Origin of the sequence: Methylobacterium sp. R2-1 (genome assembly GCF_014191355.1) — a bacterium.
Lineage (GTDB): Bacteria > Pseudomonadota > Alphaproteobacteria > Rhizobiales > Beijerinckiaceae > Methylobacterium.
The window spans coordinates 112,456-167,637 of record NZ_JACHWM010000003.1 but is presented as its reverse complement, the minus strand read 5'-3'; the positions used below and the strand labels follow the sequence as shown (position 1 = coordinate 167,637).

General features: G+C 67.9%; 54 protein-coding genes and 1 pseudogene (1 of these 55 only partly in view). 34 read left to right on the top strand and 21 right to left on the bottom strand.

The annotated features are described in order from the left end of the window. Positions 1–34 precede the first annotated feature (34 nt). From FHU13_RS05630 to FHU13_RS05615, 4 genes are all read right to left on the bottom strand, one after another. Positions 35–790 (bottom strand): F0F1 ATP synthase subunit A, encoded by a 756-nt coding sequence (locus FHU13_RS05630; RefSeq protein ID WP_012455238.1) that lies wholly within the window; start codon positions 788–790, stop codon positions 35–37. 137 nt (positions 791–927) lie between these two features. Beyond that, positions 928–1,104, bottom strand: coding sequence for an AtpZ/AtpI family protein (locus tag FHU13_RS28520; RefSeq protein ID WP_210287463.1), 177 nt, complete (start codon positions 1,102–1,104; stop codon positions 928–930). A 339-nt stretch (positions 1,105–1,443) separates the two neighbouring features. Then, positions 1,444–2,097 (bottom strand): DsbA family protein, encoded by a 654-nt coding sequence (locus FHU13_RS05620; protein ID WP_183434901.1) that lies wholly within the window; start codon positions 2,095–2,097, stop codon positions 1,444–1,446. Positions 2,098–2,270: 173 nt separating this feature from the next. Continuing rightward, complete coding sequence (locus tag FHU13_RS05615; protein WP_183434900.1) at positions 2,271–2,747, bottom strand: DUF721 domain-containing protein; 477 nt, start codon at positions 2,745–2,747, stop codon at positions 2,271–2,273. Positions 2,748–2,927: 180 nt separating this feature from the next. Here FHU13_RS05615 and mutY point away from each other — a divergent pair, with 180 nt between their 5' ends. Beyond that, the gene (gene mutY / locus FHU13_RS05610) at positions 2,928–4,142 is read left to right on the top strand and encodes an A/G-specific adenine glycosylase (RefSeq protein WP_183434899.1); all 1,215 of its coding nucleotides are present in this window, start codon (positions 2,928–2,930) and stop codon (positions 4,140–4,142) included. Positions 4,143–4,210: 68 nt separating this feature from the next. Here the strand turns inward: mutY and FHU13_RS05605 are convergent, their stop codons facing one another. Continuing rightward, positions 4,211–5,407, bottom strand: a complete 1,197-nt coding sequence (locus FHU13_RS05605) for a site-specific DNA-methyltransferase (protein WP_183434898.1) — start codon at positions 5,405–5,407, stop codon at positions 4,211–4,213. A 429-nt stretch (positions 5,408–5,836) separates the two neighbouring features. Here FHU13_RS05605 and FHU13_RS05600 point away from each other — a divergent pair, with 429 nt between their 5' ends. From FHU13_RS05600 to FHU13_RS05575, 6 genes are all read left to right on the top strand, one after another. Next, entirely contained in the window at positions 5,837–6,184 is a 348-nt protein-coding gene (locus FHU13_RS05600; RefSeq protein WP_183434897.1) for a septal ring lytic transglycosylase RlpA family protein, read from the top strand. A 156-nt stretch (positions 6,185–6,340) separates the two neighbouring features. Further along, complete coding sequence (locus tag FHU13_RS05595) at positions 6,341–6,658, top strand: polyhydroxyalkanoic acid system family protein (RefSeq protein ID WP_017486427.1); 318 nt, start codon at positions 6,341–6,343, stop codon at positions 6,656–6,658. Positions 6,659–7,028: 370 nt separating this feature from the next. Further along, positions 7,029–8,852: an ABC-F family ATP-binding cassette domain-containing protein gene (locus FHU13_RS05590; RefSeq protein WP_183434896.1), complete on the top strand. Its 1,824-nt coding sequence runs from the start codon at positions 7,029–7,031 to the stop codon at positions 8,850–8,852. A gap of 359 nt (positions 8,853–9,211) precedes the next feature. Then, positions 9,212–10,867: a porin gene (locus tag FHU13_RS05585; protein WP_183434895.1), complete on the top strand. Its 1,656-nt coding sequence runs from the start codon at positions 9,212–9,214 to the stop codon at positions 10,865–10,867. A gap of 246 nt (positions 10,868–11,113) precedes the next feature. Further along, positions 11,114–13,096 carry a flagellar motor protein MotB gene (locus tag FHU13_RS05580; protein ID WP_183434894.1) on the top strand — a complete coding sequence of 661 codons (1,983 nt, stop codon included), beginning with the start codon at positions 11,114–11,116 and terminating at the stop codon, positions 13,094–13,096. Beyond that, positions 13,093–13,374, top strand: a complete 282-nt coding sequence (locus FHU13_RS05575) for a hypothetical protein (RefSeq protein ID WP_183434893.1) — start codon at positions 13,093–13,095, stop codon at positions 13,372–13,374. Before FHU13_RS05580 ends, FHU13_RS05575 begins: the two co-directional genes overlap by 4 nt. Here the strand turns inward: FHU13_RS05575 and FHU13_RS05570 are convergent. Continuing rightward, complete coding sequence (locus tag FHU13_RS05570; protein WP_183434892.1) at positions 13,306–14,592, bottom strand: adenylate/guanylate cyclase domain-containing protein; 1,287 nt, start codon at positions 14,590–14,592, stop codon at positions 13,306–13,308. The genes FHU13_RS05575 and FHU13_RS05570 overlap by 69 nt on opposite strands. A gap of 140 nt (positions 14,593–14,732) precedes the next feature. On the opposite strand from FHU13_RS05570, the gene FHU13_RS05565 reads away from it, so the two are divergent. After that, positions 14,733–15,338 (top strand): HD family hydrolase, encoded by a 606-nt coding sequence (locus tag FHU13_RS05565; RefSeq protein ID WP_183434891.1) that lies wholly within the window; start codon positions 14,733–14,735, stop codon positions 15,336–15,338. On the opposite strand, the gene FHU13_RS05560 is transcribed toward FHU13_RS05565, so the two are convergent. After that, complete coding sequence (locus FHU13_RS05560; RefSeq protein WP_183435102.1) at positions 15,328–17,652, bottom strand: transglycosylase SLT domain-containing protein; 2,325 nt, start codon at positions 17,650–17,652, stop codon at positions 15,328–15,330. The genes FHU13_RS05565 and FHU13_RS05560 overlap by 11 nt on opposite strands. Before the next feature lie 200 nt (positions 17,653–17,852). Between FHU13_RS05560 and dapA the strand changes: the two genes are divergently transcribed. Further along, positions 17,853–18,743: a 4-hydroxy-tetrahydrodipicolinate synthase gene (gene dapA / locus FHU13_RS05555; protein WP_183434890.1), complete on the top strand. Its 891-nt coding sequence runs from the start codon at positions 17,853–17,855 to the stop codon at positions 18,741–18,743. Between the two features lie 105 nt (positions 18,744–18,848). Further along, complete coding sequence (gene smpB / locus FHU13_RS05550; protein ID WP_183434889.1) at positions 18,849–19,322, top strand: SsrA-binding protein SmpB; 474 nt, start codon at positions 18,849–18,851, stop codon at positions 19,320–19,322. A gap of 222 nt (positions 19,323–19,544) precedes the next feature. On the opposite strand, the gene FHU13_RS05545 is transcribed toward smpB, so the two are convergent. The 4 genes from FHU13_RS05545 to rpoZ all read right to left on the bottom strand — a co-directional run bounded on the left by FHU13_RS05545 (position 19,545) and on the right by rpoZ (position 24,305). After that, the gene (locus tag FHU13_RS05545) at positions 19,545–20,201 is read right to left on the bottom strand and encodes an NYN domain-containing protein (protein ID WP_183434888.1); all 657 of its coding nucleotides are present in this window, start codon (positions 20,199–20,201) and stop codon (positions 19,545–19,547) included. Positions 20,202–20,721: 520 nt separating this feature from the next. Next, complete coding sequence (gene pyrE / locus FHU13_RS05540) at positions 20,722–21,312, bottom strand: orotate phosphoribosyltransferase (protein WP_183434887.1); 591 nt, start codon at positions 21,310–21,312, stop codon at positions 20,722–20,724. A 103-nt stretch (positions 21,313–21,415) separates the two neighbouring features. Continuing rightward, positions 21,416–23,647 (bottom strand): bifunctional (p)ppGpp synthetase/guanosine-3',5'-bis(diphosphate) 3'-pyrophosphohydrolase, encoded by a 2,232-nt coding sequence (locus FHU13_RS05535; RefSeq protein WP_183434886.1) that lies wholly within the window; start codon positions 23,645–23,647, stop codon positions 21,416–21,418. Between the two features lie 247 nt (positions 23,648–23,894). After that, positions 23,895–24,305: a DNA-directed RNA polymerase subunit omega gene (gene rpoZ, locus FHU13_RS05530; protein WP_003602879.1), complete on the bottom strand. Its 411-nt coding sequence runs from the start codon at positions 24,303–24,305 to the stop codon at positions 23,895–23,897. Positions 24,306–24,509: 204 nt separating this feature from the next. On the opposite strand from rpoZ, the gene FHU13_RS05525 reads away from it, so the two are divergent. The 4 genes from FHU13_RS05525 to FHU13_RS05510 all read left to right on the top strand — a co-directional run bounded on the left by FHU13_RS05525 (position 24,510) and on the right by FHU13_RS05510 (position 27,328). Further along, positions 24,510–25,076 (top strand): NifU family protein, encoded by a 567-nt coding sequence (locus tag FHU13_RS05525; protein ID WP_183434885.1) that lies wholly within the window; start codon positions 24,510–24,512, stop codon positions 25,074–25,076. Positions 25,077–25,225: 149 nt separating this feature from the next. Then, entirely contained in the window at positions 25,226–25,906 is a 681-nt protein-coding gene (tsaB, locus tag FHU13_RS05520) for a tRNA (adenosine(37)-N6)-threonylcarbamoyltransferase complex dimerization subunit type 1 TsaB (RefSeq protein WP_183434884.1), read from the top strand. After that, positions 25,903–26,424, top strand: a complete 522-nt coding sequence (locus FHU13_RS05515) for a GNAT family N-acetyltransferase (RefSeq protein ID WP_183434883.1) — start codon at positions 25,903–25,905, stop codon at positions 26,422–26,424. The genes tsaB and FHU13_RS05515 overlap by 4 nt, the downstream gene beginning before the upstream one ends. A 25-nt stretch (positions 26,425–26,449) precedes the next feature. Continuing rightward, the gene (locus FHU13_RS05510) at positions 26,450–27,328 is read left to right on the top strand and encodes a 1-acyl-sn-glycerol-3-phosphate acyltransferase (RefSeq protein ID WP_183434882.1); all 879 of its coding nucleotides are present in this window, start codon (positions 26,450–26,452) and stop codon (positions 27,326–27,328) included. Between the two features lie 4 nt (positions 27,329–27,332). On the opposite strand, the gene FHU13_RS05505 is transcribed toward FHU13_RS05510, so the two are convergent. Further along, complete coding sequence (locus tag FHU13_RS05505) at positions 27,333–27,773, bottom strand: MEKHLA domain-containing protein (RefSeq protein ID WP_183434881.1); 441 nt, start codon at positions 27,771–27,773, stop codon at positions 27,333–27,335. Between the two features lie 128 nt (positions 27,774–27,901). Between FHU13_RS05505 and miaB the strand changes: the two genes are divergently transcribed. The 6 genes from miaB to FHU13_RS05475 all read left to right on the top strand — a co-directional run bounded on the left by miaB (position 27,902) and on the right by FHU13_RS05475 (position 34,863). Continuing rightward, positions 27,902–29,242 (top strand): tRNA (N6-isopentenyl adenosine(37)-C2)-methylthiotransferase MiaB, encoded by a 1,341-nt coding sequence (miaB, locus tag FHU13_RS05500; protein WP_183434880.1) that lies wholly within the window; start codon positions 27,902–27,904, stop codon positions 29,240–29,242. Positions 29,243–29,278: 36 nt separating this feature from the next. Next, positions 29,279–30,385 carry a PhoH family protein gene (locus tag FHU13_RS05495; protein WP_183434879.1) on the top strand — a complete coding sequence of 369 codons (1,107 nt, stop codon included), beginning with the start codon at positions 29,279–29,281 and terminating at the stop codon, positions 30,383–30,385. 17 nt (positions 30,386–30,402) lie between these two features. Next, a complete protein-coding gene (ybeY, locus tag FHU13_RS05490; RefSeq protein ID WP_183434878.1) occupies positions 30,403–30,888 on the top strand; it encodes an rRNA maturation RNase YbeY in 486 nt (161 codons plus the stop codon). Positions 30,889–30,990: 102 nt separating this feature from the next. Further along, positions 30,991–32,130, top strand: a complete 1,140-nt coding sequence (locus FHU13_RS05485) for a hemolysin family protein (RefSeq protein WP_183434877.1) — start codon at positions 30,991–30,993, stop codon at positions 32,128–32,130. Positions 32,131–32,210: 80 nt separating this feature from the next. Continuing rightward, positions 32,211–33,932 (top strand): apolipoprotein N-acyltransferase, encoded by a 1,722-nt coding sequence (gene lnt, locus FHU13_RS05480; RefSeq protein WP_183434876.1) that lies wholly within the window; start codon positions 32,211–32,213, stop codon positions 33,930–33,932. Between the two features lie 172 nt (positions 33,933–34,104). After that, positions 34,105–34,863: a BA14K family protein gene (locus FHU13_RS05475; protein WP_183434875.1), complete on the top strand. Its 759-nt coding sequence runs from the start codon at positions 34,105–34,107 to the stop codon at positions 34,861–34,863. 116 nt (positions 34,864–34,979) lie between these two features. On the opposite strand, the gene FHU13_RS05470 is transcribed toward FHU13_RS05475, so the two are convergent. After that, on the bottom strand, positions 34,980–36,569 hold the full coding sequence (locus FHU13_RS05470; protein ID WP_183434874.1) for a catalase: 1,590 nt from the start codon (positions 36,567–36,569) through the stop codon (positions 34,980–34,982). Between the two features lie 147 nt (positions 36,570–36,716). On the opposite strand from FHU13_RS05470, the gene FHU13_RS05465 reads away from it, so the two are divergent. The 3 genes from FHU13_RS05465 (at position 36,717) to FHU13_RS05455 (ending at position 39,246) form a co-directional block, all read left to right on the top strand. Further along, entirely contained in the window at positions 36,717–37,655 is a 939-nt protein-coding gene (locus FHU13_RS05465) for a LysR substrate-binding domain-containing protein (protein WP_183434873.1), read from the top strand. A gap of 182 nt (positions 37,656–37,837) precedes the next feature. Further along, a complete protein-coding gene (locus tag FHU13_RS05460; protein ID WP_183434872.1) occupies positions 37,838–38,905 on the top strand; it encodes an AbrB family transcriptional regulator in 1,068 nt (355 codons plus the stop codon). Then, positions 38,902–39,246 carry a diacylglycerol kinase gene (locus FHU13_RS05455; RefSeq protein ID WP_183434871.1) on the top strand — a complete coding sequence of 115 codons (345 nt, stop codon included), beginning with the start codon at positions 38,902–38,904 and terminating at the stop codon, positions 39,244–39,246. The genes FHU13_RS05460 and FHU13_RS05455 overlap by 4 nt, the downstream gene beginning before the upstream one ends. A 129-nt stretch (positions 39,247–39,375) precedes the next feature. Here FHU13_RS05455 and FHU13_RS05450 read toward each other — a convergent pair whose 3' ends face one another. Together FHU13_RS05450 and FHU13_RS28180 are read right to left on the bottom strand one after the other, a co-directional pair. After that, positions 39,376–39,573, bottom strand: a complete 198-nt coding sequence (locus FHU13_RS05450) for a hypothetical protein (RefSeq protein WP_183434870.1) — start codon at positions 39,571–39,573, stop codon at positions 39,376–39,378. Next, positions 39,570–39,704 carry a hypothetical protein gene (locus FHU13_RS28180; protein WP_281411588.1) on the bottom strand — a complete coding sequence of 45 codons (135 nt, stop codon included), beginning with the start codon at positions 39,702–39,704 and terminating at the stop codon, positions 39,570–39,572. Before FHU13_RS28180 ends, FHU13_RS05450 begins: the two co-directional genes overlap by 4 nt. 348 nt (positions 39,705–40,052) lie before the next feature. Between FHU13_RS28180 and FHU13_RS05440 the strand changes: the two genes are divergently transcribed. Continuing rightward, entirely contained in the window at positions 40,053–40,610 is a 558-nt protein-coding gene (locus FHU13_RS05440; RefSeq protein ID WP_183434868.1) for a metallophosphoesterase family protein, read from the top strand. A 9-nt stretch (positions 40,611–40,619) separates the two neighbouring features. On the opposite strand, the gene murI is transcribed toward FHU13_RS05440, so the two are convergent. Further along, entirely contained in the window at positions 40,620–41,495 is an 876-nt protein-coding gene (gene murI / locus FHU13_RS05435; protein WP_183435101.1) for a glutamate racemase, read from the bottom strand. Positions 41,496–41,716: 221 nt separating this feature from the next. Between murI and egtB the strand changes: the two genes are divergently transcribed. From egtB to FHU13_RS05420, 3 genes are all read left to right on the top strand, one after another. Continuing rightward, on the top strand, positions 41,717–42,979 hold the full coding sequence (gene egtB, locus FHU13_RS05430; protein WP_183434867.1) for an ergothioneine biosynthesis protein EgtB: 1,263 nt from the start codon (positions 41,717–41,719) through the stop codon (positions 42,977–42,979). Between the two features lie 42 nt (positions 42,980–43,021). Continuing rightward, complete coding sequence (gene egtD, locus FHU13_RS05425; protein WP_183434866.1) at positions 43,022–43,999, top strand: L-histidine N(alpha)-methyltransferase; 978 nt, start codon at positions 43,022–43,024, stop codon at positions 43,997–43,999. 225 nt (positions 44,000–44,224) lie between these two features. After that, the gene (locus FHU13_RS05420; RefSeq protein WP_183434865.1) at positions 44,225–44,563 is read left to right on the top strand and encodes a hypothetical protein; all 339 of its coding nucleotides are present in this window, start codon (positions 44,225–44,227) and stop codon (positions 44,561–44,563) included. 10 nt (positions 44,564–44,573) lie between these two features. On the opposite strand, the gene FHU13_RS05415 is transcribed toward FHU13_RS05420, so the two are convergent. Continuing rightward, positions 44,574–45,014, bottom strand: coding sequence for a DUF779 domain-containing protein (locus FHU13_RS05415; protein WP_183434864.1), 441 nt, complete (start codon positions 45,012–45,014; stop codon positions 44,574–44,576). Positions 45,015–45,235: 221 nt separating this feature from the next. On the opposite strand from FHU13_RS05415, the gene FHU13_RS05410 reads away from it, so the two are divergent. From FHU13_RS05410 to FHU13_RS05400, 3 genes are all read left to right on the top strand, one after another. Beyond that, a complete protein-coding gene (locus FHU13_RS05410) occupies positions 45,236–47,923 on the top strand; it encodes a nitrate reductase (protein WP_183434863.1) in 2,688 nt (895 codons plus the stop codon). A 102-nt stretch (positions 47,924–48,025) separates the two neighbouring features. Then, on the top strand, positions 48,026–49,483 hold the full coding sequence (gene cysG, locus FHU13_RS05405) for a siroheme synthase CysG (RefSeq protein WP_183434862.1): 1,458 nt from the start codon (positions 48,026–48,028) through the stop codon (positions 49,481–49,483). A 201-nt stretch (positions 49,484–49,684) separates the two neighbouring features. Further along, positions 49,685–50,278, top strand: a complete 594-nt coding sequence (locus FHU13_RS05400) for an SCO family protein (RefSeq protein ID WP_183434861.1) — start codon at positions 49,685–49,687, stop codon at positions 50,276–50,278. Here the strand turns inward: FHU13_RS05400 and FHU13_RS05395 are convergent. After that, positions 50,223–51,347 (bottom strand): annotated as a pseudogene (locus FHU13_RS05395) (glycosyltransferase family 2 protein); the annotation flags it as partial. The gene FHU13_RS05400 and the pseudogene FHU13_RS05395 sit on opposite strands and share 56 nt — an antisense overlap. 162 nt (positions 51,348–51,509) lie before the next feature. On the opposite strand from FHU13_RS05395, the gene FHU13_RS05390 reads away from it, so the two are divergent. The 3 genes from FHU13_RS05390 to FHU13_RS05380 are packed head-to-tail and all read left to right on the top strand — an operon-like array spanning position 51,510 to position 53,263. Next, positions 51,510–52,142, top strand: coding sequence for a hypothetical protein (locus FHU13_RS05390; RefSeq protein ID WP_183434860.1), 633 nt, complete (start codon positions 51,510–51,512; stop codon positions 52,140–52,142). Beyond that, positions 52,135–52,386 carry a hypothetical protein gene (locus tag FHU13_RS05385; protein WP_183434859.1) on the top strand — a complete coding sequence of 84 codons (252 nt, stop codon included), beginning with the start codon at positions 52,135–52,137 and terminating at the stop codon, positions 52,384–52,386. Before FHU13_RS05390 ends, FHU13_RS05385 begins: the two co-directional genes overlap by 8 nt. A 13-nt stretch (positions 52,387–52,399) precedes the next feature. Then, positions 52,400–53,263 carry a hypothetical protein gene (locus tag FHU13_RS05380; RefSeq protein ID WP_183434858.1) on the top strand — a complete coding sequence of 288 codons (864 nt, stop codon included), beginning with the start codon at positions 52,400–52,402 and terminating at the stop codon, positions 53,261–53,263. 9 nt (positions 53,264–53,272) lie between these two features. Here the strand turns inward: FHU13_RS05380 and FHU13_RS05375 are convergent, their stop codons facing one another. Both FHU13_RS05375 and FHU13_RS05370 read right to left on the bottom strand, forming a co-directional pair. Then, positions 53,273–53,710 (bottom strand): hypothetical protein, encoded by a 438-nt coding sequence (locus tag FHU13_RS05375; protein ID WP_183434857.1) that lies wholly within the window; start codon positions 53,708–53,710, stop codon positions 53,273–53,275. After that, on the bottom strand, positions 53,710–54,687 hold the full coding sequence (locus FHU13_RS05370) for an IS1595 family transposase (protein WP_409518478.1): 978 nt from the start codon (positions 54,685–54,687) through the stop codon (positions 53,710–53,712). Before FHU13_RS05370 ends, FHU13_RS05375 begins: the two co-directional genes overlap by 1 nt. Before the next feature lie 113 nt (positions 54,688–54,800). Between FHU13_RS05370 and FHU13_RS05365 the strand changes: the two genes are divergently transcribed. Beyond that, a complete protein-coding gene (locus FHU13_RS05365) occupies positions 54,801–55,058 on the top strand; it encodes a helix-turn-helix transcriptional regulator (RefSeq protein ID WP_183434856.1) in 258 nt (85 codons plus the stop codon). On the opposite strand, the gene FHU13_RS05360 is transcribed toward FHU13_RS05365, so the two are convergent. Continuing rightward, on the bottom strand, positions 55,031–55,182 hold the 3' portion of the coding sequence (locus FHU13_RS05360; protein ID WP_183434855.1) for a hypothetical protein. It continues 22 nt past the right edge of the window; 152 of the gene's 174 nt are visible here — the last part of the coding sequence; its start codon lies beyond the right edge, outside the window; the stop codon is at positions 55,031–55,033. The two genes, FHU13_RS05365 and FHU13_RS05360, sit on opposite strands and share 28 nt — an antisense overlap.

The following is a 55,182-nucleotide window of genomic DNA, read 5'->3' as shown; positions in this document are numbered from 1 at the left end:
TTCGGTGAGGGCGGAAGGGTCCGGCCGGTTGGGATCAATGGCCGGGGTGGAGGGCGTCGGCGAGATAGACCGCCGTCAGCGTCGCGAAAACGTAGGCCTGAAGGGCCGCGACGAGGAACTCGAGGGCCGTCAGCGCGATGGTGAGCGCGAGCGGCAGGGGCGAGAGCACGCCCCAGGCGCCGGCAACCAGAAGCTGGACCACGAAGAAGGCGAAGATCTTCAGCGCGATATGGCCGGCCAGGATGTTGGCGAAGAGACGAACCGAGAGGCTGATCGGCCGCGACAGGAACGACACGATCTCGATCGGCACCATGATGAGCAGCAGCGGCTTCGGCACGCCCGACGGCACGAACACGCCGAGGAAGTGGGTGCCGTGCTTGGCGACGCCGTAGATCACCACAGTCAGGATCACGACCAGCGCGAGGCCGAAGGTGACAATGAGGTGGCTGGTGACCGCGAAGGCGTAGGGGATCATCCCGAGCAGGTTCAGGATGAGCACGAACATGAACAGGGAGAACACGAGCGGCAGGAAGCGCTTGCCATCCGCGCCGGTCGCCTGATGCACCGTGTCGGCGATGAATTCGTAGAGCGTCTCGGCGAGCGCCTGGAGCCGGCCCGGGACGACGGAGCGCCCGGAAGTCGCTACGATGGTCAGCAACGCGATGATGCCCACCGCGGCGAACATGTAGAGAGCCGATTGCGTGAACGCGAGCTGCTGGTTGCCGATGTGACCCAGCGAGACGAGCGGCTGCAGCTCGAACTGGTGGATCGGGTCGATACTGACCGCCATGTGCCCGCTTCCGCCCCTTTTGTGTGTCGCGCGAGGGAGCCTGAGCGGCTTCCGTCTGTCGCGCGTCGCCCTTACACGATGCCGGGCGAGTCTCAAGACCCTTGAGGCGCCTTGAAGACCTTTACCGGCGATCTTTCTCAGTTTTTCTTGCCGCTGAAGCCGCTGACCCGCATGACGTTGTAGATACCCGTCACGAAGCCCAGCATCAGCAGCACGATCATGCCCCACGGCTTTGTGCCGAAGAGATGATCGACGATGTATCCGAGGATACCCCCGGCGATCACGCCCGCGATGAACTCGGTCGAGAGCCGCATGGCCTGACCGAGCGGGGCAGCCCCGCCGGACGTGCCGGTGCGCGCAGGCCGATCGGAAGCGGCGCTGGGCCGCTTCCCCTCGAGCTGCGTCTCGAGACGCTTGAGTCTCGCGGAGAGATCGCCATCGGCCGGAGCCTTTTCCGGCCCGCTCCCCTTGCCTGAAGGATCACCGCTCACGGGCGACCCCACACTTCGTCGGGAGCGGAGGAAGCCGGCTCAGCCCCTCGGCGCGGCGCACCATAGTTTCGCCAACCTTGAGTGTCAAGGCAACCACGACACCCATTAAGCTGTTGATATATCTTCATAATATTTGTTTTTCCACGGCCTTCTGAAGCCGGATCAGGCCCCCAGGATCGGCTTGATGATCTTCTCCATTTCCTCGATCGAGAGGGCGCCGGCGCGCTTCTCGCCATTGATGAAGAAGGTGGGCGTCGATTCGACCTTGAGGGTGTCGAGGCCACGGGTCTTGACCGCATTGATGGCGGCGTAGGTCTTCTGATCCTTCAGGCAGGCCTCGAACTTCTCCTTCGAGAACCCGGCTTGGCGCAGGATCTGCTCCAAGGCATCGACGGGCGATTGCGGCTTGCGCACGAAGGCCCAGTTCTGCTGCTGGTCGAACAGCAGATCGGTGATCGGGTAGTACTTGGCGTCACCGTCGCAGCGGGCCAGCATGAAGGCAGCCGTGGCGAGCGGGTCGAGGGGGAACTCGCGCAGGGTGAAGCGCACCTTGCCGGTATCGATGTAGCGCTCCTTCAGCACGGGCCAGGTCGTCGCGTGGAAGTGGGCGCAGTGCGAGCAGGTCATCGAGGCGTACTCGATGATCGTCACCTTCGCGTCCGGCGGTCCGAGCCAGACATCGCCGAGGGGGCCAGGCTGCATCAGGGCGGCCGTATCCGCCGATTGCGCCAGCGCCTCCAGGGTCAGGCGGGGCAGCAGGGCGGCGGTGCCGAGGGCAAGGCCGGTCAGTTTCAGGGCGTCGCGCCGGGTGATCATGGCAGGGGCGGGCTCCGTTCGCGGGCCATACTCGGCCCGATACCGCGCAGGATAGGACGGAACGGCTCCGTCCGGCCGAGGGACGCGTCGCCGCACGGCCTTTCCGCAGCCGCTTATCACGCTGCGCTGCCGCCCGCACGTCCTTCAGTTTATGCGTCGCGAGGCCCGCGCCGCTATCGCTGCGCCACCACGGCGATGCCGAGCCGGTCGAGGGCGTCGCGCAGGCGGTCCTCCTCTATGCGCGCCACCGCCAGCGCTACCTCGCCGCGCCGGGCCGGATCGAGAGCCTTTTGCGGCAGGCGTCGGGCCGCCCGCTGCAGCCGATCCTGGCGCAGGACGATCTTGCCGATGCAAGCCCAGCCGTAATGGGCGTTGACCCGCTGGATCACGATCGGCGCGAGGTGCTGGAGTTCGAGGGCGAAGGCGCCCTCCACTCGAACCACCAGAGTGCCGGGTTCCGGCCGCCCCTCGGCGTCACGGCGGGCGCGGCGCGGCCATTCGAGCTTGACCGGCTGGCAGGCACCGGCGAGTCGCGCACCGACGATGTCCGGCCATGCAGCCAGAATATCGGAGGAGGCGAAGCCCTGCGCGGCGAAGGCCGGGCCGATGCAGCCCTCGATCAATTCGCTGAGCGGTTTAACGCGCGCCATCGGCACCCCGGAACACAAGGGCTGCGCGGCGGCGCTCCCCTCCCTCGAACCTACTCGAAGTGTGGCCAGCGTGGGAGTCGGCACCGGCACGCATATGGAGCGACGGCGCAGCCGCGTCACTTTTCGGCAATGGACTCGAAGACGCTTTTTCCGCACCCGCGGTCCCGCTATGGACGGGCCATGCCCGCCGCCTCGGCCGCCGACCTCCTCGCCTGGTACGACCGCCACCGCCGGGCACTGCCCTGGCGGGCGTTGCCGGGTGAAACGCCCGACCCATACCGGGTCTGGCTCTCGGAAGTGATGCTGCAGCAGACCACCGTCACGGCGGTCAAACCCTACTTCGAGAAATTCCTGACCCTGTTTCCGAGCGTGGCGGCGCTTGCCGCCGCGCCGGAAGAGGCTGTGATGTCGGCCTGGGCCGGGCTCGGCTACTATTCCCGCGCGCGCAACCTGCACGCCTGCGCCAAGTCGGTCGCCGACGCGGGCGCGTTTCCCGACACCGAGGAGGGCCTGCGAAAGCTGCCCGGCATCGGCGCCTATACGGCCGGCGCCATCGCCGCCATCGCCTTCGGCCGGCCGGCGGCGGCCGTCGACGGCAATGTCGAGCGGGTCATGAGCCGCCTGCACGCGATCGAGACGCCGCTCCCCGCTGCCCGGGCGCCGATCCGCCTGTTCACCCAGGCTCTCGTGCCGGCCCAGCGCCCAGGCGATTTCGCGCAGGCGCTGATGGATCTCGGCGCGACGCTGTGCACTCCGAAGCGCCCGGCCTGCGCCCTGTGCCCCTGGATGCTGCCCTGCCGCGCCCGCGCCGAGGGCTTGCAGGAGACCTTTCCGCGCAAGGTGAAGAAGGAAAAGGGCGTCCTTCGGAGGGGCGCGGCCTTCGTCGCGCTGCGGGCCGGCGACGAGGCGATCCTGCTGCGGACACGGCCGGCAGAAGGGCTGCTCGGCGCCATGGCCGAACCGCCGACGAGCGACTGGCTGCCCGATTACGACCCGGCCAAGGGCCTGCTCGACGCGCCGCTCGACGCCCGCTGGAAGCGCCTGCCCGGCGTGGTGAAGCACGGCTTCACCCATTTTCCGCTGGAGTTGACGGTGTTTCTCGCCCGCGTCGCGGCGGATACGAAGCCGCCGGAGGGGATGCGCTTCACGCCCCGCCACGCGCTCGGCACGGAGCCGCTGCCCGGCGCGATGAAGAAGGTACTCGCCCACGCGCTCACCGGCTCGGTACCGGTGGCAGCGCCCTTGCCGGTTCCCGTCCGCGAGCCCGATCTCGCCACGATCCCGGAGCCCGAGCCGTCGCCGCGGCGCGGGCCGATCCCGAAGCCCGCCTCGTCGCGGCCCTCGGATCTGGCGCGGATCGTGAAGAAGCCGCCGAAGCCGGTCCAGACACGATAAAGAAAAAGATGCAGGGCTGAAGCCCTGCACCCGCGAAAGGACTTGTCCTTTCGAAACCTCGATGGGCGTTACGCGCCGGTCTGGCCCCGCATCTGCGTGCGAAAATCGTCGATGCAGACGAGGCGGCCGCCGTGCTCCGCGTGCCAGAAGGTCCAGCCGTTGCAGGCGGGCAGGCCCTGCACCAGCGCGCCAACCTTGTGGATCGAGCCCATCGCCGGTCCGACGCTGAGCTGGCCGTCCGGCCGCACCGTCGCGCGGAAGCGGCGGCGCTCGTCGGTCAGCGTCTCGCCGGCGCGCACATGGCCCGCCTCGACCACGCTGAGGAACGGGATGCGCGGCTCGGCCCGCTTCGGGGTGGCGAGCGCCAGCGAGGCCGAGGACAGGGTCTCGATGTCTTGGATCCGGGCCCGCGCCGCGGCGGCGTAGGTCGGGTCGCGCTCGCAGCCGATGAAGTGGCGCCCGAGGCGCTTGGCCACGGCGCCGGTCGTACCGGTGCCGAAGAACGGGTCGAGCACGACGTCGCCGGGATTGGTCGCCGCCAGCAGCGTGCGGGCGAGCAAAGCCTCCGGCTTCTGGGTCGGGTGGACCTTACGGCCCGCCTCATCCTTCAGCCGCTCCTCGCCCGTGCAGAGCGGGATGAACCAGTCCGAGCGCATCTGAAGGTCTTCGTTGCCCGCCTTCAGAGCATCGTAGTGGAACGTGTACTTCGCCTGCGGCGAGCGCGAGGCCCAGATCAGGGTCTCGTGCGCGTTGGTGAAGCGCTTGCCGCGAAAGTTCGGCATCGGGTTGGCCTTGCGCCAGACGATGTCGTTCAGGATCCAGTAACCGAGATCCTGCAACGCGCTGCCGACCCGGAAAATGTTGTGGTAGGAACCGATCACCCACAGCGTGGCGTTCGGCTTCATTACGCGGCGCGCGGCCTTCAGCCAAGCACGGGTGAAGTCGTCGTAGGCGGAAAAACTGGAGAACTTGTCCCAGTCGTCGTCAACAGCATCGACCACGCTCTGATCGGGACGGGTTAGGCCCGCTTCGCCGAGCTGGAGGTTGTAGGGCGGGTCGGCGAAGACGCAGTCGACGCTTTCCGCGGGGAGACGGTCCATGGCGGCGATACAGTCGCCGATCAGGATCTCGTCGAGGGGAAGGGTGTTGGGGAGACGCTGAACGGAGGGTGCGAGACCCATCCGCGGCGCCGACGCGGTCCGCCCGGTACGCGAGACTTGATTCCGGGCGGTGACGCCGACGACCGCGGTACGCGGGGAAGCCATGGCAAACACCGGTTACGCGACTGACACCGGGACCATGCCGCGATCACGGTAAAGGTCGGGTTTGCCGTCGCCGTACGGTTGCGTCTCGATATGGGGCGGCAATTTTTGCCGCCCTCCTCCATGCAACAAATGCAAGGGTACGCCGCCCCCAGGGCAGAGGGCGACGAAGGCTGGCCCAGGCTTTCGCGACGCGCCGGGGCGTGCCGTTGAATGCTTGTCGCGCAAGTTTTGAGGTCTTCGAGGCATGATCCGCACCTAGCGCAACAAGTAATCAATGCTTGCGGCGACAGGGCGGGGGAATGGCTTGATCGATAGTCTTAACAGCAGCCTAACAGCCGGCGCAAAATCGTTGTCTTATTTTGGCCGAGATCAGGCTCATTTTCCGCGGCGCACAATGCACATCGCAAAAACAAGGGAATGCGATCCTTGATGAAGGTTTCCAACCGGACCGTTGCCGCCTGCCTCGCTACCGTCATCGGCGCCCTCGTGACGCTGCCCGCCCAGGCCCAGAGTGGCCAGGCCTCCTGGTACGGAAGTGGCCGGAAGACAGCGAACGGCGAACATTTCAACCCCAACGGATACACCGCCGCTCACCGCAGCCTGCCCTTCGGCACCCGCGTTCGGGTCACGAACCGGTCCAATGGCCGCTCCGTCGTAGTGCGCATCAACGATCGCGGCCCGTTCGTCGGCGGCCGGGTGATCGATCTGGCTCGCGGCTCGGCCCGCGCCATCGGCATGTCGGGCACCAGCTACGTCTCGCTCAACGTGATGCCCTGAGCCGTCCGCGGCGAACCGCTCCGTCTCTGAGACCGACATCCGTTCGCCGAGCGTTGCCGCGGAACCGAGCCGTTCCCATAATTGTCTCATCAGATGACGTGTGTCCCGGATCGTCCGATCCGGGTTCACGCTTTGAAGAGAGGAGAGGGGATCGAGATGGCGAAGCCGATGGTGGTCGAGATTCCGCACGAACTCGGCCGCGACGAAGCCCGGCGGCGCATCGATGAAGGCACCACCCGCGTGCGCGAAGCACTCGGTAAGAGCGGCATCGCCATCAACACCCTGAACTGGACCGGTGACCGCCTCGACTATTCGGTTACGGCCCTGGCTCAGACCGTAGATGGCCAGATCGACGTCGGACAGGACGTCGTGCGCGTCGAGGTGCGCATGCCGTTGCTGCTGTCGATGTTCGCGCAGAAGATCCAGAAGATCGTCGGCAAGGAAGGCAACAAGCTCCTCCTGACCAAGAAGTAGCTGGAACCCGCTTGCCCGCATTCCGTTGGCCCGGACAGCGGCGCGACGGACGCGCCGTCAGCAAGGTGCGCACGAATGGCCAATCCTGGATCGATCCCGGAAACCCCCACACCCGGCCCTGAGATCCCGAATCCGGGAAGTCCCGCACCGGAAACGCCCGGCCCTGCCACACCCGACACGCCGCAGATTCCCGAGCCGGGTCCAGGACCCGAGATTCCCAGCGGAACGCCCGCGGAAGCGCCGGGAACAACGCCGACGGAAATCCCGGTCGAGAGTCCCGGCATCCCAGATTCGACACCGACGGGTCCGGCCAACCCGACCGCCTGAGGCTTCCGTTGTTCAGGGCGGCGGCTGCTGCCATAAGCCCGCCATGGCCGCTCCCCCGCTTCTCACTCTTCAGGACGTCGCACTCACCTTCGGCGGCACGCCGCTGATCGAGCGGGCCGAACTGACGATCGCCCCCGGCGAGCGCACCTGCCTCGTCGGACGCAACGGCTCGGGCAAGTCGACCCTGATGCGCATCGCTGCGGGCTTGGTCGAGCCGGACCGTGCCGTGCGGTTCGTCCAGCCCGGCACCACGATCCGCTACCTCGCGCAGGAGCCGGACTTCTCCGGTTTCGAGACGACGCTGGCCTTCGCGGAGGCTGGCCTGGCACCGGGCGACGATGCGCACCGCGCCCGCTATCTGCTGGAGAGCCTCGGCTTGAACGGCAGCGAGGATCCGCGCCGGCTGTCGGGCGGCGAGGCGCGCCGGACGGCCCTCGCCCAGGCGCTGGCGCCCGAGCCCGACATCCTGCTCCTGGACGAGCCCACCAACCACCTCGACCTGCCAGCCATCGAGTGGCTCGAAGTCGAGCTGAAGCGCACGCGCTCGGCCCTCGTCCTCATCAGCCACGACCGCCGCTTCCTCTCCGCCCTGTCACGGTCCACCGTCTGGCTCGACCGCGGCGTGACGCGGCGGATCGAGCAGGGCTTCTCGAGCTTCGAGGCGTGGCGCGACGCCTTCTTCGAGGAGGAGGAGCGCGACAAGCATAAGCTCGACCGCAAGATCGCCGACGAGGAGCACTGGCTGCGCTACGGCGTCACCGCCCGTCGCAAGCGCAACGTGCGCCGCCTCGGCGACCTGCAGAACTTGCGCAAGCAGAGCCGCGAGCACCGCCGCCCGGTGGGGCAGGCAGTGCTGACGGCGAGCGAGGGCGAGGCGTCGGGCACGCTGATCGCCGAAGCCAAGCACGTCTCGAAGTCCTACGGCGAGCGCCGCATCGTCCACGACCTGACCCTGCGGGTGCTGCGCGGCGATCGGCTCGGCATCGTCGGTCCCAACGGGGCGGGCAAGACCACGCTGATCAACCTGCTGACCGGGGCGATCGCGCCCGATTCGGGGGAGATGCGCCTCGGTACCGGCCTCAACATGGTGCATCTCGACCAAGCGCGCGCCGTGCTGGAGCCGACCGCTACAGTGACCGAAGTTCTGACCGGAGGGCGCGGCGACAGCGTCACCGTGGGCGGGCGGAGCCGCCACGTGATCGGCTATCTCAAGGACTTTCTGTTCAGCCCCGAACAGGCGCGCACGCCGGTGAGCGTGCTCTCGGGCGGCGAGCGCAACCGGCTGCTGATTGCCCGGGCGCTGGCCCAGCCCTCCAACCTGCTCGTGCTCGACGAGCCCACCAACGACCTCGACCTCGAAACCCTCGACCTCCTGCAGGAGATGCTCGACGAGTATGCCGGCACCCTGATTCTCGTGAGTCACGACCGCGACTTCCTCGACCGCGTCGCCGGCAACGTCCTGGTCAGCGAGGGGGAGGGGCGCTGGGTCGAATATGCCGGCGGCTACACCGACATGCTCAGCCAGCGCGGGCGCGGCGTGGAGGCCCGCAGCGACGGGCGTGACAAGCCCCCCCGCGAGCGATCGGAGCCGCGGGAGCAGGCATCCCGGGCGGAGACGACTCCGGCACGGACCAAGCTCGGCTTCAAGGAGCAGCACGAGTTGAAGACGCTGCCCACTCGCATAGCCGAGTTGGAGGCGGGCATCGTCAAGCTGCGCGAGGTTCTGTCCGATCCGGGCCTGTACAGCCGTGATCCGGCCCGCTTCCAGAAGGCGACTACGATGCTCGGTGCCGCCGAATCCGAGCTCGCCTCCGCCGAGGAGCGCTGGCTGATTCTGGAGATGCAGCGCGAGTCGCAGGGCGGCTGAGCACCCTGGCCCGGTGATAAGTCTCGCCGCCGCGAGCCCGAGATGATCCTTCGCGCTGACCTTGCGAGCGGGGAAAACTTTTGCGGGCCGGTAGGGATTAAGTTGCGACGCTGCAACAGATTGCAGCGAAGCCACTTTGTGACACCTCCAAGACAGCCATCCCTGTTGCCCGTACGGCAACGCTCGACCATGGTGCCGCTGCGGACGGGATAACCCCGCTGCGGCTTGGTCAACGCCCGAGTGGGAAAGGCCAGGCTCCAAGGGAAACAAGGACAGGCGGGGATGGCCACTCAGCGGTGGGCACCCAGCCGAAACAGAAGTCCGATCCCGTGGGTCTCGAAACTTCTGGAGGGTTTACCATGAAGCTCGTCAAGAGCCTTCTCCTTGGATCGGCAGCGGGGCTGACCATCGTGGGTGGGGCTCAGGCCGCCGACCTGCCGGTGAAGAAGGCCGCTCCGATTGAGTACGTCCGGGTCTGCTCCGCCTACGGCGCCGGCTTCTTCTACATCCCCGGAACGGATACCTGCCTGCGTGTCTCCGGCCGCGCCCGCGCCGAGTACGGCTACATCGGCAGCGACAACCGTCGCGTCACCGGCGGTGGCGATCTCTCGGGCTTCATCGGCCTTGCCCGCTTCAACTTCGATGCCCGCACTCAGACCGGTTACGGCACCCTGCGCGCCTTCCTGCGTCTCGACGCGGCGAGCCGCACCGGCAACACGAAGATCTCCTCCGGCACGAACCTGCGCGGCGGCTACGCCTTCTCCGGCACCGGCCAGGACCAGTTCGGCCGCATCCAGAACTTCATCAACGTCGACAAGGCGTTCATCCAGTTCGCGGGCCTGACCGCTGGTCGCGCCTCCTCGTTCTACGACTTCTACGCCGCCGACTACGAGATCATCGGCTCCTCGCTCGGCTCCAACATGCCGTCGACCAACCTGCTCGCCTACACGCAGAAGTTCGGCGACGGCTGGACCGCCACGATCTCGATGGAAGACCCGAACTACCGCAAGAACCCGATCTTCTCGAACGCTGTGCCGTCTCCGGCCGCCGGCGCCGGCACGGGTGCGCTCTCGCAGGTCCTCACCACCGCTCCGACCCCGATCATCCTCGGCACCGACGCCGTGGGCAACGCCACCTCCGTCGCCTTCATCGACGCCGTGCAGCGCTCGCGCATGCCCGACTTCGTTGGCTCGCTGCGCTACGACGCTCCGTGGGGCTCGGCTCAGCTCTCCGCTGCCGTCAAGGACATCAACACCGGCGGCTTCATCTCGACGCTCGGCGTCCCCGGCACTGGGGCCACGGCGAATGCCAACGCTCAGGCTCTGCTGGCGGCTCGCGGCATCAGCACCGGTTCGCAGACCGACTACGGCTGGGCGGTTCAGGGCGGCGTGAAGTTCAACCTGCCCTTCATCGCTCCGGGCGACGGCCTCTACCTCCAGGGTTCGTACGGCGAGGGTGCCTCGTTCTACACCGGCATCAACCGCTTCACCGCCGGCTACCTCAGCAACGCCTCGGTCTACGCCGGCAACCCGTTCAACCAGTACCTCGCCGACGCGGTGGTCAACCCGCTGACCGGCAAGATCGAGCTGTCCAGCAGCTTCACGGCGGTGGCCTCGTACCTCCACTACTGGTCGCCGGAGTGGCGTTCGGCCTTCTACGCCAGCTACGGTGAGATCTGGTTCCCCCAAGGTGCCCGTCAGGCCACCAGCCAGGCGAACGCTCTGGTCAACAGCCCGTCGACCGTCGCGCCGCCCTCCTACCTCACCAACGCCGCCGGTTATAACCTGAGCCAGTCGCTGCGCGACACCTACCAGATCGTCACCGGCGCGAGCCTGATCTGGTCGCCTGTCAAGGATCTCGATATCGGCGTCGAGGGCCAGTACATCAAAACGGGCGTCCGGAGCGGCCGCGTCTCCGACGGCGACAAGGGCACCTTCGTGAACAACGTCCCGACCCGCACCGTCAGCAGCGAGGACGTGTTCCAGGCCCGCTTCCGCGTGCAGCGCGACTTCTAAGTCGAACCCGCGGCAGGCCGAGGGCCTGTCGCACCAAACCTTCAGCCTCCGCGCGTATCGGGGAACGAAGACGCAAGACCTCCAGACCCCGGCTTCACGGCCGGGGTTTTTTCATGTTCCGCGAGGAGCCGAGACAGGCACACGGGTCCGGACGCCGGGGCGGCCGAGGAAGCACGCGGCCTTCAAAGCGCCCCGATGACCGTGTTTTCTGACCATCATCGCCGGCCGCCGAGGAGGTCGAGCCCCATGTCCGCGCCTTCGCCACCGTCATCATCGCCGCACAGCCCGCCATCGCGGTCGCGCCTGATCCGCGCCGGCTGGCTTGCCGGCCTTCCCATCCTCCTCCTGATCGCAGCCGCAGCCGTTTACCTCGGCCTATCGCGCGTCACGGCGCGCCTGGAACGGCAAGCGTCGGAAATCGCTGCCGCGACCGGGGATGGACAGCCCGAGCCTTGGCTGCGGGTCTCAGTGACGGGTCGCGACTTGACCGCGTCGGGCGAGGTGCCGGAGGCCGCCCAGCGGGAGGCGGTCGTCGGCCGGCTCGCCGCGATCGAGGGGATCCGCCGCCTCACCGATCGGACCGGCGTGATCGAGGAAGTGTCCCCCTTCGTCTGGTCGGTGGAGCGTCCGGCTGCCGGGCGGGTCGAGGTCAACGGAAGCCGCCCGGCCGAAGTCGGCGCCTTCGAGCTGGCGCAGCGCCTGAAGCCGGCCCTGCCGCGCGACGCCACCTTGAGCGACCACGCCCGTGCCGCGCGGGGTGCGCCGCGCGACTTCCCTGATGCGGCGGCCTTCGCCGTCGAGCGGCTTCAGGATCTCACCACCGGCGCCGTCGCCACGCTCAACGATACCGTCATCTCGATTCGCGGCGAGGCGGCGAGTCTCGCCGCTTACGATGCCCTGCGCACGGCGCTCGCGACCCCGCCGCAGGGCTATACTCTCGGCACGGTCGACATCACGCCGCCGGTGGTCCCGGATTTCCGCTTCGGCGTCACCCGCCGGCCGGACGGCAGCCTCGAACTCGACGGTCACGTCGCCTCGGAGAGTGCCCGCGAAGAGATCCGCTCCGCCGCTGCGGAAGCCGCGGAGGGAGCGGCGATCGATGATCGACTGCGTGATGCCCGCGGCCTGCCGCAGGGCGTCGATGGACCGGCGCTGGCCCGCTTCGTCTTCAAGCTCGCGGGATTGCTGCACGAGGGACATGTCAACTTCGAGGGCGCGGCCATCTCGGTCGAGGGCAACGCCCTGGACTCCGGAGCGGTCAACGAAGCGGAAACGCTGATGCGTGATGCCCGTCCCGCCGGAATCGCCGCGGGCCGGGTGGCGCTCACCGCACGCGCCATCGTGCCTTACGTCCTGCGCATCCGCCGCGGCGCCGACAGCGTCACGGTGAGCGGCCATCTGCCGGATCAGGCGAGCCGAGAAACGCTGCTGGCCCGGCTCAACCCGCGCTTCTTCCGCGAATCGATCCACGACCGCACGCGGCTGGCGGACGGTGCCCCGGCGGGTCTCGCCGCGGCACTTGCGGCCGCGGTCGATCCGTTCTCGACGCTGGCGAGCGGCGAGTTGACAATCACCGGCACCAGCCTGCGCTTGACCGGCACGAGCCTCTATCCCCAGAGCGCCGCCCGCGTCGGCCGGACGTTGCCGCAGGCGCTGCCGGCCGGCTGGAGCGCGACCGTCACCATCGCGTCGGACGAGGTTCCGGCGGCGACGGCCGACGCGGGCGCCTGCGGACAGCGCCTCGCCGAGCGCACCGCCGGCCATCCCCTGCGCTTCGCCCCGGGCAGTACGGCGCTCGCTCCCGAGTTCTATCCGGTTCTCGACGCGGTCGCGGCCCTGGCCCGTTCTTGCCCGGGCGAGCGGATCGAGGTCGTGGGCCATCTCGACCCGGCCGGGGCGAAGCCCGCGGCCCAGGCCGATCCGGTCGCCGAAGAGGCGGTGAAGGAGACAGCGCCCAAACCTGCCAAGCCGGACATGAAGAAGGACGCAAAATCCGGCAAGGCCAGCAGGGGCAAGGCGGAGACGAAGGAGGCGGCCAAACCCGAATCGAAGCCTGAGAAAACCGAGGTCGAGCGGACGGAAGCCGGCGCCGACCTCGCACGGGCACGGGCGCTCGCGGTGGTGGACTACCTTCAGAAAGCCGGCGTGCCGCTGGAGCGCGCCGCCGCGCCTGCGGGTGTCGCACCGCTCTCCGACCGGCAGGGAATCGGCCTCAGCCTGCGCTCGTGATCCTGCTCGTCTCCTCGCTCTGGCCGGCGCTGGCGGCGGCGCTGGTGCTCGGTCTCGTCGTCGGCGCGCTCACGGGCCTTCCTCGGGGGGGCTTCGCCCTTGCTGCGGCCGGGCTTCTGCTCGTCGGCCTCGCAATCCTGGCCGGTCTGTCGACGCTGCGAACCGTGCCCGGCGAGTCCGGCCTCTGGATCGAGACGGGCGCGCTGGTGCTAGGCGCTTACCTCGCGGGCTGTGCTGTGGGCGGGCTCGGACGCGCCGTCTCCGGCCGTCCGCTCTGACGGACCGGCCACTTCCGCCGCCAGCCCCCAGATCCGCTGCTTGCGTCCGACGCCGCGCAGGGCAAACTCCCCGACCGGGAGGAGGGCGCCCGAGCAGCGCCGGGCGAAGGCATCCGAGAGGAGCAGCGGGCGCTCCAGTTCATCGCAGAGCCGCTCGATCCGGCTCGCCTCGTTGACCGCGCGCCCGATCACCGTGAAGTCGAGGCGCCGGTCCGTGCCGACATTGCCGGAGACGACGCGCCCGTAATGCAGCACGATATCCGCTTCCAGGGGCGGCAGGCCGCTCTGGCGACGGGACGCGTTCAGTCCGGCATTGCGCGCCAGTGCCTCGCGGGCCGCGTCGAGCGCACCCGTGCAAGCCGGGCAGGCGAGGGCGTCCGGCTCGGCCACAGGAAAGATGGCGAGGAATCCGTCGCCGAGAAACTTCGAAATCTCGCCGCCGTGGCGCTGCACCGGCTCGCCGAGGGCATCGAAATGCTCGTCGAGCCAGCCGACGACCTTCAGCGGGTCGTCGCGGTCCGCCACCGCCGTGAAGCCGCGCAGGTCCGCGAGCAGGATCGCGGCATGGACCACGGTGCTCTGCCCACGCCGCATCTCGCCCGCGAGCACCCGCGCACCCGTCGCCGGCCCGAGATAGGTGCCGAGCATCTCGCGCATGGTGTGCGATAGGCTCAGCTTGGCCGTGACGAGGGCAATCACCGGCACGAGCCCGGCGACCACCGCCTGCTCCGCCTCGCTGAAGCCGCCGGGACGGTCGGTGGCAAACGAGATGCCGACCCCCTCCATGGCGCTGCCGGGCGCGAACGCGGCGGCATGGAGCAGGTAATCGGTGGCACCCGCCTGCCTCAGCTCAGTGAGAAGCGGAAGGTCGGGCCACCCGCTCGCCCGGTCGAGCCGCCATCGCACGAAGGCCAGATCATTCGCTCGCAGCCAGCCGACGGGGCTGCGGAAGAACGTGTCCTCGCCCTCCGGCCCATGCACCGTCGGGAACAACGCCATGCCCTGCCCACGTCGCCAGGCAAGGCTCACTCCGCGGAACACGGGGTCGATCACCGGCACCGCGAGGCTGAGGCGCCAGAGTGGGAGTCCGGCTGCGACCAGCGCCTCGCAGAACTCCGCGATGAGAGCGTCCGCGTCGTCCGATTCCGTCGCCCGCACGATGAGGCGGGCTTCGATGCCGCGGAGGGCAGAGGCGGAGATCAGATCTGTGATGGCCATGTCGAGCCAACTCTATCGGCGCCCATGCCGCGATCCAAAAGCAGTGGGCGGCCCATGCCTGTGGGAAATCGATCGTACATCCGCCTTGCCCGGACCGGCCGATCCCTTCAACCGTGCCGCAAGACGCCGGGAACGATGACATGGACGACGTGAACGACGAAGCCTCTGCCCTCGTCCAGCGATTCGCCTTCCTGGCCGAGATCGACGGGCTCAAGGCCGTGCTGCGCCAGAACCGGACCATCGGCGAGCGTCGGCGCGAGAACTCGGCCGAACATTCGTGGCACTTGGCGATGTTCGCCCTCGTGCTGGGCGATCTCGCGCCCGGTCTCGACATGGGCCGCGTCGTCGCGATGCTGCTCGTGCACGACATCGTCGAGGTCGATGCCGGCGACATGCCGATCCACGGCGTCTACGACGCTGCCGCCCTGGCGCTGGTCGAGGCGGCCGCAGCGGAGCGGATCTTCGGGCTCCTGCCCGCGCCTCAGCGGGACCGCTTCCTGGCGCTGTGGCGGGAATTCGAGGCGGTCGAGACGGCGGAAGCTCGCTTCGCCAAGGCGCTCGACCGACTCCAGCCGCTGCTGCTCAATACGTTGACCGAAGGCGGCACCTGGGCCGAGAACGGCCTCACCGAGGCACGGGTGATGGCGCGCTACCGGCCGGTGATCGAGCGCGGCATCCCCGGCCTCTGGCCCTTCGTGGAGGCGCTGGTGCGCCGCCACTACCAGGACCGACCCGCTACGGCGTGACCGGTTGGGCCTCCGCGCTCACGGCGGAGCGGGCGCCGCGGGCGAGGTCGCGCTCGATCAGCAGGGCGCTCTTGCCGTCGAGGCGGTTGCGGTAGACTTGCAGGTTCTCCATCACCCGCTGCACGTAGTTGCGCGTCTCGGTGAAGGGGATGCGCTCGACCCAGTCGATCGGATCGACATCGGGCCGGCGCGGATCGCCGTAGGCATCGACCCATTTCTTCACGTTGCCGCCGCCCGCGTTGTAGGAGGCGAAGGCGAGGATGTAGGAGCCCTTCCAGTCCTCCATCAGTTCGCCGAGATGGGCCTGCCCCAGCCGCGCATTGTAGGCGGGGTCGCTGGTGAGGCGGTCGGTCTCGTAAGAGGTCGAGACGCGCTTGGCCGTGCGCTGGGCGGTTGCCGGCATCATCTGCATCAGGCCGCGTGCCCCGACGCCGGACTGAGCCCGAGGATCGAACTGGCTCTCCTGCCGGGCGATGGCAAAGACCATGGCCCGTTCGACCTGCGGCACTGCCGTAAAGGTTTCGTATTCGGGGATGCCGATGGTCGGGTAGGCGTGGGTGTCGAGCGCCAGCCCCCGCTGCGTGGCGAGCTTGCCGATGGCGACCAGCGCCCGCGCGTCGCGCATCGCCACCGCCGTCTCGCCGAGCGCATTGACCTGCGCCTCCTCGGTCAGCGATCGGGCGGCGTCGATGTAGAGCGGCAGCGCCAGATCCTTCATCTGGGCAGCCGACAGGAGCTTCAGGCCGCGGATAAAGAGCCGGTCGTCGAAGGCGGCCCGTGCTGTCGAACTCAACTCGGCGGCGCGGCGCAAGGGCAGGCTGTGCTGGCCGAGCCGGGCGCGGGCGAGCTGCCCGTAATAGGCGATCGGCTGGAGCGCGGCGCGCTCGTAGAAGCTTTTCGACTCGGCGGTCCTGCCCGCGGCTTCCGCCGCACGACCCTGCCAGTAGGCGGCACGCGCCAGCGAGATCGGCGTCTCGGCCACGCTCGCGGCCAAGGCGAAGTGCCGCTCGGCCGCGGCCGGGTCGCTCATGAAGCGGAGCGCGATCCAGCCGGCATGGAACTCGGCCTCGATCCGCTTCTCGGAGGTGCGGGCGGAGTGCGCGGCGGCCACTGCGTAGGCGGTCTTGGGCTCGCCCGCATCCATCAACTTGCGCGCCACGATCCGGCGCTCGACCCACCATGTGTCCCCGTCGGTGAGGACCTCCGGGTTGGTCGGGGCCGAGAGGAGCACCTTGGCCGCCTCCGCCGCCTTGTCGGCCCGGCGAAAATACTGGGCGCGCGAGAGCAGGTAGGACGAATCGTTGCGTAAGGAGGGCGGCACCGCCGCGAGGGCAGGGGCCGCCCCGGCCTTGCCCTGCACCGCCCGGCGGGCGCGCACGAGGCTGGCATACGAGCCACCGGCATAGTCGGCGGCGCGGGCGGCGGTCGTCCAATCCTCCTTCAGGAGGGAACGCTCCATCCGGTAGCGGTGATCGATCGCCGTGAGCACGCCGGGGAAAGCGTCCGTCACCCTGGTCTCGAGGCTGCGCCCAAAACTCTCCTCGCGCCACAGGTCGTGCACGAGGTCCGCGGCGTCGGCATCGAGCCCGTCCGCGCGCAAGGCGAGTGCCAGGGCGAACTTGCCCGGCGCGCTCGCTGGCTTGGCGGTGGCGAAGTAGGCGCGCACGATCGCCGGGCTCTTCTTCTCCGTGAGCAGCCGCTCCTCTGCGCGGCGACGCAGCAGCGGACCGGCCGGCCAATCGGGATTGGCTCGGGTGAAGGCAACGACCCGCTCGAAGCTGACGCCGGCGCCGGCGCGAATCGCCACCCATTCGAGCAGCGCCCGCGCCGCCGGATCGGTGAAGCCCGCGGCGAGCCGGTCGCCGTCGCTGACCTTGCCCTTGCGGTAGAGATCGATCGCCTCGCGCAACTGCCCGAGATCGGTCTCGCCCGAGGCGATCGGGCGAGCCGGGTCCGGCACTTCAGGAGAGGGGGCGGCCGGCGAAACGGCCGCGTCGGGCAGCGGGAAGGCGACCGGTCCATCCGATTCGGTGGAGGCGTAAGCAGAGGCCGCAGCGGGCAACGGCTTGTCGGAAGCCGCTTCGCCCGCGCTCGGATCGAGGCGCAGTGCGTCCGCCGCCACGGGATCGGAGGCGGGGCCCTGGCCGTCGCTGACCTGCCCCGCGGGCGCGGTGGCATCGCTCGACGGAGCAGCGGGCGCCGAGGCCGGTTGCGGGTTGCGAGCCTCGACGGCAGTGCCCCGTTGCGGCAGCACGGCGGTGCCGGACAAGACGAGCCCGAGGAGCAGGGGCAGGGAGCGGGCGGGGAACGCCAAGGTCATCAGACACCCCGACACGGAGCCAAGCCTTAAGCTGGGCTCCGGTCCGTTAAGATGGCATTAACTGCGCAAGCGAAGCGTTTGCGCGCGGGCTGGGGAGGGCCTATGTCTCGCGCGTCCCAAGCGCGGCCCATAGGCGGCCGCAGCCGCCGGGGCACGCCAGACGACAGGCAAGAAGAACGGCCGGGAACGCCAGGATGACCGATACCCATGCCCGCCTTCGCGGCTCGATGACCGCGCTCGCGACACCTTTCCGCGACGGCGAGTTCGACGAGTCGGCCTTCCGGAAATTCGTAAACTGGCAGATCGAGCAGGGCACCCACGCCCTGGTGCCGACCGGCACCACCGGCGAGAGCCCGACGCTGAGCCACAGCGAGCACGACCGCGTGGTCGAGGTTTGCGTCGCCGAAGCTGCCGGCCGGGTGCCCGTGATTGCTGGCGCCGGGTCGAACTCGACGCGGGAGGCCGTGGCGCGGGCGCGTCATGCCGAGAGCGTCGGCGCGGATGCGGTGCTCACCGTCACGCCCTACTACAACAAGCCGACCCAGGAGGGGATGTACGCCCACTTCAAGGCGGTGAACGACGCCGTCGGCATCCCGATCATCATCTACAACATCCCCGGCCGGTCCGTGGTCGACATGAGTGTCGACACCATGAAGCGGCTGTTCGAGCTGAAGAACATTGCCGGCGTGAAGGACGCCACGGCCAAGATCGACCGTGTCAGCCTCCAGCGGCAGGCATTGGGAGAAGACTTCATCCAGCTTTCTGGCGAAGATGCGACGGCGCTCGGCTTCAATGCACATGGCGGCCGGGGCTGTATCTCCGTGGTCTCGAATGTCGCACCGCGGCTCTGCGCCGATCTGCAGGAAGCGACGCTCGCGGGTGATTACGCGAAGGCCCTGGCGATCCAGGACCGGTTGATGCCGCTGCACGTGCAGATGTTCTACGAATCGAACCCGGTGCCGGCGAAATACGCTCTCTCACGCCTTGGGCTGATGTCGGAGGAGGTGCGCCTACCGCTGGTTCCGGCGACCGAAGGCTGCCGCCGCGCGGTCGATGCCGCGCTCGCCCATGCCGGCCTGATCTGACGACCTCGGCCTGATCCGAGAAGATCCGGCTGGACGCCTCGCCGGAGAACGCGGCGGTCCCCATATCGGTGGACCGTCGCCGCCCGACCGCGAATCTGAAGAAGAATGGCACCGAAAACCGAACCCGGCCGGCGCATCGTCGCCGACAACCGCTCCGCCCGCTACCACTACGCGATCGAGGACACGCTCGAGGCCGGCATTGCGCTGACCGGCACCGAGGTGAAGTCGCTGCGCGGCGGTAAGGCGACGATCGGCGAGTCCTATGCCGGTCCGTCCGGCAACGACCTGATGCTGTTCAACGCCTACATCCCGGAATATTTGGAGGCGAACCGCTTCAACCACGACACCAAGCGGCCCCGCCGCCTACTGCTGCACCGTCGTCAGATCAACAAGCTGATCGGCGCGACACAGCGCCAGGGCTATACGGTGATTCCGCTGAAGATCTACTTCAACGACAAGGGCCGCGCAAAGGTCGAACTCGGGCTCGGCAAGGGCAAGCAGCTCCATGACAAGCGTGAGAGCGTCAAGCAGCGTGACTGGCAGCGCGACAAGGCCCGCCTGATGCGCGACAAGAGCTAAGGCCGCTTCGCCTCAATTTGGTGCCGCGACAGGGCGGCTCCGTCTGACCGGCAGCCGCGCTCCAGACCGAGTGCCGGTGCGCCCGCCGCATCGTGAACAACCGCGAAGTGATCCAGCAGCGCGGCCCCCGGAAGGAGCTGTGCTCCGGATTGCCTCGGCTCGGCCCGCGATGACGGCGAGGATTATTCTCCCGTCATCGCGGGCCGAGCCCTCATGCTTTGCTCAGCCTTCGGATTCTTCTTCGGAGGGGCCGGGACGGATGCCGTAGCGGCTCTCCAGACCCGGATTGGCGCGAGGCGCACGCTCGGCGAAGTCGCGGCGGGGACCGTCGCCGGCCGCTCGGGCGGTGCGCTCGCTCGGGTCGCGGCCGATCCGACCGGCGAGATGGGCGAGGTCGATGAACTCGTCCGCCTGACGACGCAGGTCATCGGCGATCATCGCCGGCTGGGTCTGGATCGTCGAGACGACGGAGACGCGCACGCCGCGGCGCTGAATCGCCTCCACGAGCGAACGGAAATCGCCGTCGCCGGAGAACAGGACCATGTGATCGATGTGGGGAGCAAGTTCGAGCGCGTCGATGGCGAGCTCAATATCCATATTGCCCTTGATCTTGCGGCGGCCAGCCGAGTCGGTGAACTCCTTCACCGGCTTCGTGACGACGCGGTAACCGTTATAATCAAGCCAATCGATTAGAGGACGAATCGAGGAATACTCCTGATCTTCGATCATCGCAGTATAATAGAAGGCTCGAATAAGATTATCGCGGCTCTGAAAATCCTTGAGCAGCCGCTTGTAATCGATATCGAAACCGAGCGCCTTCGTGGTCGCATAAAGGTTTGCGCCGTCGATAAAAACCGCGGTACGCTGTTTATCACTCATGGATTGGCCCGTGTGCTGGAGCTAAAACTTATTTTTTGGAAATTCAGACATGAACGCAGCACATGAAATGCAAAATCAATGCACTGCCGAGGTCCGGCATTCCTGCATTCTCGACGGATAACAGCAGCCAGGTTCCGGAACCGGCTGCGGTTCGAACAGTCGTTGCCCGGTCTACGGATCACGGATTCGACGAGTGGCAGGGCCCGCAATGGCGCTACAGGCACCGGCACGAGCCGCCACCGTCGTGGCCGAGCGAGTAATCTCTGTCAAGTGATAGACAGAGCCGACACGGACTGCGCTCAGCGTGCTCGAAGATGACCTGCTACAACTAATAGGTTATTTCCAAAGCCATTTCTATACTGATGATTGTGAATCCCGGCGCGTTTAGCATCAGGGAACAACCATACATACCTGAAGTTGCCGGCCAGACCAAACCGACGTGTGTTAGCTTGTCGGAACCTTCGCAGCGCCGTACGGCCGCGGCTGAGACCTCGGCCGTGCGGAGTTGTCACGCCTGCCGTTAGGTCGTCGAGATCGCACGGCTGCCCGGCTTGACCGCGGGGAGGGCAGCGAGCTCCGGGGGGAGAGCGTCGGGGGAGTAGGTCGGGATATCGAGGGTGACGAGGGAGACGAGCGGCAGTCCGATCTCGCCGCGTCCGCCGGAGCGATCGATCAGGCAGGCCGCACCGACCACCTCTCCGGCCTCGTCCTTCAGGGAGGCGAGGCATTCGCGGGCCGAAAGCCCGGTCGTCACGATGTCCTCGACGATGACCGCGCGGGCTCCCGCGGGGATCGAGAAGCCGCGGCGCAGGGTGAAGGGGCCGCCCGGATCGCGCTCGACGAAGATCGCCCTGGCGCCGAGGTGGCGGGCGGTCTCATAACCGGGGATGATGCCGCCGATGGCCGGCGAGACCACGATATCGATCCGGCCGAACTGCTTCGTTATGACCTCCGCCAGCGCCCGGCACAGCCGCTCGGTGCGCGCGGGATCGGAGAAGATCGTCATCTTCTGCAGGAAGGTCGGCGAGCGCAGGCCGGAGCTGAGGATGAAGTGTCCCTGCAGCAGGGCCCCCGCGGAACGGAACTCTTCGAGGACTTCTTCCGGCGTCATGATCACCTGCTCGCCAACGCGTGGTCCGCCGCTTCTTGCAGCGGCGCGCGCCAGGCGCAAGCCGAGCGCGAGGGGACGGCAAGCGCGTCGTATGGAACGACGCTCAGCCGTTCACCCGCTCCACGCGGCTCACGGAGCGCTTGCCGCGCAGATCCGCGACGATGGCGGTGAGGTGTTTCAGATCCGGCACCGACAGATCGATGGAGATGTCCGTGAAGTCCTGTGTGCGCCGCTTCATCGAGACGTTGTCGATGTTGCCGTCGTGCTCGGCGATCACCTGGGCGATCTGCGCCAGCGTACCGGGCTCGTTGATCGATTCGAGCGCGAGCTTGGCCGGGAAGCGTTCCTGCGAGCCCTCTACGTCCCAGCGCACGTCGAGCCAGCGCTCGGGCTCGTTGTCGAAGGCGGCGAGCGCGGCGGACTGGATCGGGTAGATCGTCACGCCGACACCTGGGGTGAGGATGCCGACGATGCGATCCCCTGGCAGTGCGCCGCCGTTCGGGGCGAAACTCACCGGCAGATCGCCGGCTAATCCGCGGATCGGGATGCTGCCCGAAGCCGAGGCGCCGTCGGCCTCCCCTGAGAAGGTCAGCCGCATGGTCTGATCCTTGGAGCGGGTGAGCCGCCCCGCCGCTCCGCTGGCCGCCGGGCCGCCGCTCGCACCGGGGCGGCGCTCGTCCTTGAAGTCGGGGTAGACCGCCTTCACCACGTCGCCGGAGAACATCTCCCCGCGACCCACCGCGGCGAAGACGTCCTCGGTGCTCGCGCGGGCGAGCCGGGGCAGGGCGCCGCGCAGCTTCTCCTCGGAAAAGCTCTTTCCCGCCCGCTCGAAGGCGCGGTCGAGAATCTGGCGGCCCAAGCCCGCATATTGCCGCCGCACGGCGGCGCGGGTCGCCCGGCGGATCGCGGCGCGGGCCTTGCCGGTGACGACGAGCGACTCCCAGGCGGCCGGCGGAGAAGCTCCGTCGGAGCGGGCGATCTCGACTTCGTCGCCGTTGGCGAGTTCGTGCAGCAGAGGGGCGAGCCGTCCATTGATCTTGGCGCCGACCGCCGTGTTGCCGACATCGGTGTGGACGGCATAGGCGAAGTCGATCGGCGTGGCGCCCCGCGGCAGGGCGATGAGACGGCCCTTGGGTGTGAAGCAGAACACCTGGTCCTGGAACAGCTCCAGCTTGGTGTGTTCCAGGAATTCCTCCGGCGAATCGCCCTCGGCCAGGAGCTCGATGGTGCGGCGCAGCCACTGGTAAGCGCCGCTCTCGGTGGCGAGCCGCGGATGGATCTCGCCCTCACTGCCCTCGACGGAGGCCTCCTTGTAGTGGGCATGGGCGGCGATGCCGTACTCGGCGATCTCGTCCATCTCGGCGGTGCGGATCTGAAGCTCGACGCGCTGGCGCTTCGGCCCGATCACCGTGGTGTGGATCGAGCGATAGTCGTTCTGCTTCGGCGTCGAGACGTAGTCCTTGTAGCGGCCCGGCACCATCGGCCAGCTCGTATGCACCACCCCGAGCGCGGCGTAGCAATCCGCCACGGTGCCGACGATCACGCGGAAGCCGACGATGTCGGAGAGCTGCTCGAAGGCGACCGACTTGCGCTCCATCTTCGACCAGATCGAGAACGGCTTCTTCAGCCGCCCCTTCACTTGCGCGGTGAGGCCGCGCGCCGCGAGCCGCGCGGTGAGGTCGTGCTCGATGCTCTCGATGACACTGCCGGACTTCGCCGAGAGGTCTTCGAGCCGCTTGGTGATGGTGGCGTAGACCTCGGGCTTGAGGGTGCGGAACGAGAGGTCTTCCAGTTCGTCGCGCAGTTCCTGCATGCCCATGCGGCCGGCGAGCGGCGCGTAGATGTCGAGCGTTTCCTCGGCGATCCGCGCCCGCTTGTCGTCGCGCATGAAATGGAGCGTGCGCATGTTGTGCAGGCGATCGGCGAGCTTGACCAGGAGGACCCGCACATCCTCGGCCACCGCCAGCAGCAGCTTGCGGAAGTTCTCGCCCTGCACCGCTCGCTTCGAGACGAGATCGAGGCGCTTGAGCTTGGTCAGCCCATCCACCAGCGCGCCGATCTCGGGCCCGAAGATCTCGCGGATTTCGTCGAGGGTGGCGGCGGTGTCCTCCACGGTGTCGTGCAGCACCGCCGCGACGATGGTGGCGTCGTCTAGGCGCAGGTCGGTGAGGATCGCGGCGACTTCGAGGGGATGGGCGAAGAATGGATCGCCCGAAGCGCGCTTCTGCGTGCCGTGCGCGCGCATGGCGTAGACGTAGGCGCGGTTCAGAAGCGCTTCGTTCGCGGCCGGATTGTAGCGCTTGACCCGCTCCACGAGTTCGTACTGGCGCATCATCCGCCGAAGAATCCTGCTCTCAATGTGTCGGAAGCCCGGCCGGGAGCGGCCGCGGTTGCGCACCACCTTCCCGCATCAGCGGCCGTTTCGCCAGACCCCAAGGGTCACGCACGGCGTCGCGGAGGATGCGCCACCGTTCCGTCCGGCCTGCATGGTTTGCAGGTTGCGAAGGCGCCAAGAGACGAGAACGCCCGCCGCTCGGGATCGAGGGCGGGCGCGAAAATCGGACTCGACTGCGAAAAGGCGCTTACTCGCCCTCGTCGTCGGTCTCGGTCGGCGGAGCCAAGTTTTCCAGGCCGCGCAGAAGATCTTCCTCGCTCATGAAATCGAACTGCACGTTCTTGTCGTCGGAGGACGACTGAGGCGCCACCGCCGCAGCGGCGGGCGAGCTCGACAGAAGCGGCACGGTCTCGGCCTCGGGCTCGTCCACCTCGACGTATTTCTGCATCGAGTGGATGAGCTGCTCCTTGAGATCCTCGGCCGTGATGGTCTCGTCGCCGATCTCGCGCAGGGCCACGACCGGGTTCTTGTCGCGGTCGCGCTCAACGGTCAGAGGGGCGCCGGCGGCGAGCAGGCGCGCGCGGTGGCTGGCGAGCAGGACCAGCTCGAAGCGGTTCTCGACCTTCTCGATGCAGTCTTCGACGGTGACGCGAGCCATGCGAGGCGGCTCCTTCCTCAGGCGCGGATACGAACGATATGCGTGATGAACGGGCTTCCTACACCGGATGCCGCTGCGCAACAAGTCGCGGGAGCGGTTGAGAATCCGCGAGCCCCGGTCCACATGGAAAGCGGCGCCGGCTGATCCCGGCGCCGCTTCCCGGCCGGCCTTGAACCGGCGCCAGCGGACCCGAGGATTCTTCTCATGTTCATCCAGACCGAAGCCACGCCGAACCCCGCCACGCTCAAGTTCCTGCCCGGCCGCGTGGTTCTCCCCGAGGGCACCTTCGAGGCGCGCGACGCCGAGGGCGCCGAACGCTCGCCGCTCGCGACTGCCCTGTTCGCGGTGCCGGGCGTGACCGGCGTCTATTTCGGGCACGACTTCATCTCGGTCACCAAGGCCGACGGCGTGAACGAGTGGCCGCAGGTCAAGCCTGCGGTGCTCGGCGCGATCATGGACCACTTCCAATCCGGTCGTCCGGTGCTCGCCGAGGGCACGGCGCTCGCCGAGGACGACACGGAGGAGTTCTACGACGAGGCCGACCACGACACGGTGGCGACCATCAAGGACCTGCTCGAGACGCGGGTGCGCCCGGCGGTGGCGGGCGACGGCGGCGACATCACCTTCCGCGGCTACCGTGACGGCATCGTCTATCTCGAGATGAAGGGCGCCTGCTCGGGCTGTCCGTCCTCCACCGCGACGCTGCGCCAGGGCGTGCAGAACCTGTTCCGCCACTTCCTTCCTTCCGTGCGGGAAGTCCAGGCGATCTGATTTCGGTCGCGGCTCTACGGGCATCGGAGCAACACAGCCGCGCTTCCTTGGGGAGGCCGGCGTCGGGTGCCCTGACGAGGGCGGTCGTTTCGTCCTAAACTGAACCCGATGGCGGGCGCGTGTGGCCCGCCGCCGGATGGAATCGACGTTTGCGAATCCTTGCCATCGATACGGCGCTCGAAGCCTGCGCCGCCTGTGTGGCCACCGACGACAGCGACGACCTGCTCGCCGAGGAGTCGATGCCGCTTGTGCGCGGCCATGCCGAGGCGCTGCTGCCACTGATCGAGCGGGTCATGGCCCGGGTCGAAGGCGGCTTCGAGGGGCTCGACCGGGTCGCGGTCACGGTCGGGCCGGGCAGCTACACGGGCTTGCGCGTCGGCCTCTCCGCCGCCCGCGCCATCGGACTTGCAGCGGGCATCCCCGTTGTCGGCGTGACGACCCTATCCGCCCTGTTGGCGCCCCAGCTCGCCCTCAACGGCGAGGACACGGTCGTCGCCGCGATCGATGCGCGCCACGGCGCCGTCTACCTCCAGGCCATGAGCGTGAATGAGGGCACGGTGATCCCGCCCCGTCACGTCGCCCTGGAGGAAGCGGTCGGTCTGCTCGCCGGGCGACGGGCGATCCTCACCGGCTCCGGTGCTCCCGCCCTCGCAGCGGCAGCGGGCGGAGCCGGCCTCTCCGTGGAGGTCACAGAGACGGGCGCGCCGCAGATCGCCTGGGTCGCCTCGCTCGGGCTCGTGGCCGATCCGGACCAGGCGCTGCCGCGCCCCCTCTACCTGCGCGGGCCAGACGCCCAGCCGCAGGATCATGCGAGGCTCGCAAGGGCATGACGCGCACCGTCTCCCCGTTCTGGCCGCTCGATTGGTGGTCCGCGTGGTGGGATGCCTGGGGCTCCGTGCCCTACGTCGCGCCGCTGCGGGACGCAGGGCAAGCGGGCGATCTGGAGAGGTTGCACGCGACCGCCTTCGCCCGCCCCTGGGCTGCCCACGAATTCGAGCGGTTGCTGTGCGAGCGCTCGACCGAGGCGCACGCCCTGCGCCGGGGCAACGCGCTGCTGGGCTTTGTGCTATCGCGCAAGGCCTCGGACGAGGCCGAGATCCTCACCATCGTGCTGGCGCCCTCCGCCCGCGGTGGCGGCCACAGCCACCGGCTCCTGCGCGAGCACCTGACCGCACTGGCCTTCGGCGGCATCCGCACGGTCCATCTCGAAGTCGACGAAGGCAACATGCCGGCCTTGAAGCTCTACGCCCGACACGGCTTCCTGAAGGTCGGCGAGCGCAAGGGTTACTATCCGCTGCCCAACGGCAGTCGGGCCACGGCGCTGACCATGAGCGCGTCTCTGTCGTGAGACGTCGCGAGAGCGCAGCCGCCCGATGACGCGCGCCGGCATCGGCCTCCGCCTGCTCGCCCAGGCGCTGGCCTTCCTGATCGTGATCGGGCCGCACTGGCTCAGTTTGCGCTTCGGGCGCGGTCGGCTCGCCGCACATATCCCGGTCCTTTTCCACCGCCTGTTCCTGCGCCTGTTCTCGGTGCGGGTGACGCAGAGCGGCACGCCGCCGCCGCCGGGCGAGCCGGCGCTCGTGCTGGCGAACCACGTTTCCTGGCTCGACATCGTCGCGCTCGGCTCGCTGCGTCCGCTCTCCTTCGTGGCCAAGTCGGAAATCGCGGGCTGGCCGTTGATCGGCCCGCTGGCCAAGCTCCAGCGCACCGTCTTCATCGAGCGGGCCAAGCGCGCGGCGACCGCTAGCGTCAATGCCACGGTCGGCCAGCGGCTCGCCGACGGCGACCTGATCGTGCTGTTTGCCGAGGGCACGACCGGCGACGGCCTGCGGCTCCTGCCGTTCCGCTCCTCGCTGGTCGGCGCGGCGCGCGCGGCCCTCACCGCGGAGTCCGGCGGCCTTGCGCGCATCCGGCTCCAGCCGCTGGCCCTGGCCTATCCGCGCCGCAACGGGCTGCCCGTGACCCGCGCCGAGCGACCGGAGATTGCATGGTACGGCGACATGGAACTCGCCCCCCATCTCACCCTGTTCGCCAACCGCGGTCCCATCGACGTGCACGTGAACTGGGGCGCGCCGATCGCTTTCGAGCCGGCCACCGACCGCAAGCTCGCCACAGCCCAGGCCGAAGCCGCCGTGCGCCGGGGCCTGCGGGAGATTCGTCACGGCGGCCCGCCATCTCGCCCGGTTCCGGCAGTGCCGGAGACGGCCGGGGAGGGCGCCGACGTCTCGGCGCCCGGCATGGCGGCGGTGTGAGCGGTCAGGCCGTCAACGGAAAGGTCGCCGCCTGCCCGCGCACGGTCCCGCATTCATCGACGAGTTGCCAGACGATGCCCTCGGTGACCGGGAAGCACCGCCCGTCCTTGGCGACCCGGATGCCGGCATAGCCCGAAACGAAGCCATCGCGGGCCACCGCATCGAGCAGCCGCTGCCGCTCGGCCCGCTCCGGCGCTTCCGCCGAGAGGCGCGAGGGCATGCCGACGATTTCTTGCCAGTCGTAACCGAAGGCCCGCTGCGCCGCCCGGTTGGCGTAGACGAAGCGCGGGTCGGCGCTCGTGTCATGCGCGAGCACCGCGAAGGGCGCCTGCACGTAGAGCCAGTCCGGCCCGTAATCCGGCTCGGGGATAAGCGGACGGCCGACGAGGCGCAGGAAGCTGCCGGTCAGCAGGGCGAAGAAGGCGGGATCTTCGGCAGGCCTCACGGGCGGACCTTTTCGGGTAGGCGAGAGGGTGAGCAAGAGAATCGTGTCGGCGACCGAAGCGTGATACAGGGCCTGTCGAGCAAAAAGTCCCCCAAAAATCGCCGCCCGCCGGCGGCAGGGTTGCGATCTTGAAGAAAGCCTACGTCAAGTCCTACGGTTGCCAGATGAACGCCTACGACGCCGGCCGCATGGCCGACGTGCTGGCGGCCGAGGGCTACAGCGCGACGGAGTCGGTCGAGGAGGCCGACGTCGTCGTCCTCAACACCTGCCACATCCGCGAGAAGGCCGCCGAGAAGGTCTATTCCGAACTCGGGCGCCTGCGCGTGCTGAAGGGCGAACGCGCCGAGAGCGGACAGGATACGCGGATCGTCGTGGCGGGCTGCGTCGCCCAAGCCGAGGGCCGCGAGATTTTGTCTCGCGCGCCCGCCGTGGACGTGGTGGTGGGTCCCCAGAGCTACCACCGCCTGCCGGACCTGCTGCGCCAGTCGCGCGAGAGCCGCGTCGTCGACACCGAGTTTCCGGTCGAGGACAAGTTCGATCATCTGCCCGCACGGCGCAACCGCGGGGTCACCGGCTTCCTCACGGTGCAGGAGGGCTGCGATAAGTTCTGCGCCTTCTGCGTCGTGCCCTATACCCGCGGCGCCGAAGTCTCGCGCTCAGTGGCGGCGGTGGTGGAAGAAGCGCGTCGCCTCGTCGAGGGCGGAGTGCGCGAGATCACGCTGATCGGCCAGAACGTGAACGCCTATCACGGCGACGGGCCGGACGGCGCACCGGCGACGCTTGGGCATCTGATGGACGCGCTCAGCGCGGTGCCGGGCTTGGCTCGCCTGCGCTACACAACGAGCCACCCCAACGATTTCGCCGACGACCTCATTCGCGCCCACGAACGGAACCCTCTGGTGATGCCCTACCTGCACCTGCCGGTGCAGTCGGGCTCGGATCGCATCCTCCACGCGATGAACCGCCGCCATACCGGCGACGCCTATCGCCGGCTGATCGAGCGCATCCGCAACGCGCGGCCCGACATCGCCTTGTCCTCCGACTTCATCGTCGGCTTCCCCGGCGAGTCTGACGCCGACTTCGCCGAGACCATGCGGCTCGTCGCCGATATCGGCTTCGCGGCGGCCTTCTCGTTCAAGTATAGCCCGCGGGCCGGCACGCCGGCGGCCGAGCGCGAGGACGCGGTTCCGGAGGAGGTGAAGACCGAGCGGCTCGCCGCCCTTCAGGAACTCCTCGATCGGCAACGGCACGCCTTCAACGCGGCCTCGGTCGGTACGATTGCCGAGATCCTGGTCGAGAAGACCGGTCGCCATCCTGGGCAGGTCGCGGGCAAGACGCCTTATCTCCAGGCGGTGCAGTTCGACGCCCCGGCCTCCACCATCGGCACCCTGGTCCCGGTGCGGATCACGCGCGCGGGCTCCAACAGCCTGTTCGGCGAGGCGCTGGAGGATGCGGCGGCCGCCGCGTGACCTATATGAGGCATATCACCATGCCGGATCTCTCGCGTGCCGATTGACGTTGCGTCCGCCCGTGGCCCTGCCGGCCGCAACAACCGACCGTCCGCCGGGCGTCCGAGCCTCTCCGAAGCCGTCGAAGTGTCGCTGACCTTCGATGACAACCGGCTCGCCAGCCTCGTCTTCGGCCAGTACGACCAGAACGTCGCCCATATCGAGCGGCGGCTCGGCATCACCGGCACGGCGCTCGGCAACCATCTCGTCGTCAAGGGGACACCCGAGGCCGCCGAGAAGGCGCGGCGCGTGTTCGAGCGGCTCTACGCCCGCGTGCAGAAGGGCGGCACGAGCCTGACGCTCGGCGATGTGGACGGGGTGATCCAGGAGGTCACCGTCCAGGGCAACCTGTTCCCCTCCGCCGAGATCGTCGCCGATAACGGCCGCGAGCAGTTCGAGCAGATCGCCACCCGCAAGCGCGGCGCCGTGCGCGCCCGCAACGCGGCGCAGAGCGACTACATCAAGCTCCTGCGCGCCAATGAACTCGTCTTCGCCGAAGGCCCGGCCGGCACCGGCAAGACCTGGCTCGCCGTCGGCCATGCGGTCTCCCTCTTGGAGCAGGGCCATGCCGAGCGCCTGATCCTGTCGCGCCCCGCCGTCGAGGCCGGCGAGCGGCTCGGCTTCCTGCCGGGCGACATGCGCGAGAAGGTCGATCCTTACTTACGCCCGATCTACGATGCGCTCTACGACTTCATGGAGGCGCGCCACGTCGATCGCGGCCTCCAGACCGGCATTATCGAGATTGCGCCGCTCGCTTTCATGCGCGGGCGCACGCTGACCAATGCCGTGGTGCTGCTGGATGAGGCGCAGAACACCACCTCGATGCAGATGAAGATGTTCCTGACGCGTTTGGGCGAGAACTCGCGCATGATCATCACCGGCGATCCGAGCCAGATCGATCTGCCGCCGGGCCAGAAGTCCGGCCTCGTCGAGGCGGTCAACGTGCTCGACGGCGTCGAGGGCATCGGCCGGGTGCGCTTCCGGGACGTGGACGTGGTGCGCCACGATCTCGTGCGCCGCATCGTCACCGCCTACGAAACCGCCGCCCACGGCGAGGCCGAGGCTGACCGCAACCCGAACCCACGGCGGCGGCCACTGGCCTGATCCGTCACACGACCGATATGAGCGATAACGAGATCGACATCGCCGTCGAGGATGCGCGCTGGGAACAGGCGATTCCGGATCTGGAAGCGTTCGCGCTGCGGGCGGTCGAGGCCGGATTGGCCATTCTGCCCGATTCGGTCCCTGGACCCGTCGAAGTGAGCGTCCTGCTCGCGGACGATGTCACCGTCCAGACCCTGAACCGGACTTGGCGAAACAAGGATAAGCCCACCAACGTGCTGTCGTTTCCGGCCGCGGACGGGCCGCTTCAGCCCGGCATGGCGCGGCCCTTGGGCGACGTGGTTCTTGCGTATGACACGCTCGTGCGCGAGAGTGAGGAGCAGTCGAAGCCGTTCGAGCACCATTTCGCCCACCTCCTCGTCCATGGCACCCTTCACCTTCTCGGACAGGACCATGAGACCGGCGAGGCAGAGGCCGACGCCATGGAGGCGCTCGAGGTCGCCGCGCTCCGGACTCTGGGCATTCCGAATCCCTACGCAGACTGAAGCGCTCTCCGCCAAAGTGGACACCGGTTCGGCGAAAGAGGGCGCGTCACCAAACACACTCGAATTCTCCCGGCACTCCCGCCGCATCCAAACTAGAGACCCATGACCAACGACCGAAGTCGCGGCGCGGCCCTGGCCGCGCCAGCCGCGGACGCCGAACCCCCTCAACGCGAGGCATGGTACGATCGTCTGCTGAACGTCTTCCACTTGCGTCCGCGCGATTCCCTGCGCACCGACATCGAGGAGGCCCTGGCCGAGCCCGACACGGGCGAGGACGCCTTCTCCCCGCTCGAGCGGGCCATGCTCAAGAACGTGCTCGGCCTGCATAAGGTGCGGGTTGACGACGTGATGCTGCCCCGTGCCGACATCGTGGCGGTGGCCAGCGACACCAGCCTCGGCGACCTCCTGAAGCTGTTCCGCACCGCCGGGCATTCGCGCCTGCCGGTCTACGGCGAAACCCTCGACGACCCTCGCGGCATGGTCCACATCCGCGATTTCGTGGAATACCTCGCGACTCAGGCAGAGGCCGCTCCGCGCCGTCCGGTGCCGCAGGCGGTGGTCGATGGCGAGGCCAAGCCAGCGCCGCGCGCGCGCCGCACGGCCTCCGCCCGCGGTGCTCTGCGCAGCCTCGATCTCGGCAAGGTCGATCTCACCGCGACACTCGCCTCCACCCGCATCCAGCGTCCGGTGCTGTTCGTGCCGCCCTCCATGCCGGCCATCGACCTGCTGGTGCGGATGCAGGCGACGCGCACCCACATGGCCCTCGTCATCGACGAGTACGGCGGCACCGACGGGCTGATCTCGATCGAGGATCTGATCGAGATGGTGGTCGGCGACATCGAGGACGAGCACGACGTGGCCGAGGGCCAGCTCGTTAATCGCATGGAAGGCGAGGCGGAGGCTTATATCGCCGACGCCCGCGCCGGCCTCGCCGATGTGTCGGCGGCCACCGGCCTTGATCTCGTGACCGCGGTTGGGGAGCTCGCGGCCGAGATTGATACGATCGGTGGCCTGATCGTGACGCTGGCCGGCCGGGTGCCGGCGCGTGGCGAGCGGATCGCCGGCCCCGAAGATATCGAGTTCGAGGTGCTCGACGCCGATTCCCGGCGCGTGAAGCGGATCAAGCTCCAGCGGACGCCGGCCAAGATCGGCACCGTTGTGCCACTCGCCCTGCCGCCGCCGCGCCCGGTGCCTCAGGCGCACGAACAGGACACGGCCCCGGCCGCCGAAGCCGGGCGGTAGAGCGCATTTCGACGAAGTGGCTACCGGTTCGTCGAAAGAATGCGCGTCATAACAACCACAACGGAACGAAGCGAAAAGGCATGACCGCTCCGCTCAGCCGCGCGTCCGACGCCGGGATGCGTCCGGCTGCGGCGCGGATCGGTCCCATCGAGGCCATCGCGCACCGCATCATCCTGAGCCATGGTTGGATGCGGCTGGCCATCGCCGTCGCGGCCGGCGCCTGCGGTGCGCTGGCCATGCCACCCTATGGGCTGTTCCCGGCGCTCCTCGTCTCCCTCTCGGTCGCCGTCTGGCTGATCGACGGCGCGGCGGTCGGCGGCTCGAGCCGGCGCACGGTCTGGGTCTGCGCCGGGATCGGCTGGGCCTGGGGCTTCGGCTACTTCACCGCCGGCCTGTGGTGGCTCGGCGCCGCCTTCCTCGTGGAGGCGGACCAATTCGCCTGGGCGCTGCCGCTCGGGGTGATCGGCCTGCCGGCGGTGCTCGCCCTGTTCTTCGCCGCTGGCTTCGCCGGCGCTCGCCTCGTCTGGTCGCGGGGGGCCGGCCGCATCGCGGCGCTCGCCTTCGGGCTCACCGCCGCCGAGTGGCTGCGTGGGCACGTTCTGACGGGCTTCCCGTGGAACACCCTCGGCATGGCTCTGGGAGGCAACGTCTGGACGATGCAGGCGGCCTCGCTCATCGGCCTCTACGGCTTGACCCTGCTCGCCGTACTCATCGCCGCCGCGCCCGCAACGCTGGCCACCGGCGCGACCCCGAAGGCCCGGCTCGGGCCGGTGCTGGCGGCCCTCGTCGCGCTCGCGGGCCTTGCCGCCTACGGAGCGTGGCGCGTGCCCGCCTCGCCCGACCCGATGGTGGCGGGCGTGCGCCTGCGGCTGATCCAACCCAACATCCCGCAGGACGACAAGTTCGGTTCGGCGAATCGCGAGCGGATCGTCGGCAAATATCTCGAACTCAGCGACCGCGCGCTCTCGCCGGACCGGACCGGCATCGCCGACGTCACCCACCTGATATGGCCGGAATCGGCCTTTCCCTTCCTGATCCAACGTGATCCGGAGGCGCTCGGGCGGATCGGTGCGGCGCTTCCCGAGGGCAAACAGCTCATCACCGGCGCCGCGCGTGTGCGCGAACTGCCCAACGGCGAGCGGCTGACCCGCGAGAACGCCGTGTTCTTCAATTCAATTCTGACGATCGGCGCGGGCGGACAATTCGGCGACATCTACGACAAGGTTCACCTCGTCCCCTTCGGCGAGTACCTGCCGGGTCCCCTCGATGCGCTGCTGCGGGCGGCGGGGCTGCGCCAGTTCATCTCCGTCCCCGGCGGCTTCACCGCGGGCGACCGTGCGGGCCAGCGCATCCTCAACGTGCCGGGCCTGCCGCCGGTCGCTGCCACGATCTGCTACGAGGCGATCTTCCCCGGAGCGATCCTGCCGCCCGATCCGGTCGACGGTGCGCCGGCCGTGCCGGGACTGATCCTCAACCTCACCAACGATGCGTGGTTCGGCGACACGCCGGGACCGCGCCAGCACCTCGCTCAGGCCCGGCTGAGGGCGGTGGAGGAGGGGCTGCCGCTGGTGCGCGATGCCAATTCCGGCATCTCGGCGGTGATCGATGCCCATGGCCGGATCGTCGCAAGTCTTCCCCTCGGCATCGAGGGAGTGCTCGACGCGGGCCTGCCAGCAAGGCTACCCGGCCGCACCCTCTATGCTGCCTTCGGCGACGGGCCGTTTACCCTCGGCTTGATCGCATGCCTTCTCATCGCGCTCTCGGCCCGGCGCCGCCGGACGTGGCGGAACGTCGAGCCATGAAACCCTTCGCGGCTTGAGAAGCCGCTCGAAGAAGTGCCGCGACAAGTGCGCGACATTCAGCCAATCTTGGCCTTAGGATCAACCGTCATCTTACAGCGTTCTGAGAGTAAGGGTTCCGTATGCCGGCCAATGCCGGAGTGGGCCAATCTCACGATGTGCTGAAGGAATGACGATGAAGCGGATATTCATGGCCTCGGCCGTCCTTGCGGGCGCGCTGGCTTACCTCCCCGCGGTTGCCGATGCGCGGCCGATCGGCGTCGGCGGCTCCGGTGGGCTCGGCGGCGGCAATTTCCGTAGCGCCCTCGGAGCGGGCGGCGTGACCGGGTTCGGCCGCGGCGGCGGCTTCGCCGGGGGCGGTTTTCGCGGCGGCGGAGCCGGTCTTGCGGGCGGCTTCAGGGGTGGTGGTGCAGGCCTTGCGGGTGGCGGCTTCCGCGGCGGTGGCGCTGGGCTGGGCGCTGGTGGCTTTGCCGGTCGTCCCGGCTTCGGCGGCGTCCGTCCAGGCTTCGGCAACGGCGTGGCGGGTGTACGGCCCGGCTTCGGCGGCGTCCGTCCGGGCTTCGGCAACGGTGTGGCGGGTGTGCGGCCCGGCTTCGGAAATCGCGGCTGGTACGGCGGCAACCGCTGGCACAATGCCGGCTACTATCGCCGGGGCTATGGCTACGGCGGCCTGGGTCTGGGCCTGGGCGTTGGTGCCGGTCTCGGGCTTGCGGCCGGCGGCCTCTATGGCGCCTACGGCTATCCGGGCTACGGATACGGCTACGACGACGGCTACTACGCGCCGGCCGGCTATTACGGCACCGAGACGGTCACGACGGATGTAGCGACGGGCGACGACGATGCGGTGGCCGAGTGCGCCCGCCGCTTCAAGACCTACGATCCGCAGACCCAGACCTACATCGCCAAGCGCGGCGTGCGCCGCTCCTGCCCGTAACGGCAGAACGGGAGGCGCCGCTGTCGGCGCTTCCCTTTGTCCAAGAAGAAACCCCGCTCGGCCTGACGGTCGGGCGGGGTTTTTCATGTCAGCTCATGTCCAGCGGACCGTCTGCCTTACTCGGCGGCGACCTTCTGCGGGGCATTGCCGCCCTCGGCATAGGTCTCAGGCGCGAGGCGCTTGTGCGGGGCGGCGCGGCCCGGCAGCGGCGGCAGGGCCTTGGCCTTCTCCAGATCGATCCCGGCACCCTCAGCGACGCGGCGGCCGTAATCCTCGTCGGCGTGCCAGAAGTGCCAGACCATCCGCAGCTGGATGGCTTCCGGGCACTGCTTCATGTCGGCCACGAGGTTGGCAATCAGGTCCTCGCGCTCCCAGTCCTCGAAGGTCCGGTAGCGGTGACCCGCCTGGGCGTAGTCGTCCTCGGTGCGCGAGGTCTGGTAGCGGCCGAGATTGCCGCTGACCGGCTGGTGATATTCCTTCTTCTTCGGTGCCTCGGCGAGGCCCTCGCCAAGCGTCGAGGGCTCGTAATTGATGTGCTTGTTGGCGCCCGTGCCATCGACGCCGTAGGTCATCTGGCCGTCGCGCTGGTTCGAGTAGACCTTCACGCCCGGCTGAGGCGCGTTGATCGGCAGCTGCAGGTAGTTGGCGCCGACGCGGTAACGCTGCGTGTCCGAGTAGGACAGCGTACGCCCCTGCAGCATCTTGTCGTCCGAGAAGTCGATGCCGTCGACGAGCACGCCGGTGCCGAAGGCCGACTGCTCGACCTCAGCGAAGAAGTTGTCCGGCACGCGGTCGAGCACCATGCGACCGACCGGAAGCAGCGGGAACTGGTCCTCGGGCCAGCGCTTCGTGTCGTCCAGCGGATCGAACGAGAGATGGTCGTTCGGGCCGTCCGGCATGATCTGCACGCAGAATTCCCACTCAGGGAAGTTGCCGGCCTGGATGTTGTCGTAGAGGTCGCGCGTGGCGTGGCCGACATCCTTGGCCTGGATCTCGGAGGCCTGTGCGGAGGTCAGGTTGCGCACGCCCTGCTTGGGCTGCCAGTGGAACTTGCAGAGCACCGCCTCGCCCTGGTCGTTGACCAGCTTGTAGGTGTTGACGCCCGAGCCTTCCATCTCGCGGTAGTTGGCCGGGATGCCCCACGGCGACTTCAGCCACGTCACCATGTGGATCGCTTCAGGGTGCTGCGCCACGAAGTCGAAGAAGCGCCACGCCTCCTGGCGGTTCGTCACCGGGTCCGGCTTGAACGCGTGGATCATGTCGGGGAACTTGATCGCGTCGCGAATGAAGAAGACCTTGAGGTTGTTGCCCACGAGGTCCCAGTTGCCCTCGACGGTCTTGAACTTCACCGCGAAGCCGCGCGGGTCGCGCTCGGTCTCCGGGCTCTCCTTGGCGCCAGCCACGGTCGAGAAGCGCACGAACATCGGCGTCTTCACGCCGGTCTCGTTGAGGACGCGGGCGCGGGTGTACTTGGAGGCGGGCTCGTCGCCGATCTTGCCATAGGCCTCGAACCAGCCGTGGGCGCCGGCACCGCGGGCATGCACCACGCGCTCGGGAATGCGCTCACGGTCGAAATGGGTGATCTTCTCGATGAACTGATAGTTCTCGAGCGTCGCCGGTCCGCGCTCGCCGACCGTGCGCGTGCTCTGGTTGTCGCGGACCGGATGGCCCTGGCGGGTCGTCAGAATCGGACGGTTCTCGCTCATGCGTCACTCTCTCCTTGGGAGGCAGGGGCTTCAGGTAGGGTCGCTCGACGCACCCGCACAGCCTGGAACCATTCTGTTTCGGACGTATGACCCAGGCATGACCTGTTAGCAAATGCATCGTCACAAACGTTGTGATAGATGCAGCCTATGAATCATTCCGGGCTGTCCCTGCGCGATCTGGAATATGTGGTGGCCGTCGCCGACGAGGGGCACTTTGGTCGGGCCGCCGAGCGCTGCAACGTGAGCCAGCCAACACTCTCGGTGCAGGTTCGTAAACTGGAGAACGCGCTAGGGCTGACCTTGTTCGAACGATCCAACCGAGGCGTGTTGCTGACCGTGGCCGGACAGGGCATCGTCCGGCAGGCGCGCGTGGTGTTGGCGGAGGCGCAGCGCCTGCTGGCGCTCGCGATCGAGGGGCGCGGCTCGCCCCTGACCGGCCGGCTGGTGCTGGCCGCGATCCAGACGCTCGGCCCCTATTATTTCCCTCTCGTGCTGCGGCTGCTGCGCCAGGAATTTCCGCTGCTGACGCTGGCGCTCAGCGAGGCGCGCACCGCCGAGATCCTCGACGGGTTGCGCGACGGGCGGGTCGACGCGGCCTTGGTCTCGCTCCCGGTGGCGGCCTCTGGCCTCACGGTCTCGCCGCTTTTCGTGGAGCCGTTCAAGCTCGCTTGCCCGGCAGACCACGCCTTCGCCCAGGGGGCAGCCCCGCGGGCGGAAAACCTGAATGGACCGGACCTGCTGCTGCTCGACGAGGGCAACTGCCTGCGCGATCAGACGATCGCTGCCTGCGGCACCCTGAGAGGCGCCGGGCGTCACGCGACGAGTTTGGAGACTCTGCGCTCGATGGTGGCGGCGGGCGCCGGCTACACCCTGATCCCGGCTCTCGCCGTTCCCGCAGGCCCCGATCCGAGCGGGTTGACCGTGGTGCGCCACTTCGAGGGGGAGGGGCCCGGCCGCACCGTGGCGCTGGCTTGGCGCTCCAGCGATCCGCGTGCGGCCGGCCTCGCGCATCTCGCTGCCTTCTTCCGGGCGCACGCCCCGGCCGGCACCGCCGCCTGCGGGGAGGACGAGGGATATCGCGCCTAATCGTGGGAGGGAGAGGGCTGCCTGGCGTCATGTGCCCCTTGCCAGGCGCCGCGCCGCGGCGTGGCCGCTTCAGGGCGACGTCGCAGCCTCGCCGTGACAGTTCGGGCGAGAGCGTGTAGCGCGGGGCCTCGCGCGGATCCTTGTCCCGCGCCATCGTCCCCCGCCTTCCTGCATCCACCCCCGTGCCCGAGACCCGCATCCTCCTGCGCTGGACGGCGCTCGTCGCCGTTTCGGCCGCTCTCGCCTACGGCCTGAGCCGCGCGCATTTCCCCGCTGCCCTCCTCCTCGGGCCGATGCTGGCCGCGATCATCTTCGGCGTTCGCGGTGCCGGGCTCTCGCTGCCACGCCCACTGTTCGCGGCCGCCCAGGCGGTGATCGGCTGCCTCGTCGCCCACTCCGCGACCGCCGAAATCGCAGCGACCCTGCGCGAGGATGGTCTCATCATCTTCGCGGTCGTCGGCGTGACGGTGGTGGCCGGCGCGCTGACCGGGCTGGCCCTGACGCGGCTGCGCGTCCTGCCCGGCACGACCGCGGCCTGGGGCTCCTCGCCGGGCGGGGCCGCCGCCATGGTGGCGATGGCCGAGGATTACGGCGCCGACCCGCGCCTCGTGGCGTTCATGCAATATGTGCGCGTCGCCGCCGTGGTGCTCTCGGCCTCGCTGGCCGCGCGCCTCCTCGCCGATGGTCCCGGTTCAGCCGGGGCGGGCGCCCCGGGCGAGGGATGGAGCTGGGCCGGTCTCGCGGCCACGATCGCGGTCGCCGCGGCCGGGTTCGCCCTCGCGAGCCTGCTGAGGCTGCCCTCCGCCCCGCTGGTCGGACCGATGCTGCTCGGCGCCATCCTGCACGCCACCGGTGTCCTCGACATCGCCTTGCCCGGACCGGCGCTCGATGCCGCCTATGCGGCGATCGGCTGGTATGTCGGATTGCGCTTCAACCGGCGGACCCTGGACGAGACGCTTCACGCGCTGCCGGGCGTGCTGGCCGCGACAGGCGCGATCATCCTGCTCTGCGGGAGCTGGGCCTGGGTTCTGACCTACTGGCTGCCGATCGATTTTCTCACCGCCTTTCTGGCCACCAGTCCCGGCGGGCTCGATTCGGTGGCGATCATCGCCGTGGGTTCAAAGGCCGACGTGTCCTTTGTGCTCGCGGTGCAGACGCTGCGCCTGTTCGTCGTGCTGGCGACCGGCCCGATCCTCGCCAAGTGGATCGCCCGCGCGGTCCCGGGCGAGGCCCCGCGAGAGTCATCGTGACCGCCCTCTATCTCGCCTTCCTGAATTCCTGGCGCGGCCTCGTCCATGGCGGCCGCACCGAGCGGGCGGTGCGGCTCGAACTCGTCCTGCTGGTGCTCGGCCTGCCCGTGGCGCTCGTTCTCGGCGGCAGCCTGTGGGTCCGAGTGGCGCTGATCGCCAGCCTGCTGCTGATGCTCGGGGCGGAGCTCCTCAACACCGCCATCGAGAAGCTGTGCGACCACCTCCATCCAGACCGGCATGACCGGATCGGGATCGTGAAGGATCTCGCCTCGGCGGGCGCCTTCATGACCCAGGTCATCGCGGCCCTGATCTGGGGCGCGGCGGTGATCGACTGGTTCTAAGTGTCTCTCACAAAACTCACGCCGCACTGTCATCGCCAGAGCGAGAACGGTCAGAGACCGGGAGTTTTGTGAGGCACTCTAAGCCGGGAGGCCGTCAGCGGCTGCAGGGACGATGCGGTCGAGCATCGCTCAGCCGTCTTCCTGCTCGCTCCAGACGACCCAACCACCGCCGAACAGTGTGGCCGCGATGACGACCCACAGGCCGGTCCGACCGATCAGCTCGATCAGCCAGGCATGCAGCGCCGAGAGGCTGAGTTTCAGAAGGCAGTCCAGCACGCCGAGATAGAGAGCGAGCGCCAGAATCGCGACGGCGAGAGGGCGGCTCATCGATCCTCCGTCTCCTTCCAGAGGGCCCAGGCCCCTGCAAACACCATGGCTCCGATCAGGAGCCGCATCCCCGTATGACCGATCCGTTCGAGGAGCCAAGCATGGGCGGCGGACAGACTCAGGTCCAGCATCCACCCCCACGCCGTCAGGATCACGGCAGTGGCGACGACAATGAGGATTTTTGTCGAGACCGGCATAGCAGCGGCGCTAGCACGTTTAAGCAAGTGCACCGAGCAACCCGAGTGACACTTCGCCACGAGTCCTCGGAAAAATGCTGCAGCCTTCGGCCCATCCGCCGAGACCGCCGATCCCTTCGCGCGTGTACGGCCGGCCGATGGGCATCATTGTACCTTCTGTCACGCTCGGCCGCGGAGACAGGGCGGCGGGCGGTGCGTTGAGACGGGTTGAGACCGGCCGAGCCATCGGACGTTCCGGTTGCCTCGGCTCGCCGCCTTGTCTCACATCATCGTGAAGAACGCATGGCTACCTTCTTCATCGCCGACACGCATTTCGGCGACGCCCACCTCGTCGAGCGCCGACGGCGCGGCTTCGCCTCGGTGGAGGCGCATGACGCGGAGCTGATCACCCGCTGGAACGCGCGCGTGCAGGCGGCGGACGAGGTTTGGCATCTCGGCGACTTCGCGGCCCGTGCGAGCCGCGAGCATTGCGCCGCGGTGTTCGCGCGGCTGAACGGCATCAAACGGCTGGTGCGCGGCAACCACGACAGCAATCGTGTGCTCGATCTGCCGTGGGCCGAACCGCCGGTGGAAAGCGCCCGGATCGCTGTGGTGGATGAGGCGGGCCGGACGTGGCGGCTGTTCCTGGCGCATTACGCCCATCGGGCCTGGCCGGGCCTGTGGCGCGAGACCCGGCACCTGTACGGCCACACCCATGCGACGCTGGCCGACACCACCCGCTCCTGCGACGTCGGGGTGGATGCCTGGGATTTCTCGCCGGTCGGTCTCGCCGAGATCGTGGCGCGGCAGGATGCGGCGACGCTGGTGCCGGAGGAGTTGGCACCACGCGAATCGCGGTGACGGCTCGCCTCAGTTCACCGCCAGCGGCATCGCCTCGATCATCGTCTCGGAAAGTCCCCGCCGCCCGAGTGAATGGCCGAGGGCCGGAGTCAGCCCGGCCCCACCGGTGAACACGGCACGCGCGGGCGGCGCGTCGGGTGCCTGCACTGGCATCTCGCCGAGAAGCTGGATCACCCGGCGGGCGATGGCCGGAGCCGGGTCGATCCACGTGACCGACCAGGGGGCGAGGCGCTCGAACCGGGGCAGCAACAGCGGGTAGTGGGTGCAGGAGAGGCACACAACATCGGTGCGCCGGCCGTCCATCCCCTCCACGAAGCAGGGTTCGATCTCGGCCAGGATCGCCGCGTCCGAGACCGGTTCACCGGCCATCTCGGCCTCGGCATAGCCCGCGAGGTTCTTGGAGCCCACCAGCGTCACAGCGCAGTTTGCCGCAAAATTCCGGACGAGGTCGTGGGTATAGGCCCGTGCCACCGTGCCGGGGGTCGCGAGCAGGGAGACGAGGTGCGTGCGGGTCAGCGCTGCGGCCGGCTTGATCGGGGGCACCACGCCGACGAAGGGCGTGACGAAGCGTTGGCGCAGGACCGGCAGCACCAGGGTCGAGGCGGTGTTGCAGGCGATCACCACGAGGTCGGGGGCGTGGCGCGTCAGCAGCCGCTCCATCACCGCGATCACCCGCGCCACCAGCCGATCCTCGGTCAGCGCACCGTAAGGGAAGGCCGCGTCGTCCGCCGCGTAGACATAGGCTGCGTCCGGACGGGCGCGGCGCACCTGCTCCAGCACGGTGAGGCCGCCGAGGCCGGAATCGAAGACGAGGATGACCGGCTGCACGTTCCGCGCCGGCAATGCCGCCGAAAGGGTCGCCCCTGCCATTAGATCGATCCGCATGACCGCCGCCTTAGGCTCGCGCATCCATGGAAACCTTGGGGCGGCGAGTGTCCGGCGGCGACGGTTAAGGACACCTCACTGCGGCTGCAAAAAGGCCGCGCTTCGCAGGGGGCAGCGAGAGGTGCGACACGGGGTGCGACGAACAGCTTGGCGGGTCTCGACGTTGTCATAAGGCAATCGGCGTCTATTTCCGCCGCGCAACGGAGGAAGAGATTCCAACAATGGCAGCCGGCGCAGCACGTCTCACCCATTCGGAGAGCAGCGCGGCCTTCCCGCCGCCCCCGCTCGAAGCCCGCCCGATCGACCGCGACGCCTGGATCGCGGCCTTCCGCACCGTCCGCGACGAGACCGAGCGCCGCGCCGCCCCGCTCTCGCCGGAGGATCAGCAGATCCAGTCGATGGAAGATGCGAGCCCGACCAAGTGGCACCGGGCACACACGACATGGTTCTTCGAGCAGTTCCTGCTGCGCGAGCACCTGCCGGGCTACGCCCTCTACGACGAGCGCCTGCACTACCTGTTCAATTCTTACTACGTGCAAGCCGGGCCCCGGCAGCCGCGCTTCATGCGCGGGATGATCACCCGGCCGACCGCGGAGGAGACCGCCGCCTACCGCGCCCATGTCGATCGCGCGGTGACGGTGTGGCTGCGCGAGACCTCCGACGACGCGCTGGGGCGGGCACTGCCGATCCTGGAGATCGGCCTCTACCACGAGCAGCAGCATCAGGAGCTGATGTTCACCGATATCCTGCACGCTTTCGCGCAGAACCCGCTCGATCCAGTCTACGATTCCGGCTGGACGATGCGTGCCGCGCAGGCAAGTGCTGGCAAAGCTGCCCTCGAAAGAGGCATCACCCAGATCGGCCACGCGGGCCAGGGCTTCGCCTTCGACAACGAGAGCCCGCGCCACGACGTGCTCATGCTCGGCAGCACCATCGACCGTGGCCTCGTGACGAACGGTGACTGGCTCGCCTTCATGGCGGATGACGGCTACGCCCGGCCCGAGCTATGGCTCAACGAGGGTTGGCTCTGGCTGCAGCGCGAGGGCTGGGAGGCACCGGGATACTGGCGGCGGGACTCCGAGGGCTGGTCGATGATGTCGCTCGCCGGCCGCAAGGCCGTCGATCCCGACGTGCCCGTGACCCATGTCAGCTACTTCGAGGCCGACGCCTATGCCCGCTGGGCGGGCCGCGACCTGCCGACGGAAGCCGAGTGGGAGGTCGCCGCACGCGACGGCCTGATCGACGACGCCTTCGGCCTCGTCTGGCAATGGACCCGCAGCGCCTACGGCCCCTATCCGGGCTACCGGCCGGTGGCGGGGGCGCTCGGCGAGTACAACGGCAAGTTCATGTCGAGCCAGTACGTGCTGCGCGGCTCCTCGGTCGCCACGCCGGACGGACATGCGCGGGCCGGCTACCGCAATTTCTTCTACCCGCACCAGCGCTGGCAGTTCACCGGCCTGCGGCTCGCCGACGCGCGAGGCTGATCACCCGCCTCGCCCACCCTCCCGCGGTCCCGGAGTAAGCCTGTGACGATCGATCCCCGCCTGACGGCCTCCAGCCCCGCCGCTCCCATGTCCGAGAACGGCCTGTTCCTGGCCGATGTCTGGGACGGGCTCGGCGCAAGTCCGAAGGCGCTGCCGGCCAAGTATTTCTATGACGCGGCCGGCTCGGCCCTGTTCGAGCAGATCACCGCCCTGCCGGAATACTACCCGACCCGGACGGAACTCGGCATCCTCGACGAGCGCGGCCCCGACATCGCCGCGCTGCTGCCGGAGGGCGCGGCGCTCGTCGAGTTCGGCAGCGGCTCGACCGCCAAGCTGCGGCGCCTGCTGCGCCACCTGCCGGGGCTCTCGGCCTATCTCCCCGTCGATGTCTCGGGCGACTTTCTGCGCGAGCAGGCCGAGACGCTGCGCGGCGATTTCCCCGATCTCACCGTCGAGCCGGTGGTCGCCGACTTCACCCGCCCCTTCACCCTGCCGGAAGGTTTCAAGGGCCGGGCGCTCGCCGGCTTCTTTCCCGGCTCGACCATCGGCAATTTCGAGCCCGGTGAGGCGGCCCACCTTCTCGACGTGTTCGGGCGCATCCTCGGCACGGGCGCGATGCTGGTGCTCGGCGTCGACCTCGTGAAGGACCGGGCCGTGCTGGAGGCGGCCTACGACGACGCGGCCGGCGTCACGGCGGCGTTCAACCTCAACCTGATCACCCGCATCAACCGCGAACTCGACGGCGAAATCGACCCGGACAGCTTCGCGCACCGGGCCTTCTTCAACGAGGCCGCCTCGCGCATCGAGATGCATCTCGTCAGCCGACGGGCGCAGACGGTGCGCGTGGCCGGCCGCAGCTTCGCCTTCGCGGAGGGCGAATCGATCCACACGGAGAACAGCTACAAATACACCCTCGACGGCTTCCGGGCGCTCGCCGCCCGCGCCGGCTGGGCTTCGCTCGAGGCCTGGACCGATCCGGACGGGCTGTTCTCCCTCCACGCCCTGCGCCGCGAGGACTAAGCTCAGCCCTTCATTGCGTGACGGCGGTGTCCGGCGAAGCAATCGGGCATCGCCACAACATCGGCCGGCAACAAGGGCCGATCATGGTTAACGGCAACGCTTCCCAGGGGAGGCGAACGCTCCATGCGGAGCCGTTTCCATGCCCACGATCCTCGCCGCTCTTATCGCCACACCCCTCGCCACCGCCGCCGACGCCGCACGACCGATGCCACCGGGGAGGGCAAGGTGACGGGAACGCTGACCTGCGAAGCCCGCACTGATCTCGGACTCGTCTTCGGCACGGCGTGGGTCGCCACTTGCATCTTCGTCACCGAGGACGATCTGTGCCAGCCCTACGCCGCGCTGCTTCCGCCGCGCGAGGGCGAGGCGGGTCCGCGCATCGTGGCATGGCGGGTGTTCCCTGCCGACGGGACCAGCCGCCCCGGCCTCCTCGACGGTAGCTTCAGCACTGACGCCGCAGGCGCCCTGTGCGACAACACGGCAAGCCTCGCGCCGCTCGACGCAGGGAAGGAGCACGACCTGCGCCTCGCCGCGGAAAGCCGCACGGAGATCAGCCTGCGCTGACGACCCGCACTTACAACCGACAGGCTCCCGACAGCGCCTCGTTCTCGGCGCTGGTGAACAGGCGCGAGCGGATGTGGAAGCGCTTCTCGCGGCCATTCTCCAGCGAGAACATGCCGCCGCGGCCGGGCACCACGTCGAGCATGATGTGGGTGTGCTTCCAGACCTCGAACTGGGAGCGAGAGATGAAGAAGTCCGCGCCGCCGACCCGACCGAGATGCACGTCGCCGTCGCTCGTGATGAAGTCGCCGACGGGGTAGCACATCGGCGAGGAGCCGTCGCAGCAGCCGCCGGACTGGTGGAACATCACCGGACCGTACTCGGACTTGAGTTCCTCGATCAGTTCGAGCGCCGCGGGCGTGGCGGTCACCCGCAGGGGCGTGCCGGCCTTGTCGGCCTGCTCGGCGGTGGCGGGCTCGATCCGCTCGGCGGCGGGGCTCGCGGTCTCGCTCATGACTTCCCTCCCTGAACGTTCTCTTGTGGTTATCTGAGGCCGGGCCGGCGGATGTCCACGCGGCGGCAAGCGCCGCCGAGGATAGCAGACGAAGGCCGGCCGAACCGCCTGAGACGGCTCGGCCTTTCGGTCACCCTGGGGTGGCGTGAGGGCGGTCGGCCCGACTTTTGCGACCCCCGGCGAAACGTCCCTGCGACGAAAAAATCCGCCGAGGATTCGTGATGTCTCAGCCCGCCCCCGATCTCGCCGCGCCTGCGGTGAAGACGACCTGCCCCTATTGCGGTGTCGGCTGCGGCGTGCTCGCGACGCCGGACGGGAAGGGCGGCGTCGCGATCGCCGGCGATCCCGAGCATCCGGCGAATTTCGGCCGTCTCTGCTCGAAGGGCTCGGCGCTCGGCGAGACCGTCGATCTCGCCGACCGGCTGCTCGCTCCGACCGTCGACGGGCAGACCGTGACCTGGGAGGGCGCGCTCGGCACCGTCGCCGGCGGCCTCCGGCGGATCGCCGAGCAGCACGGGCCGGACGCGATCGCCTTCTACCTCTCGGGCCAGATCCTGACGGAGGACTATTACGTCGCCAACAAGCTGGCGAAGGGCTTCCTCGGCACGCCGCATGTCGACACCAATTCGCGGCTGTGCATGTCCTCGGCGGTCGCCGCCCATCGCCGTGCCTTCGGTTCCGACACGGTGCCCGGCTGCTACGAGGATCTCGACGAGGCCGATCTGATCGTGCTCGTCGGCTCCAACGCCGCGTGGTGCCACCCGATCCTGTTCCGCCGCATGGTCGATGCGCGCAAGAACCGCGGCACCAAGATCGTCACGGTCGATCCCCGCCGCACGCAGACCGGCGAGGAGGCTGACCTCCATCTGGGCCTCCGGCCCGGCACCGACACCGCACTGTTCTCCGGCCTGCTCGCCTATCTGGCCGGGCAGGCGAAGCTCGACGGGCGCTTCATCGAGGAGCACACCGCCGGCTTCGAGGGCGCCCTGGAGCGTGCTCGGCAGATCGCGCCGGACGCCGCCGCCACCGCCCGCGCGACGGGTCTCGCGGAAGCCGACGTGCAGGCCTTCTTCGAGATGTTCGCTCGGACGAAGCGGGTCGTGACCGCCTTCAGCCAGGGGGCGAACCAGTCGGCGCAGGGCACCGACAAAGGCAACGCCATCATCAACTGCCACCTCGCCACCGGGCGGATCGGCCAGCCCGGCATGGGCCCGCTCTCGCTCACCGGCCAGCCCAACGCCATGGGCGGGCGCGAGGTCGGGGGGCTCGCCAACATGCTGGCCGCCCACATGCACTTCGCGCCCGAGGAGGTGGACCGGGTGCGCCGCTTCTGGAATGCACCCAACATCATCACCGGCGAGGGAATGAAGGCGGTCGCCCTGTTCGAGGCGATCGAGCGCGGGAAGATCAAGGCACTCTGGGTGATCGGCACCAACCCCGTCGTCTCGATGCCGCGGGCCGACCACATCCGCGAGGCGATCAAGGGGCTCGATCTCTACGTCGTCTCGGAGGCGGTCGCGACCAGCGACAGCGCCCGCGCCACGGCGAAGAAGACCGTCCTGCTGCCGGCGCTCGCCTGGGGCGAGAAGGACGGCACGGTGACGAATTCCGAGCGGCGCATCTCGCGCCAGCGCGCCTTCCTGAAGGCACCGGGACAGGCGCGGGCCGATTGGGCGATCCTCTGCGACGTCGCCCGCCGCCTTGGCCACGGCGAGGCCTTCGCCTACGGTTCGGCCGTCGAGATCTTCCGCGAGCACGCCGCGCTCTCGGCCTTCGAGAACGAGGGCAGCCGCGATTTCGACCTCGGCGGCCTCGCCGAGATCGATCGGCGCGCCTACGACGCCCATCTGCCGATGCAGTGGCCGGTGCCGAAGCGCGGGCCGGACGCGAAGAAGGGCCGCGCCCGCCTCTTCGCCGACGGGCGCTTCTACACCTTCGACCGGCGCGCCCGCTTCGTCGCGGTGCAGCCGCCCGCGCTGGCGCAGCCCGTGACCGCCGAGCGCCCGCTCGTGCTCAACACCGGCCGCATCCGCGACCACTGGCACACCATGACCCGCACGGGCAAAAGCCAACGCCTCTCGGCCCACCGTGCCGTGCCCTTCGTCGAGATCCACCCCGATGACGCGGCCCGCTTCCGCCTGAGCGACGGGGGATTTGCCCGCGTGACCACCGATCTCGGCAGCGCGATCCTCGAAGTGACCGTGACGGACGGCGTTCTGCCGGGCTCGATCTTCGCGCCGATGCACTGGAGCGACATGACCGCCTCGAACGGGCGCGCGGCGGCGCTCGCCCGCGGCATCCCCGATCCGGTCTCGGGCCAGCCCGAACTGAAGGCGACGCCGGCCTCCGTCGAAGCCGTGGCCTACCGCTCCCGCGGCTACCTGCTGACGCGGGACGCCCAGGCAGCCCCCGCCGGCTGGTGGTGGGCGCGGGCGACCGTCTCCGGCGGATCGGGCCTGCTCTTCGCGACCCAGGAGGGCTCGCGGGAAATGGCGCTGTCCGTGCGCGGCCTATTCCCCGGCCACGAGCTGGCCGAGTACGTCGATCACGCCCGCGGGCTCTATCGCTGCGCCGTCTACCGCGACGACCGCCTCGTCGCAGCCCTCGCCGTGGCGCCGGGGGACCGGCGGCCGGACTGGGAACTCGCCAAACAGGTGTTTGCCGCCCCCGACATCGAGGCGATCGACCGGCGCACCCTGCTCTCGGGCCGGGCGGCGACCGCCTCGGCCGGTCCGGTGGTCTGCGCCTGCCACGGCGTCGGCCTCGACGTCATCAACGCCACCATCGCGGCCGGAGCCGGTACGGTCGAGGCGGTGGGCGCGGCCTGCAAGGCGGGAACGAATTGCGGCTCGTGCATTCCCGAGATCCGCAAGCTTCTCTCACCGGCGCTTGCGCGCAGCGCCGCGTAGGGGCACCTTTTACGTCCTTTCCCCCTCTTCACGGGGGAAAAGACCGGCCCTCGTCGAATGCACGACGGCCGGTATCACGAGAAGCGTACGCGAAACATCCTCATGAGCACGCCCCGCCAACCCCGTGAAACCCGCGCCGGCCTCGAGCCGCTGGCGGTGTTGCCCGTGTTCGTGCCGCTGCAGGACAAGCGGGCGGTGCTCGCCGGCTCCAATGGCGGCGCTCCCTGGAAGGTGAAGCTGCTCGCCGCCGCCGGCGCCCGGGTCGATGTCTACGCGGAGGAGCCGAGCGAGGAACTGCGCGGCGTGCCGGCCGAGATCGCCGCCGGATCGGTGACGCTGCACGAGCGGCGCTGGACCCCGGACGACCTGCGGGGCGCGGCCTTCGCCATCGGGGCCATGGAGGATGAGGAGGATTGCATCGCCTTCGTCGCGGCGGCGCGGGCGGCCGGCGCGATCGTCAACGCCGTCGACCGGCCCCACCTGTGCGACGTGAAGTTCGGCGCCATCGTCAACCGCTCGCCGCTCGTCGTCGGCATCTCGACCGAGGGCGCCGCTCCGGTCTTCGGGCAGACCGTGCGGGCACGCATCGAGGCGATGCTGCCGCGCGGCTTCAAGCACTGGGTCGCCGCCGCCCGCGACTGGCGCGAGGCGGTCTCGGCCCGCTTCCACGGCTTTTCCGAGCGGCGCGGCTTCTGGGAGCGCTTCACGGACCGCGCCTTCGCCGAGCCGGACCGGGCGCCGACGGAGGCCGACCTCGTCGACCTGCTGGGTCAAACGGAAGCACTGCCCATGGGCGGCGCGGTGACCCTGGTCGGCGCCGGGCCGGGCGATGCCGAACTGCTGACCCTGAAGGCCCTTCGGGCGCTGCGTAACGCCGATGTGATCCTCTACGACGACCTCGTCGCCCCCGAGATCCTCGACTACGCCCGCCGCGAGGCCCGGACCATGCTGGTGGGCAAGACCGGCCACGGTCCGTCCTGCCGGCAGGACGACATCAACGCGCTGATGGTCTCGCTTGCGAAGTCCGGCAAGCAGGTGGTGCGCCTGAAATCCGGCGACCCGCTCGTCTTCGGTCGGGCCGGCGAGGAGATCGAGGCCTGCGAGGCCGCGGGCATTCCCTGCACCATCGTTCCCGGCGTCAGCGCGGCGCAGGGCGCGGCGGCGGCGCTCGGCGTGTCGTTGACCCATCGGGATGCGGCCCGGCGCCTGCAATTCGTCACCGGCCACGACCGGCGCGGGGCGCTGCCGGAGGATCTGAACTGGGGCGCACTCGCCGACAAAAGCGTCACCACCATCGTCTACATGCCCAAGCGGACACTGCGCGCCCTGTTGGAGCGGGCGGTGGCCGAAGGGCTCGCTCCCGAGACGCCGGCCCTCGTGGTGTTCAATGCCACCCGCGCGAAGCAAGCGACGGTGGCCGGTACCGCCGCCGACCTCGCCGGGCGAATCGAGGCCTCGGACCTCGAAGGACCGGCCCTCTTGATGGTCGGCGAGGCCCTGCGTCGGCACAATGCCCGCGGCGCGGAACAGAGCGTCGAGATCCGGGCGGAAGCCTCCTGAACGTCTTGCACACGCACCGCGAGACCGAAGGCCTTGCGGCGTCGCGCGGGCTTGCAGCATGCCCCGGCTCTGTGATGTGAGGGACGGCGCCCCGACATCCGAGGCTGCCGCGCCTCCGGCGATGCAGCGGATCTCGGGATCTTTCTCGCGCGGCCGGCTCGCCCGTCGGGCCGCTTTCACGAAGACGCCTTCGAGGACCCCATGCGTCGTCCGTCCCGCAGCGTTCTCCTGCCGCTTGCTGCCTTCGTCGCCGGCCTCGTGGCGATCTCGGTCGCCCTGGTGATGACGCTGGTGCCGCAGCATCCGCAGAGCGGCCCGAGCGGCATCGGTGGGCCCTTCACCCTGGTGAACCAGGACGGGGCGACGGTCAGCGAGCGCGACTTCGTCGGCAAGCCCTACCTGATGTTCTTCGGCTTCACCCATTGTCCCGACGTCTGCCCGACCACGCTCCAGCAGATCAGCGACGTGCTGGCGGCGCTCGGGCCCAAGGCGGACGCGCTGAAGGTCGCCTTCGTCAGCGTTGACCCTGAGCGCGACAGACCTGAATCGCTCAAGACCTACCTGTCGAGTTTCGATCCGCGCATCGTCGGCCTCACCGGTAGCCCGGAGCAGGTGGCGGCGACGATCAAGACCTTCCGCGCCTACGCCAAGAAGGTGCCGAGCCAGAACGGCGACTACACGATGGAGCACACCGCCCTCGTCTACCTGATGGACGCCCGCAACGGCTTCGTCGGCGCGGTCAACCTGAACCGTCCGGCAGCGGAGACGGCAGCGGAGCTGTCGAAGCGGATCTGACCGCGGCGGCACCGGACGGGCGTCGCCCGAGCGCCCCTGTACGGGAGGTGCGGGCCAACCCATGCTCGGTCTTGTTCCAGCGATGCGGATCGCGCAGCCACTCGATCATCGCCATCCACGCCGCGAGGCTGACCAGCAGTTGGTAGAACGGCAGCAGGAGGACACAGGGTAGGAGATCGCGCCAGCCCCGCCGCAGACAGCCGGCGAAGCCGGGCAGCCACATCGCCGCGAGCCCGGCGAAGAAGACGGTCCAGGCCGCCGCCCGTGTGAGATGGGCCAGGATTGTGCTGTCCGCTGGGGCGAGGAACAGTTCCCCGAGGCTGCCCGCCATCAGGAACGGGTAGAACAGAGCCGAGACGACGGTGCCGGGCACGAAGGCCAGGGCACACAGGCTCTCCGCCGCCCCAAGACGGCGACAGACGGTAAGCGGGCGACGCCCGTGGGTGAAGCTCGTTTGGAGAAAGCCCTTCATCCAGCGCGCCCGCTGGCGCAGCCATGCCTTCAAACGTTTCGGTGCCTCCTCGTACGTGGAACTCGGCAGATCGCCGACACGGTAGCCCGCCAGCGCCAAGCGAAGACCGAGATCAGCATCCTCAGTGACGTTCCAGGCATCCCAGCCGTGCAGCGAGAGGAGCACGCGCGTCCGGAAATGGGTCGAGGTGCCTCCGAGCGGGATCGGCATCCGCCAAGCGGCGAGCGCCGGGGCCAGCACATCGAACAGGGCGGCGTACTCGATCGCGAACAGGCGGGGCAGAATACCATCCGCCTCGTTGTCGATGACCAGACGCCCCTGCAGGCAGGCGGTCGAGGGGGATTGGGCAAACAGCGTGGCCGCGCGCCGGAGCTGGTCGGGCTCGATCACGTCCTCCGCATCGTAGACGACGAGGTGCTCGCCTCGCGCCAAAGGCAGGGCCGCGTTCAGCGCCCGCGGCTTGGTACGCGGTTGGCCGTCGGGTACCGTCACAACTTCGAACCGGGCCGGCAACGGCACCGAGCGGAGAGCGGCGGCCGTCTCCGTATCGTCGGCCTCCAGCAGGAACTTGATGTCGAGCTTGGCCGCCGGGTAGTCGCGGTATTATGCAGCAACCTCACCCATAAGCGTTCAGGTTGATTGTTTGCCCAGAAATAGTTAAGGCGAGCTTAACCATAATCGCTGAACATTCGCACGCCTCGCCGGTTCCGTGGTCTTAGCCGGCGACCTCAATCTGCCTCCCGATGTGGATACGCCACCATGAAGCCGCTTCTGTCGAATTGGACAATCGTCCTAGCCGGACGGTGGAATATGGAGATCCTCAATCCTGAATGGGTCACTGAGAAAATATTCGGGAAAGAAAATGCAGAAATTGATTTAGTCCTCAACGGTATGCAGGCCAATATAAGATATAGATTTGATAATTTGTCATTTGTTCCGCAGCCGAATAACGTCATATTTTCTGTCAATGACACGGAAGACGCCTCATTGCAGTCGATTGAGGATGCAGCATGTAAGTTGTTGCAGGCGCTGCCGATCACGCCTATAACTGCGCTTGGAATCAATTTTACGTACATAGAAGACGAAACGCCCCTGACAATCGCAAAGCTCTTCAACATTAGCGACTCATCCAAATTAGCGGATTACGGGCTTGCGATCAAAAAGACTCGGATCAGAAGGGAAATCGATTTTGCCGACCGGCAGTTAAATCTAATCATATCTCAGCTTGAGGGAACCGCGTCTCGTATTGCGCTCAACTATCATGTGCCGACAAATGACACCGCCGTCGCTCTTGAGGCCCTTCGCGGCCACACAGTAGGCTTGCGTCATAGATCGGAAGATCTGCTCTCCACTATTTACGATCTTACTGTTCAGGATGATGAAGATGCGTAAGCGTCAAATTGATACAGAAATTGGTATTCCGGAAGGGGCCTCGCGGCCGACGCACATTGTTGTCGAAGCTGGGCGTGTGTCTTCTTTTCCCGAAGAACAAGAAGGAGCTTTATTTGCTTTGACGCTGAGAATAGGAGCTGCACGAAAATTTAGTTTTACATATGACGTTGCTGCGTCTCGCAAGAGGCGAAACAATCTGATTGCGAATGGCCGGATTGTATTTAAGTCAACTGATTGGGAATAAATAGCCTCGTATTATGCATTTCACTTATAGAAAGCCGGACTCAGCCGAAGATTTGCAGCAGGGGGATATATTGGCTCCCACTGCAGAGCTTAAAGCTCTTATAGAAAAATATCATCCTTACTATGCCAATGCTAAATTTACGGGATATCTCGTTGCGACACAGTCTTGCGATCTAGTCCGCCGCAAGGACGGTGTCGGTGCCGAATATATTGGTTTATGCGCCATTAAGCCATTTACTGGCGTGTTGGATCGAGAAATTAAAAAATATCAGTCATCTTTATTAGTCGCGGCGGAGGCGATTGGCAGCCGCAGCAGGGACCGCGTTCTGATGTTCATAGAACGATTACTCAATAATAATCATCCGGAATATTTTTACTTGCACGAAGATCCTGTGCATGGCGTTGCAGAACGCTCATGTGCTTATCTGCGCCTCGCCATCAGCGTTCGATCTGAGCACTATGACGTCTGTTTGTCATCGCGCAGGCTTGCGCTGGAACTGGGGTTTCAGTCGAAACTCGGATGGCTCATAGGGAATCTTTATTCTCGCGTCGGGACCGAAGATTGGGCTCCTAAAAATAAGACGGACAGCGAGTGGAAGAAACTTTTAAATTCGATTTTAGAAGAAAGCGTCGCCGTAATAGATGACAAGAAGGCCGATGCCGCCAAGAAGAAGATCAAGATCGAAGACCTTGATGGCGTACCGAGCGAGGAAATAAGAAACCGAATCAACGCGGTTGCCGTGCGCAACCGCAAGGACGAAGTAATAGAGATTATAATAGACCAGCTTTTGGCCGATGATGTTATAGACAAGGCGTCGTCGGAGAAGGTTAAAGTGCGCCTGACGCAGAATGCGTCGCTCGCATCAGTATTTAAATAAATTAGGTAATTAGACGCTTAGCAACCGCCACACCCGTACATTCTTCTCGCGACCGGCATCGGCAATTCGCCCTTGCCGTACAGCCGTTCCAAGGGATTGAATCAGCCGGTAGGCCACGGCCTTGCGAAGCTGCATGTCGCCCTCGTCCCATCCCTTCATACGGATTACGGCCAGCGCGATCTCCCGCGTGTTGAGAGGCTTGCCTGCCTCCTCAATTGCCTGCCTGCAGAGCTTGAACATCTCTCCATAGGCAAACAGCCGGTTGAGGTGGGCGTAGGCTGGAAAGCGCGTCTGCGTCTCAGGCGATACCTCATAGAGCGCTAGAACGGCCGTAACGCTGGACAAGTCGCGCTCTGCCTTCTCAATCTGCCGGCGCAACTCGGCAATGTGCGCCTCGATCTCGTTGCGCTTGGCTTGAAGCGTGGTGACGATCTGCGGGAGTGCCATTAGGCGGCTCCCTTCGGCAGGTGGTGGCGCTGCCAGTAGCCCTTCCACACATGAGACGGCGGGTGACGGAGCGAAGCGCCCGCAATCATCTGGTACTGCCCGCCGTTGCTGACGCGGCGGTAGTTCTCGCGCCACGCCATCTCAGCGGCGTAGGCGGCGAGGTACGGACCGGCGATGTGGTGGTGAACGCCCATCTCCGACCGACGGAGGCGAGAGAAAAACGACTCGGCTTGGTTGGTGCAGGCTTCGTCGGCGCTGTAGGCGACCTGATGGTTGATGCGATGGGTCTTGAACGACTTGTGCAGCCGATCCCACCCCTTCGCCTCGTCGGCATGGACGACAGAGCCGGAGGCGACGCGCGCCTCAATCGTCTCCACGCTCTCAGCTTCGGTGCGGAAGGTGAAGGTAAGCGCCTTGCCCTTGCGCTCGCGGATCACGACGACGACGCGACGCTTGCCCGTCTGGTTCTCGGCAAGGCGGCGGTCGCGCCGATCCGCCTTCATGTTCTCTGGACGGACGTGCCCGCCGAAATAGGCACCGTCCACCTCTACGGTGCCAGACACGGTAGCGTCGGCTGTCTCAGCCGCCACAGCCTCGCGCAGCTTGTGAGCCATGACGAAGGCCGTCCGGTACTGGACGTTGAGATCGCGGCTGAGTTGGAGCGCGCTGTGCCCTTTGGCGCCGTTCGAGAAAATAGCGATGGCAAGCAGGTGGTCGCGGATCGGCAGCTTGCGGCTGGCGAAGATGGTCCCGCTCGTGACGCTATATTGGTGGCGGCAACCAGCGCACTTGAACAGCTTGCGGGTGGCGATGAAGGAGTGCTTGAGGCAGCCACAGCGCGGGCAGAAGGGGGCACCGTCAGTCTCGGCCCACCGGATCGCCTTGAACGTCTCCCAAGCCGCCTCATCAGTCATCCGCGCGACTTGAGCGAGGCTGAGAGAGCGGGCGGCGCGGGAGAGAAGGAAGTGCTGAGCCACAGCGGCCACCTGAACGTTTTGCGTTGAGGTGATTGTTATGGTGCAGTTGAGCGCACGTCAACTCTTTTAGTCGCCTTGACGCAAAATGCCTCACGCGCTATCTCTTCGGTGCAATGACACCTCAGCACTGCCGCGCAGCTAGAGCTTGGTTGGACTGGTCGCAGGGCGACCTGTCTCAACGCGCCAATATCGGGCTGAGCACGATCCGGCAGTTTGAGAACGGCTTACGCACGCCGATCACCAACAACCTGCTGGCGATGCGGCGTGCCTTTGAGGAAGCCGGGATCGTCTTGAACGATGATCCGGCCGGGATCGCCTTTGTAGGCAACCCCGGCGCTAAGGATCAGAACGGAAGCGGCGAGGCCCCGTGATGCGAGAGGCCGCGCACGATCTTAGAGACCGTGCCGCCGTTGACGCAGAAGTAGAACGCAGCCCGCGACTGGCTCCACCGCAGCACCAGGACGGCGTGGAGGATGTGGCAGGCGGTGGTGTGAT

Excerpts from the sequence above, each read along its gene's own strand:
- FHU13_RS05630 (WP_012455238.1), bottom strand. The coding sequence starts at position 790 with ATGGCGGTCAGTATCGACCCGATCCACCAGTTCGAGCTGCAGCCGCTC.
- FHU13_RS28520 (WP_210287463.1), bottom strand. The coding sequence starts at position 1,104 with ATGCGGCTCTCGACCGAGTTCATCGCGGGCGTGATCGCCGGGGGTATC.
- FHU13_RS05620 (WP_183434901.1), bottom strand. The coding sequence starts at position 2,097 with ATGATCACCCGGCGCGACGCCCTGAAACTGACCGGCCTTGCCCTCGGC.
- FHU13_RS05615 (WP_183434900.1), bottom strand. The coding sequence starts at position 2,747 with ATGGCGCGCGTTAAACCGCTCAGCGAATTGATCGAGGGCTGCATCGGC.
- mutY (WP_183434899.1), top strand. The coding sequence starts at position 2,928 with ATGCCCGCCGCCTCGGCCGCCGACCTCCTCGCCTGGTACGACCGCCAC.
- FHU13_RS05605 (WP_183434898.1), bottom strand. The coding sequence starts at position 5,407 with ATGGCTTCCCCGCGTACCGCGGTCGTCGGCGTCACCGCCCGGAATCAA.
- FHU13_RS05600 (WP_183434897.1), top strand. The coding sequence starts at position 5,837 with ATGAAGGTTTCCAACCGGACCGTTGCCGCCTGCCTCGCTACCGTCATC.
- FHU13_RS05595 (WP_017486427.1), top strand. The coding sequence starts at position 6,341 with ATGGCGAAGCCGATGGTGGTCGAGATTCCGCACGAACTCGGCCGCGAC.
- FHU13_RS05590 (WP_183434896.1), top strand. The coding sequence starts at position 7,029 with ATGGCCGCTCCCCCGCTTCTCACTCTTCAGGACGTCGCACTCACCTTC.
- FHU13_RS05585 (WP_183434895.1), top strand. The coding sequence starts at position 9,212 with ATGAAGCTCGTCAAGAGCCTTCTCCTTGGATCGGCAGCGGGGCTGACC.
- FHU13_RS05580 (WP_183434894.1), top strand. The coding sequence starts at position 11,114 with ATGTCCGCGCCTTCGCCACCGTCATCATCGCCGCACAGCCCGCCATCG.
- FHU13_RS05570 (WP_183434892.1), bottom strand. The coding sequence starts at position 14,592 with ATGGCCATCACAGATCTGATCTCCGCCTCTGCCCTCCGCGGCATCGAA.
- FHU13_RS05565 (WP_183434891.1), top strand. The coding sequence starts at position 14,733 with ATGGACGACGTGAACGACGAAGCCTCTGCCCTCGTCCAGCGATTCGCC.
- dapA (WP_183434890.1), top strand. The coding sequence starts at position 17,853 with ATGACCGATACCCATGCCCGCCTTCGCGGCTCGATGACCGCGCTCGCG.
- smpB (WP_183434889.1), top strand. The coding sequence starts at position 18,849 with ATGGCACCGAAAACCGAACCCGGCCGGCGCATCGTCGCCGACAACCGC.
- FHU13_RS05545 (WP_183434888.1), bottom strand. The coding sequence starts at position 20,201 with ATGAGTGATAAACAGCGTACCGCGGTTTTTATCGACGGCGCAAACCTT.
- pyrE (WP_183434887.1), bottom strand. The coding sequence starts at position 21,312 with ATGACGCCGGAAGAAGTCCTCGAAGAGTTCCGTTCCGCGGGGGCCCTG.
- FHU13_RS05535 (WP_183434886.1), bottom strand. The coding sequence starts at position 23,647 with ATGATGCGCCAGTACGAACTCGTGGAGCGGGTCAAGCGCTACAATCCG.
- rpoZ (WP_003602879.1), bottom strand. The coding sequence starts at position 24,305 with ATGGCTCGCGTCACCGTCGAAGACTGCATCGAGAAGGTCGAGAACCGC.
- FHU13_RS05525 (WP_183434885.1), top strand. The coding sequence starts at position 24,510 with ATGTTCATCCAGACCGAAGCCACGCCGAACCCCGCCACGCTCAAGTTC.
- FHU13_RS05515 (WP_183434883.1), top strand. The coding sequence starts at position 25,903 with ATGACGCGCACCGTCTCCCCGTTCTGGCCGCTCGATTGGTGGTCCGCG.
- FHU13_RS05510 (WP_183434882.1), top strand. The coding sequence starts at position 26,450 with ATGACGCGCGCCGGCATCGGCCTCCGCCTGCTCGCCCAGGCGCTGGCC.
- ybeY (WP_183434878.1), top strand. The coding sequence starts at position 30,403 with ATGAGCGATAACGAGATCGACATCGCCGTCGAGGATGCGCGCTGGGAA.
- FHU13_RS05485 (WP_183434877.1), top strand. The coding sequence starts at position 30,991 with ATGACCAACGACCGAAGTCGCGGCGCGGCCCTGGCCGCGCCAGCCGCG.
- lnt (WP_183434876.1), top strand. The coding sequence starts at position 32,211 with ATGACCGCTCCGCTCAGCCGCGCGTCCGACGCCGGGATGCGTCCGGCT.
- FHU13_RS05475 (WP_183434875.1), top strand. The coding sequence starts at position 34,105 with ATGAAGCGGATATTCATGGCCTCGGCCGTCCTTGCGGGCGCGCTGGCT.
- FHU13_RS05470 (WP_183434874.1), bottom strand. The coding sequence starts at position 36,569 with ATGAGCGAGAACCGTCCGATTCTGACGACCCGCCAGGGCCATCCGGTC.
- FHU13_RS05465 (WP_183434873.1), top strand. The coding sequence starts at position 36,717 with ATGAATCATTCCGGGCTGTCCCTGCGCGATCTGGAATATGTGGTGGCC.
- FHU13_RS05450 (WP_183434870.1), bottom strand. The coding sequence starts at position 39,573 with ATGAGCCGCCCTCTCGCCGTCGCGATTCTGGCGCTCGCTCTCTATCTC.
- FHU13_RS28180 (WP_281411588.1), bottom strand. The coding sequence starts at position 39,704 with ATGCTGGACCTGAGTCTGTCCGCCGCCCATGCTTGGCTCCTCGAACGG.
- FHU13_RS05440 (WP_183434868.1), top strand. The coding sequence starts at position 40,053 with ATGGCTACCTTCTTCATCGCCGACACGCATTTCGGCGACGCCCACCTC.
- murI (WP_183435101.1), bottom strand. The coding sequence starts at position 41,495 with ATGCGGATCGATCTAATGGCAGGGGCGACCCTTTCGGCGGCATTGCCG.
- egtB (WP_183434867.1), top strand. The coding sequence starts at position 41,717 with ATGGCAGCCGGCGCAGCACGTCTCACCCATTCGGAGAGCAGCGCGGCC.
- FHU13_RS05415 (WP_183434864.1), bottom strand. The coding sequence starts at position 45,014 with ATGAGCGAGACCGCGAGCCCCGCCGCCGAGCGGATCGAGCCCGCCACC.
- FHU13_RS05410 (WP_183434863.1), top strand. The coding sequence starts at position 45,236 with ATGTCTCAGCCCGCCCCCGATCTCGCCGCGCCTGCGGTGAAGACGACC.
- cysG (WP_183434862.1), top strand. The coding sequence starts at position 48,026 with ATGAGCACGCCCCGCCAACCCCGTGAAACCCGCGCCGGCCTCGAGCCG.
- FHU13_RS05400 (WP_183434861.1), top strand. The coding sequence starts at position 49,685 with ATGCGTCGTCCGTCCCGCAGCGTTCTCCTGCCGCTTGCTGCCTTCGTC.
- FHU13_RS05390 (WP_183434860.1), top strand. The coding sequence starts at position 51,510 with ATGAAGCCGCTTCTGTCGAATTGGACAATCGTCCTAGCCGGACGGTGG.
- FHU13_RS05385 (WP_183434859.1), top strand. The coding sequence starts at position 52,135 with ATGCGTAAGCGTCAAATTGATACAGAAATTGGTATTCCGGAAGGGGCC.
- FHU13_RS05380 (WP_183434858.1), top strand. The coding sequence starts at position 52,400 with ATGCATTTCACTTATAGAAAGCCGGACTCAGCCGAAGATTTGCAGCAG.
- FHU13_RS05375 (WP_183434857.1), bottom strand. The coding sequence starts at position 53,710 with ATGGCACTCCCGCAGATCGTCACCACGCTTCAAGCCAAGCGCAACGAG.
- FHU13_RS05365 (WP_183434856.1), top strand. The coding sequence starts at position 54,801 with ATGACACCTCAGCACTGCCGCGCAGCTAGAGCTTGGTTGGACTGGTCG.